General features: G+C 72.2%; 53 protein-coding genes (2 of these 53 only partly in view). 12 read left to right on the top strand and 41 right to left on the bottom strand.

Features of this window, described 5'->3' with window-relative positions:
* The 12 genes from OG896_RS30590 to OG896_RS30540 all read right to left on the bottom strand — a co-directional run.
* Positions 1 to 559, bottom strand: partial view of a glutamate synthase subunit beta gene (locus OG896_RS30590; protein WP_328462869.1) — the 5' portion only. It extends 905 nt beyond the left edge of the window; the window shows 559 of its 1464 coding nt (coding positions 1–559); its start codon is at positions 557 to 559; its stop codon lies off the left edge, out of view.
* Complete coding sequence (gene gltB / locus OG896_RS30585; protein WP_329370515.1) at positions 552 to 5156, bottom strand: glutamate synthase large subunit; 4605 nt, start codon at positions 5154 to 5156, stop codon at positions 552 to 554. The genes OG896_RS30590 and gltB overlap by 8 nt, the downstream gene beginning before the upstream one ends.
* Before the next feature lie 404 nt (positions 5157 to 5560).
* Complete coding sequence (locus OG896_RS30580; RefSeq protein WP_329370513.1) at positions 5561 to 6298, bottom strand: VIT1/CCC1 transporter family protein; 738 nt, start codon at positions 6296 to 6298, stop codon at positions 5561 to 5563.
* Between the two features lie 177 nt (positions 6299 to 6475).
* Entirely contained in the window at positions 6476 to 7498 is a 1023-nt protein-coding gene (lgt, locus tag OG896_RS30575; RefSeq protein ID WP_329370511.1) for a prolipoprotein diacylglyceryl transferase, read from the bottom strand.
* Positions 7499 to 7601: 103 nt separating this feature from the next.
* Positions 7602 to 8426, bottom strand: coding sequence for a DsbA family protein (locus OG896_RS30570; RefSeq protein WP_329370509.1), 825 nt, complete (start codon positions 8424 to 8426; stop codon positions 7602 to 7604).
* Between the two features lie 323 nt (positions 8427 to 8749).
* Positions 8750 to 9568, bottom strand: a complete 819-nt coding sequence (gene trpA / locus OG896_RS30565; protein WP_329370507.1) for a tryptophan synthase subunit alpha — start codon at positions 9566 to 9568, stop codon at positions 8750 to 8752.
* Entirely contained in the window at positions 9565 to 10818 is a 1254-nt protein-coding gene (trpB, locus tag OG896_RS30560; RefSeq protein ID WP_329370506.1) for a tryptophan synthase subunit beta, read from the bottom strand. The genes trpA and trpB overlap by 4 nt, the downstream gene beginning before the upstream one ends.
* A gap of 49 nt (positions 10819 to 10867) precedes the next feature.
* Complete coding sequence (gene trpM / locus OG896_RS40495) at positions 10868 to 11011, bottom strand: tryptophan biosynthesis modulator TrpM (RefSeq protein WP_402445462.1); 144 nt, start codon at positions 11009 to 11011, stop codon at positions 10868 to 10870.
* 81 nt (positions 11012 to 11092) lie between these two features.
* Complete coding sequence (gene trpC, locus OG896_RS30555; RefSeq protein WP_328462881.1) at positions 11093 to 11902, bottom strand: indole-3-glycerol phosphate synthase TrpC; 810 nt, start codon at positions 11900 to 11902, stop codon at positions 11093 to 11095.
* A gap of 160 nt (positions 11903 to 12062) precedes the next feature.
* A complete protein-coding gene (locus OG896_RS30550) occupies positions 12063 to 12542 on the bottom strand; it encodes a DUF2752 domain-containing protein (RefSeq protein WP_443057180.1) in 480 nt (159 codons plus the stop codon).
* 222 nt (positions 12543 to 12764) lie between these two features.
* Positions 12765 to 13022: an HGxxPAAW family protein gene (locus tag OG896_RS30545; RefSeq protein WP_329370503.1), complete on the bottom strand. Its 258-nt coding sequence runs from the start codon at positions 13020 to 13022 to the stop codon at positions 12765 to 12767.
* Positions 13023 to 13174: 152 nt separating this feature from the next.
* The gene (locus tag OG896_RS30540; protein WP_443057275.1) at positions 13175 to 13894 is read right to left on the bottom strand and encodes a TIGR02234 family membrane protein; all 720 of its coding nucleotides are present in this window, start codon (positions 13892 to 13894) and stop codon (positions 13175 to 13177) included.
* 334 nt (positions 13895 to 14228) lie between these two features.
* Between OG896_RS30540 and OG896_RS30535 the strand changes: the two genes are divergently transcribed.
* Positions 14229 to 15470 carry a S53 family peptidase gene (locus tag OG896_RS30535; protein ID WP_329370499.1) on the top strand — a complete coding sequence of 414 codons (1242 nt, stop codon included), beginning with the start codon at positions 14229 to 14231 and terminating at the stop codon, positions 15468 to 15470.
* Positions 15471 to 15670: 200 nt separating this feature from the next.
* Here OG896_RS30535 and OG896_RS30530 read toward each other — a convergent pair whose 3' ends face one another.
* Positions 15671 to 17179, bottom strand: coding sequence for an anthranilate synthase component I (locus OG896_RS30530; protein ID WP_329370497.1), 1509 nt, complete (start codon positions 17177 to 17179; stop codon positions 15671 to 15673).
* A 134-nt stretch (positions 17180 to 17313) separates the two neighbouring features.
* Positions 17314 to 17664: a phosphoribosyl-AMP cyclohydrolase gene (gene hisI, locus OG896_RS30525; protein WP_329370495.1), complete on the bottom strand. Its 351-nt coding sequence runs from the start codon at positions 17662 to 17664 to the stop codon at positions 17314 to 17316.
* A gap of 126 nt (positions 17665 to 17790) precedes the next feature.
* On the opposite strand from hisI, the gene OG896_RS30520 reads away from it, so the two are divergent.
* A complete protein-coding gene (locus OG896_RS30520) occupies positions 17791 to 18789 on the top strand; it encodes a hypothetical protein (protein WP_329370493.1) in 999 nt (332 codons plus the stop codon).
* Between the two features lie 109 nt (positions 18790 to 18898).
* On the top strand, positions 18899 to 19531 hold the full coding sequence (locus OG896_RS30515; protein ID WP_329370491.1) for a TIGR03085 family metal-binding protein: 633 nt from the start codon (positions 18899 to 18901) through the stop codon (positions 19529 to 19531).
* Positions 19532 to 19662: 131 nt separating this feature from the next.
* Here OG896_RS30515 and OG896_RS30510 read toward each other — a convergent pair whose 3' ends face one another.
* Both OG896_RS30510 and OG896_RS30505 read right to left on the bottom strand, forming a co-directional pair.
* Positions 19663 to 20997 carry an MFS transporter gene (locus tag OG896_RS30510; RefSeq protein WP_443057179.1) on the bottom strand — a complete coding sequence of 445 codons (1335 nt, stop codon included), beginning with the start codon at positions 20995 to 20997 and terminating at the stop codon, positions 19663 to 19665.
* 238 nt (positions 20998 to 21235) lie between these two features.
* The gene (locus OG896_RS30505; RefSeq protein ID WP_329370489.1) at positions 21236 to 21856 is read right to left on the bottom strand and encodes an ArsR/SmtB family transcription factor; all 621 of its coding nucleotides are present in this window, start codon (positions 21854 to 21856) and stop codon (positions 21236 to 21238) included.
* A gap of 126 nt (positions 21857 to 21982) precedes the next feature.
* Between OG896_RS30505 and OG896_RS30500 the strand changes: the two genes are divergently transcribed.
* Positions 21983 to 22597, top strand: coding sequence for an O-methyltransferase (locus OG896_RS30500; RefSeq protein ID WP_329370487.1), 615 nt, complete (start codon positions 21983 to 21985; stop codon positions 22595 to 22597).
* A gap of 34 nt (positions 22598 to 22631) precedes the next feature.
* Here the strand turns inward: OG896_RS30500 and hisF are convergent, their stop codons facing one another.
* The 8 genes from hisF to hisD all read right to left on the bottom strand — a co-directional run bounded on the left by hisF (position 22632) and on the right by hisD (position 28713).
* Positions 22632 to 23387 (bottom strand): imidazole glycerol phosphate synthase subunit HisF, encoded by a 756-nt coding sequence (gene hisF / locus OG896_RS30495; protein WP_329370485.1) that lies wholly within the window; start codon positions 23385 to 23387, stop codon positions 22632 to 22634.
* Complete coding sequence (locus tag OG896_RS30490; protein ID WP_329370483.1) at positions 23384 to 23890, bottom strand: Rid family hydrolase; 507 nt, start codon at positions 23888 to 23890, stop codon at positions 23384 to 23386. The genes hisF and OG896_RS30490 overlap by 4 nt, the downstream gene beginning before the upstream one ends.
* Positions 23887 to 24612 carry a bifunctional 1-(5-phosphoribosyl)-5-((5-phosphoribosylamino)methylideneamino)imidazole-4-carboxamide isomerase/phosphoribosylanthranilate isomerase PriA gene (gene priA, locus OG896_RS30485; protein ID WP_328462908.1) on the bottom strand — a complete coding sequence of 242 codons (726 nt, stop codon included), beginning with the start codon at positions 24610 to 24612 and terminating at the stop codon, positions 23887 to 23889. Before priA ends, OG896_RS30490 begins: the two co-directional genes overlap by 4 nt.
* A 245-nt stretch (positions 24613 to 24857) precedes the next feature.
* Positions 24858 to 25496, bottom strand: a complete 639-nt coding sequence (gene hisH, locus OG896_RS30480) for an imidazole glycerol phosphate synthase subunit HisH (RefSeq protein ID WP_329370482.1) — start codon at positions 25494 to 25496, stop codon at positions 24858 to 24860.
* A gap of 13 nt (positions 25497 to 25509) precedes the next feature.
* Positions 25510 to 25662 carry a hypothetical protein gene (locus OG896_RS30475; protein WP_328462912.1) on the bottom strand — a complete coding sequence of 51 codons (153 nt, stop codon included), beginning with the start codon at positions 25660 to 25662 and terminating at the stop codon, positions 25510 to 25512.
* A complete protein-coding gene (gene hisB, locus OG896_RS30470) occupies positions 25659 to 26252 on the bottom strand; it encodes an imidazoleglycerol-phosphate dehydratase HisB (RefSeq protein WP_329370479.1) in 594 nt (197 codons plus the stop codon). The genes OG896_RS30475 and hisB overlap by 4 nt, the downstream gene beginning before the upstream one ends.
* Complete coding sequence (locus OG896_RS30465; RefSeq protein ID WP_329370477.1) at positions 26249 to 27409, bottom strand: histidinol-phosphate transaminase; 1161 nt, start codon at positions 27407 to 27409, stop codon at positions 26249 to 26251. The genes hisB and OG896_RS30465 overlap by 4 nt, the downstream gene beginning before the upstream one ends.
* Positions 27406 to 28713 carry a histidinol dehydrogenase gene (gene hisD, locus OG896_RS30460; protein ID WP_329370474.1) on the bottom strand — a complete coding sequence of 436 codons (1308 nt, stop codon included), beginning with the start codon at positions 28711 to 28713 and terminating at the stop codon, positions 27406 to 27408. Before hisD ends, OG896_RS30465 begins: the two co-directional genes overlap by 4 nt.
* A gap of 375 nt (positions 28714 to 29088) precedes the next feature.
* On the opposite strand from hisD, the gene OG896_RS30455 reads away from it, so the two are divergent.
* Entirely contained in the window at positions 29089 to 29805 is a 717-nt protein-coding gene (locus OG896_RS30455) for an LON peptidase substrate-binding domain-containing protein (RefSeq protein WP_329370472.1), read from the top strand.
* 18 nt (positions 29806 to 29823) lie between these two features.
* Positions 29824 to 30366, top strand: a complete 543-nt coding sequence (gene ybaK, locus OG896_RS30450) for a Cys-tRNA(Pro) deacylase (protein ID WP_329370470.1) — start codon at positions 29824 to 29826, stop codon at positions 30364 to 30366.
* Positions 30367 to 30412: 46 nt separating this feature from the next.
* Here the strand turns inward: ybaK and OG896_RS30445 are convergent, their stop codons facing one another.
* The 4 genes from OG896_RS30445 to OG896_RS30430 all read right to left on the bottom strand — a co-directional run bounded on the left by OG896_RS30445 (position 30413) and on the right by OG896_RS30430 (position 34600).
* Entirely contained in the window at positions 30413 to 31195 is a 783-nt protein-coding gene (locus OG896_RS30445) for an ABC transporter permease (protein WP_329370468.1), read from the bottom strand.
* A 45-nt stretch (positions 31196 to 31240) separates the two neighbouring features.
* Entirely contained in the window at positions 31241 to 32059 is an 819-nt protein-coding gene (locus OG896_RS30440; protein ID WP_329370466.1) for an ABC transporter permease, read from the bottom strand.
* Positions 32056 to 33066 (bottom strand): ABC transporter ATP-binding protein, encoded by a 1011-nt coding sequence (locus OG896_RS30435; protein WP_329370464.1) that lies wholly within the window; start codon positions 33064 to 33066, stop codon positions 32056 to 32058. The genes OG896_RS30440 and OG896_RS30435 overlap by 4 nt, the downstream gene beginning before the upstream one ends.
* 319 nt (positions 33067 to 33385) lie before the next feature.
* Positions 33386 to 34600 (bottom strand): NYN domain-containing protein, encoded by a 1215-nt coding sequence (locus OG896_RS30430; protein ID WP_329370462.1) that lies wholly within the window; start codon positions 34598 to 34600, stop codon positions 33386 to 33388.
* 225 nt (positions 34601 to 34825) lie between these two features.
* On the opposite strand from OG896_RS30430, the gene OG896_RS30425 reads away from it, so the two are divergent.
* From OG896_RS30425 to OG896_RS30410, 4 genes are all read left to right on the top strand, one after another.
* Positions 34826 to 34999, top strand: coding sequence for a hypothetical protein (locus OG896_RS30425; RefSeq protein WP_329370460.1), 174 nt, complete (start codon positions 34826 to 34828; stop codon positions 34997 to 34999).
* Positions 35000 to 35284: 285 nt separating this feature from the next.
* Positions 35285 to 38848, top strand: a complete 3564-nt coding sequence (gene dnaE / locus OG896_RS30420; protein ID WP_329370458.1) for a DNA polymerase III subunit alpha — start codon at positions 35285 to 35287, stop codon at positions 38846 to 38848.
* Between the two features lie 141 nt (positions 38849 to 38989).
* Positions 38990 to 39673 (top strand): hypothetical protein, encoded by a 684-nt coding sequence (locus OG896_RS30415; RefSeq protein WP_329370456.1) that lies wholly within the window; start codon positions 38990 to 38992, stop codon positions 39671 to 39673.
* 72 nt (positions 39674 to 39745) lie between these two features.
* Positions 39746 to 40543, top strand: coding sequence for a thioredoxin domain-containing protein (locus OG896_RS30410; RefSeq protein WP_329370454.1), 798 nt, complete (start codon positions 39746 to 39748; stop codon positions 40541 to 40543).
* Positions 40544 to 40613: 70 nt separating this feature from the next.
* Here the strand turns inward: OG896_RS30410 and OG896_RS30405 are convergent, their stop codons facing one another.
* Complete coding sequence (locus tag OG896_RS30405; RefSeq protein WP_329370452.1) at positions 40614 to 41189, bottom strand: dienelactone hydrolase family protein; 576 nt, start codon at positions 41187 to 41189, stop codon at positions 40614 to 40616.
* Positions 41190 to 41316: 127 nt separating this feature from the next.
* On the opposite strand from OG896_RS30405, the gene OG896_RS30400 reads away from it, so the two are divergent.
* Positions 41317 to 42369, top strand: a complete 1053-nt coding sequence (locus OG896_RS30400; protein ID WP_329370450.1) for a mechanosensitive ion channel family protein — start codon at positions 41317 to 41319, stop codon at positions 42367 to 42369.
* 58 nt (positions 42370 to 42427) lie between these two features.
* On the opposite strand, the gene OG896_RS30395 is transcribed toward OG896_RS30400, so the two are convergent.
* The 4 genes from OG896_RS30395 to OG896_RS30380 all read right to left on the bottom strand — a co-directional run bounded on the left by OG896_RS30395 (position 42428) and on the right by OG896_RS30380 (position 47164).
* The gene (locus OG896_RS30395; protein ID WP_329370448.1) at positions 42428 to 44020 is read right to left on the bottom strand and encodes a Na+/H+ antiporter; all 1593 of its coding nucleotides are present in this window, start codon (positions 44018 to 44020) and stop codon (positions 42428 to 42430) included.
* Positions 44021 to 44040: 20 nt separating this feature from the next.
* The gene (locus OG896_RS30390) at positions 44041 to 44982 is read right to left on the bottom strand and encodes an RluA family pseudouridine synthase (RefSeq protein WP_329370446.1); all 942 of its coding nucleotides are present in this window, start codon (positions 44980 to 44982) and stop codon (positions 44041 to 44043) included.
* Between the two features lie 102 nt (positions 44983 to 45084).
* Complete coding sequence (gene lspA / locus OG896_RS30385) at positions 45085 to 45681, bottom strand: signal peptidase II (RefSeq protein WP_329370444.1); 597 nt, start codon at positions 45679 to 45681, stop codon at positions 45085 to 45087.
* Between the two features lie 475 nt (positions 45682 to 46156).
* Positions 46157 to 47164, bottom strand: a complete 1008-nt coding sequence (locus tag OG896_RS30380; RefSeq protein ID WP_329370443.1) for a TraR/DksA family transcriptional regulator — start codon at positions 47162 to 47164, stop codon at positions 46157 to 46159.
* Positions 47165 to 47813: 649 nt separating this feature from the next.
* Here OG896_RS30380 and ileS point away from each other — a divergent pair.
* Positions 47814 to 50960 (top strand): isoleucine--tRNA ligase, encoded by a 3147-nt coding sequence (ileS, locus tag OG896_RS30375; protein ID WP_329370442.1) that lies wholly within the window; start codon positions 47814 to 47816, stop codon positions 50958 to 50960.
* A 192-nt stretch (positions 50961 to 51152) separates the two neighbouring features.
* Here the strand turns inward: ileS and OG896_RS30370 are convergent, their stop codons facing one another.
* From OG896_RS30370 to murG, 8 genes are all read right to left on the bottom strand, one after another.
* Positions 51153 to 52445, bottom strand: coding sequence for a DivIVA domain-containing protein (locus OG896_RS30370; protein WP_329370441.1), 1293 nt, complete (start codon positions 52443 to 52445; stop codon positions 51153 to 51155).
* A gap of 46 nt (positions 52446 to 52491) precedes the next feature.
* Complete coding sequence (locus OG896_RS30365; RefSeq protein WP_328462956.1) at positions 52492 to 52779, bottom strand: YggT family protein; 288 nt, start codon at positions 52777 to 52779, stop codon at positions 52492 to 52494.
* A gap of 92 nt (positions 52780 to 52871) precedes the next feature.
* A complete protein-coding gene (locus OG896_RS30360; RefSeq protein ID WP_329370439.1) occupies positions 52872 to 53489 on the bottom strand; it encodes a cell division protein SepF in 618 nt (205 codons plus the stop codon).
* 94 nt (positions 53490 to 53583) lie between these two features.
* On the bottom strand, positions 53584 to 54303 hold the full coding sequence (locus tag OG896_RS30355) for a YggS family pyridoxal phosphate-dependent enzyme (protein WP_329370437.1): 720 nt from the start codon (positions 54301 to 54303) through the stop codon (positions 53584 to 53586).
* 6 nt (positions 54304 to 54309) lie between these two features.
* Positions 54310 to 55062, bottom strand: coding sequence for a peptidoglycan editing factor PgeF (pgeF, locus tag OG896_RS30350; RefSeq protein ID WP_328462962.1), 753 nt, complete (start codon positions 55060 to 55062; stop codon positions 54310 to 54312).
* Between the two features lie 31 nt (positions 55063 to 55093).
* Positions 55094 to 56359, bottom strand: coding sequence for a cell division protein FtsZ (gene ftsZ, locus OG896_RS30345; protein WP_329370435.1), 1266 nt, complete (start codon positions 56357 to 56359; stop codon positions 55094 to 55096).
* Between the two features lie 261 nt (positions 56360 to 56620).
* Positions 56621 to 57409 carry a cell division protein FtsQ/DivIB gene (locus OG896_RS30340; protein ID WP_329370433.1) on the bottom strand — a complete coding sequence of 263 codons (789 nt, stop codon included), beginning with the start codon at positions 57407 to 57409 and terminating at the stop codon, positions 56621 to 56623.
* Between the two features lie 83 nt (positions 57410 to 57492).
* A protein-coding gene (gene murG / locus OG896_RS30335; protein WP_328473970.1) for an undecaprenyldiphospho-muramoylpentapeptide beta-N-acetylglucosaminyltransferase crosses the window boundary here: on the bottom strand, positions 57493 to 57671 show its 3' end. Its footprint extends 910 nt past the window's final position; 179 of the gene's 1089 nt are visible here — the last part of the coding sequence; the start codon falls outside the window, past its right edge — the gene reads right to left on this strand; the stop codon is at positions 57493 to 57495.

The raw sequence follows: 57671 nt of genomic DNA, 5'->3' as shown, positions 1-57671 counted from the left end.
TGCCGTACCGCAGCAGGCCGCCGATCCGGTCGGCCCGCTCGTAGACCGCGACGGTGTGGCCGGCCCGGGTGAGCTGCTGGGCGGCGGCCAGGCCCGCCGGGCCCGAGCCGATGACGGCGACGGTCTTGCCGGACAGCCGCTCCGGCGGCTGCGGCGTGACGTCCCCGTTGTCCCAGGCCTTGTCGATGATGGTGACTTCGACGTTCTTGATCGTCACCGGCGGCTGGTTGATGCCGAGCACGCACGCGGTCTCGCACGGCGCCGGGCACAGCCGCCCGGTGAACTCCGGGAAGTTGTTGGTGGCGTGCAGCCGCTCGGACGCGGCGGTCCAGTCCTCGCGGTAGGCGTAGTCGTTCCACTCCGGGATGAGGTTGCCGAGCGGACAGCCCTGGTGGCAGAACGGGATACCGCAGTCCATGCAGCGGCCGGCCTGCTTGCTGACGATCGGCAGCAGGCCACCGGGGACGTAGACCTCTTTCCAGTCCTGCTTGCGCTCCTCGACCGGGCGGGTCGGGTTGTTCTCACGCGGGGTGGTGAGGAAGCCCTTGGGGTCAGCCATTTGCCGCCTCCATCATCTTCGCGGTGGTCTCGGACTCCGAGAGTCCGGCCTGCTCGGCGGCGTTCTTGGCGGCGAGCACTGCCTTGTAGTCCCTCGGCATGACCTTGCCGAAGCGGGTGAGGGCACCGCCCCAGTCGGCGAGCAGCCGCTCGGCGACGGTCGAGCCGGTCTCCTCGAAGTGGCGGCGCACCACGTCGTGCAGCCACGTGATGTCGTCGGCGGTGAGCTGCTCGATCTCGACCATGCCCGGGTTGACGCAGTCCGGGTCGAGGTCCAGCAGGTAGGCGATGCCGCCGGACATGCCGGCCGCGAAGTTCCGGCCGGTGGCGCCGAGCACGACCGCCCGGCCGCCGGTCATGTACTCGCAGCCGTGGTCGCCGACGCCCTCGGCCACCACGGTCGCGCCGGAGTTGCGCACGCAGAACCGCTCGCCGGTGCGGCCGCGCAGGAACAGCTCGCCGCCGGTGGCACCGTAGGCGATGGTGTTGCCCGCGATGGTGGACTCCTCGGCGAGGTGGTCCGCGCCGCGGTCCGGGCGGACGATCACGCGGCCGCCGGACAGGCCCTTGCCGACGTAGTCGTTGGCGTCGCCCTCCAGCCGCAGGGTGATGCCCTTGGGCAGGAACGCGCCGAAGGACTGGCCCGCGGAGCCGGTGAAGGTGATGTCGACGGTGTCCTCGGGCAGGCCGGCGCCGCCGTACTTCTTCGTCACCTCGTGGCCGAGCATGGTGCCCACCGTGCGGTTGACGTTGCGGATCGGCACCTGCGCGCGGACCGGCGCACCGGACTCCAGCGCCTCGGCGGCGAGCCGGATCAGCTCGTTGTCGAGCGCGCGGTCCAGGCCGTGGTCCTGGCCGGTGATGCGGTGCAGCGCCGCGCCCTCGGGCAGCTCCGGCACGTACAGCAGCGGGGCCAGGTCCAGGCCCTGCGCCTTCCAGTGGTCCACCGCGCGGCCGGCGTCGATCAGTTCGGCGTGGCCGACGGCCTCCTCGATGGTGCGGAAGCCCAGCTCGGCGAGGAGCTCACGGACCTCCTCGGCGATGAACTCGAAGAAGTTCACCACGAACTCGGGCTTGCCGGAGAACCGGTCGCGCAGCACCGGGTTCTGGGTGGCGACGCCGACCGGGCAGGTGTCCAGGTGGCACACCCGCATCATGATGCAGCCGGAGACGACCAGCGGCGCGGTGGCGAAGCCGAACTCCTCGGCGCCGAGCAGCGCCGCGATCACCACGTCCCGGCCGGTCTTGAGCTGGCCGTCGGTCTGCACCACGATCCGGTCCCGCAGCCCGTTGAGCAGCAGCGTCTGCTGGGTCTCGGCGAGGCCGAGCTCCCAGGGACCGCCGGCGTGCTTCAGCGAGGTGAGCGGGGAGGCACCGGTGCCGCCGTCATGGCCGGAGATCAGCACCACGTCGGCGTGCGCCTTGGACACGCCCGCCGCGACGGTGCCGACGCCGACCTCGGAGACCAGCTTGACGTGCACCCGCGCCCTGGGGTTGGCGTTCTTCAGGTCGTGGATGAGCTGGGCGAGGTCCTCGATGGAGTAGATGTCGTGGTGCGGCGGCGGCGAGATCAGGCCGACGCCCGCGGTGGAGTGCCGGGTGCCGGCGATCCACGGGTAGACCTTGTGGCCGGGCAGCTGGCCGCCCTCGCCGGGCTTGGCGCCCTGCGCCATCTTGATCTGGATGTCGTCGGCGTTGACCAGGTACTCGGAGGTGACGCCGAACCGGCCGGAGGCGACCTGCTTGATGGCGCTGCGCCGGGCCGGGTCGTACAGCCGCTCCGGGTCCTCGCCGCCCTCGCCGGTGTTGGACTTGCCGCCGAGCTGGTTCATCGCGATGGCGAGCGTCTCGTGCGCCTCGCGGGAGATCGAGCCGTACGACATGGCGCCGGTGGAGAACCGCTTGACGATCTCGCTGACCGGCTCGACCTCGTCGATCGGGACGGCCGGGCGGTCCTGCTTGAGGCCGAACAGGCCGCGCAGCGTCATCAGCCGCTCGGACTGCTCGTTCACCCGCGAGGTGTACTGCTTGAAGATGTCGTAGCGCCGGGTGCGGGTGGCGTGCTGGAGCCGGAAGACGGTGTCCGGGTCGAACAGGTGCGGCTCGCCCTCGCGGCGCCACTGGTACTCGCCGCCGATCTCCAGCCGGCGGTGCGCGGCGGGGATGCCGGAGACCGGGTACGCCTTGGCGTGCCGGGCGGCGACCTCCTGCGCGATGACGTCGATGCCCGCCCCGCCGATCTTGGTGTCGGTGAGGTGGAAGTAGGTGTCGACGAACTCGGCGTCCAGGCCGACCGCCTCGAAGACCTGCGCGCCGCGGTAGGAGGCGACGGTGGAGATGCCCATCTTGGACATCACCTTCAGCACGCCCTTGCCGAGCGCCTTGATCAGGTTCCGCATCGCGGTCTCGGCGTCGACGCCGGGCAGGAAGGTGCCGGCCCGGACCAGGTCCTCGACGGACTCCATGGCCAGGTACGGGTTGACGGCCGCGGCGCCGTAGCCGATCAGCAGTGCGACGTGGTGCACCTCGCGGACGTCGCCGGCCTCGACGATCAGCCCGACCTGGGTGCGCTGCTTGGTGCGGATCAGGTGGTGGTGCACCGCGGAGGTGAGCAGCAGCGACGGGATCGGGGCGTGCTCGGCGTCGGAGTGCCGGTCGGAGAGCACGATCAGGCGGGCGCCGTCCTCTATGGCGGCGTCGGCCTCGGCGCAGATCTCGGCCAGCCGCGTGGCGAGCGCGTCGCCGCCGCCGGCCACCCGGTACAGGCCGGAGAGCGTGGCGGCCTTCAGGCCGGGCAGGTCGCCGTCGGCGTTGACGTGGATGAGCTTGGCCAGCTCGTCGTTGTCGATCACCGGGAACGGCAGGGTGATGTTGCGACAGGAGGCCGGGCTGGGCTCCAGCAGGTTCCCGGACGGGCCGATGGTGGAGATCAGCGAGGTGACGAGCTCCTCGCGGATGGCGTCCAGCGGCGGGTTGGTGACCTGCGCGAAGAGCTGGGTGAAGTAGTCGAAGAGCAGCCGGGGCCGTTCGGAGAGCGCCGCGATCGGCGAGTCGGTGCCCATCGAGCCGAGCGGCTCGCCGCCGGTGCGCGCCATCGGCGCGAGGATGACCCGCAGCTCCTCCTCGGTGTAGCCGAAGGTCTGCTGGCGGCGGGTGACCGAGGCGTGGGTGTGCACGATGTGCTCGCGCTCGGGCAGGTCGGCGAGGTTGATCAGCCCGGCGTCCAGCCAGTCCGCGTACGGGTTCTGGGCGGCCATCTCGGCCTTGATCTCGTCGTCCTCGACGATGCGGTGCGAGGCGGTGTCGACCAGGAACATCCGGCCGGGCTGCAGCCGGCCCTTGCGGACCACCCGCTCCGGGGCGATGTCGTGCAGCACGCCGGACTCGGAGGCGAGGACCACCAGGCCGTCGTCGGTGACCCAGTAGCGGCCCGGGCGCAGGCCGTTGCGGTCCAGGACCGCGCCGACGAGGGTGCCGTCGGTGAAGGTGACGCACGCCGGACCGTCCCAGGGCTCCATCAGCGTGGAGTGGTAGCGGTAGAAGGCGCGGCGGGCCGGGTCCATCGAGGCGTGGTTCTCCCACGCCTCGGGGATCATCATCAGCACGCTGTGCGGCAGCGAGCGGCCGCCGAGGTGCAGCAGTTCCAGCACCTCGTCGAAGGACGCGGTGTCGGAGGCGCCGGGGGTGCAGATCGGGAAGATCCGCTCCAGGTCGGCGGGGGTGCCGGCGGAGCCCGCGGCCTGCGCGGTGCTGCCGTCCGCCGGGCGCACCGGGCCGAACAGCTCGCTGGCCAGCTGCGACTCGCGGGCCCGCATCCAGTTGCGGTTGCCCTTGACCGTGTTGATCTCGCCGTTGTGCGCGACGAACCGGTACGGGTGGGCGAGCGGCCAGCTCGGGAAGGTGTTGGTGGAGAAGCGGGAGTGGACCAGCGCGATGGCGGTGGCGAACCGCTCGTCGGACAGGTCGGGGAAGAACGGCTCCAGCTGGCCGGTGGTGAGCATGCCCTTGTAGACGATGGTCCGCGCGGACAGCGACGGGAAGTACACGTCGGCTTCACGCTCGGCGCGCTTGCGCAGCACGAACGCGGGCCGGTCCAGGTCGATGCCGGCGCGGTGCCCGGCCTGGTCGGCGACGAAGAGCTGGGCGAAGTAGGGCATGGTGGAGCGGGCGGTGGCACCGAGCAGGTCGGGGTCGGTCGGCGTCTCGCGCCAGCCCAGGACCGTCAGGCCCTCTTCGGCGGCGATCCGCTCGATGGCGTCGACGGCCTTGGTGCGGTCGTCGTGCTCGTGCGGCAGGAACGCCAGGCCGACGGCGTACTGCCCCGCGGCGGGCAGCTCGAAGCCGACGGCCGCGCGGAGGAAGGTGTCCGGGATCTGCAACAGGATGCCCGCGCCGTCGCCGGAGTCCGGCTCGGCACCGGTGGCGCCGCGATGTTCCAGGTTGCGCAGGACGGTCAGCGCCTGCTGGACGAGCGCGTGGCTCGCCTCGCCGCTGAGGGTGGCGACAAAGCCGACGCCGCAGGCGTCGTGCTCGTGGCGGGGATCGTACATCCCCTGCGGGGCGGGGCGCCCGTCCATGAACGCGGAACGCGAACGCATGGCTCTCCCGTCGTCGTCATTTGGCTGATATGCATCGCCCGTCATGGGCATGCGCAACAGGGACGACGTTGGCCCTCTGCGATTTCGTGCAGGTTACATGATGGACGAGTGTTCGAGAAGCGGATACTCGATTCCAGCATGTGGACATGCGGGGTGAATCTCGGGAGGTGGAACGGCTACTTCAGGCCAGCGTCGTACCGCGGGGTTTACGGACGATCCCGGCGCTGCGAGCGGGGGTGCCCCGCGCGCAGCTCGACGAACCTTTTCGGGAAAGCTCTGCCGGTTGCGTTACCGACTGATGCCCCGTGCGGCCGACGCTGAAACGAGGGGGAAACAGAACCTTGTGCCAGGTTGTCGGCCCCACCCGTACTTTCGATGGTACGGCCGGTCGTCAAGGGGGCGGGTCAGCCCACCGCGGAGCCGATCAGGGAGCCCAGCGCGAAGGTGACACCGCCCGCGGCGGCGCCCAGCACGAGCTGCCGCAGCCCGCTGTACCACCAGGAACGCGCGGTGACCCGGGCCACCGCGGCCCCGCAGCCGAAGAGCCCGACCATCGCCAGCCCGACCGCCGGCCACAGCACCGAAGCGCCCAGCAGGTACGGCAGCACCGGCAGCAGCGCGCCCAGCGCGAAGCAGACGAACGAGGAGGCCGCCGCGACCAGCGGCGAGGGCAGGTCGTCGGGGTCGACGCCCAGCTCCTCGCGGGCGTGGATCTCCAGCGCCTGCTCGGGGTCGACGGACAGCTGCCGGGCCACCTCGTGGGCCAGCTTCGGCTCCACTCCGCGCGACACGTACAGCGCGGCGAGCTCGCGCAGCTCCGCCTCCGGGTTGCGGTCCAGCTCGATCCGCTCGACCGCCAGCTCCGCCTCGACCAGCTCGCGCTGCGAGGCGACCGAGGTGTACTCGCCGGCCGCCATCGAGAACGCCCCGGCGGCGAGCCCGGCCAGACCGGTCACCGCCACGGTCCGGGCGCTCACGTCACCGCCCGCGACCCCCGTCATCAGCGCGAAGTTCGACACCAGCCCGTCCATCGCACCGAACACCGCCGGCCGCAGCCACCCGCCGCTGACGTCGCGGTGGGTGTGCTCGGGCTCGTGGTACGGCGCGGCCGAACCGGCCGGCTCGATGGTGGCCGTCGTCATGTCCCTACCCCTCCCCCGGGCGCCCCAGCGACCCGCGTACGTCTGCCAACGGTTCGACCGTACGTGGCATTCCGGGTCGCCGCCAGCAAGGGAAGGCTGCCCTGACCTGCGGATTCGTCCCCCGATGTGGGGAGTCAGGGCCGGCCGCGAAGAAGGCGCCGGGGCGGGATCAGGAGGTCAGGAGGACTGCGAGGGCTGCTCGGACTTCGCCCCGGCGGGCGCGACACCGGCATCGGCACCGGCATCGACGTCGGCCACGTCGGACTCCGCCGACGCCTTGGTCATGTCGACCGCGTCGCCCGCGTCGGAGTGCTCGGACGCCGAGGAGTCCGCGGCGTCACCCGCCTCGCCGGGCTCGGCGCCTTCGGCTCCGTCCGCCGCCACCGCGGCGGGCTCGACCACGGCCTCCCGGCCGGGCCGCAGCCTGGACGACACCACCATGTAGACCACGGCACCGATGAAGCAGACGATCGCCGTCCAGTCGTTGAGACGCAGTCCCAGGATGTGGTGGGCGTAGTCGGACCGCATGTGCTCGATCCAGCCGCGGCCGACGCAGTACGACGCCACGTAGAGCGCGAAGGCCCGGCCATGGCCGAGCTTGAAGCGGCGGTCGGCCCAGATCACCAGGAACCCGACGCCGATGCACCACAGGCACTCGTACAGGAACGTCGGCTGGTAGATGCCCGGCACCCGGTCGCCCGCGGTGCTGGTGATCTTCAGGCCCCACGGCAGGCGGGTGTGGTTGCCGTACAGCTCCTGGTTGAACCAGTTCCCCCAGCGGCCCAGGGCCTGCGCGAACGCGATGCCGGGGGCGATCGCGTCGGCGTAGGCCGGCAGCGCGATGCCGCGCCGGCGGCAGCCGATCCACGCACCCAGCGCGCCCAGGGCCACCGCGCCCCAGATGCCCAGGCCGCCGTCCCACACCTTGAAGGCGTTCACCCAGTCGTTGCCGTTGGTGAAGTACAGCTCGTAGTCGGTGATCACGTGGTAGAGACGGCCGCCGACCAGGCCGAACGGCACCGCCCACACGGCGATGTCCGCGACGGTCTCCCGCTTGCCGCCGCGGGCGATCCACCGCTTGTTCCCGAGCCAGACGGCTACGAAGACGCCGATGATGATGCAGAACGCGTAGCCACGCAGCGGGATCGGTCCGAGATGGATGACACCGCGCGACGGGCTGGGAATGTATGCGAGTTCCATGGCAGTCCCGACGCTACCGTGCCGGGCGGGTAGTACGGCAACCCGCCCGGCTACGTCTGGATAACGTCCTACCTCCGGCGGAGGGTCGGAACGGTCGGAACGGTCAGGACGGGCTGGGCGTGGCGGTGACCTTGCCGGGCTTCTTGCCCTTGTTCGCGGCCTGGACCATCTGCTTGAGCGAGTCCGGGGTCAGCGCCGAGGTGCCGTAGATGCTCTTGCCGTTGAGCAGCACCGTCGGGGTGGAGTTGTAGCCGGCGGTGTTGAACGCCTGGTTGGACTTCTTCACCCACGCGTCGTGTGTGCCGTTGTTCACACAGGCGGTGAACGCCGCGTTCTTCAGGCCCGGGACCTTCCCGGCCAGGGTGAGCAGGTTCTGCTTGTCGCCGAACTTGTCGTCCTGCTCGTCCGGCTGGTTGTCGTAGAGCACGTCGTGGAAGGCGCGGAACTTGCCCTGGTCCTGGGCGCAGGCGGCGGCGTTCCCCGCGTTCAGCGAGCCGTCGCCGCCCAGGTTGCCGTCGATGAGGGTGACCAGGTGGTACTCCGTGCGCAGCTCGCCGCTGTCCTCCAGGCTGTGGATCGTCGGCGTGAAGCTCTTCTCGAAGGCGTCGCAGGCCGGGCAGCGGAAGTCCTCGTACACGGTCAGCGTGGACGGCGCGTCGGCCGCGCCGACCGGGATCACCAGGTTGTCCTTCCCGGTGGCGCCGCGTGGCGCGGTCACGGTGCCCGCGGAGTCGCCGGCGGTGCTCTTCTTGTTGCTGTCGTGGTCGGCCACCGCGATGGCGATGCCGGCGGCGACGGCCAGCACGACCACGACTCCTCCCGCCACCATCAGGGTCCGCTTCCGCTTCGCCCGGGCCTTGTCCCTCTCGCGCTGCGCCTGCAGCGCCTGGCGCGCGCTGGTTTTTCCGTTCCGGTTCTTCTCGCTCACGCCGTTCCAACGCGGGAGCGCTGCGCTTGGCTTGTGCCGTGCGGTGATTTCGCCCGGGCGGGTGACCTTTTGTGCACGTAAGGGTGACGGGACCGCCCGGGCTGCCCGGTGCTGTCGGCTCCGGGACCTTGCGGTGGGTGGGCGGCGGCTGGTCGCGCGGTCCTCCCCCAGAGCTTCGCCTGGGAGGTGCCCCCACGCGCCCCTGCGGGGCGCACCTTCCTCCGCGGAAGGAGCCGCACCACAACAGGGGCGCGGGGAACGGCACGCGCGACCCAGCACCGGCAGGTGGTCCCTGAACCGGGAGAACCACCCACCCCGGAGGGTCAGGGCGCCCGGCGGACCCCCTTGGCGAGGTCGGCCGCCAGGGACCGTACGGCCGCGAGGCCCTCGGAGAGGTCCTCGTGGTCGAGCAGCCGCTGGACGAACGCGGAGCCGACGATGACCCCGTCGGCGAACGCGGCGACCTCCGCGGCCTGCTGGGCGTTGGAGACGCCGAGCCCGACGCAGACGGGGAGTTCGGTGGTCGCGCGGGTGCGGGCCACGAGCCCGGCCGCCTGCTCGCCGACGCTCGCCCGGGTGCCGGTGACGCCCATCAGGGAGGCGGCGTAGACGAAGCCGCTGCCCGCCGAGGTGATCCGGGCCAGCCGCTCGTCGCGGCTGGAGGGGGCGACGACGAAGACGGTGGCCAGGCCGTGCGCCTGGGCCGCCTTGCGCCACACCTCGGACTCCTCCACCGGCAGGTCGGGCAGGATGCAGCCCGCCCCGCCCGCGTCGGCGAGCTCCGCGGCGAACCGCTCGGCGCCGTACCGGTCGACCGGGTTCCAGTACGTCATGACCAGCACCGGCTTGCCGCTGGCGGCGTGGCCCTCGCGGACGGTGCGCAGCACGTCGGCGATGCGGACGTGGTTCTTGTTGAGCGCGATGTCGTCGGCGGTCTGGATGACCGGCCCGTCGAGCACGGGGTCGCTGTGCGGCAGCCCGACCTCGACGATGTCGGCGCCGCCCTCGAACGCCGCCTTGACCGCCTCGATGCCGCCCTCGACCGTCGGGAAACCGGCCGGGAGGTACGCGACGAGCGCGGCGCGGTGCTCGGCCCGGGCCTGGGCGATGGTCTGTTCCAGAAGCGTGATGGTGCCGCTCACTTCGCGTCCCCCTCGTCGTAGAGCCCGAAGTAGCGGGCGGCGGTGTCCATGTCCTTGTCGCCGCGGCCGGACAGGTTCACCAGGATCAGGCCCTCCGGGCCCAGGTCGCGGCCGATCTCCAGGGCGCCGGCCAGCGCGTGCGCGCTCTCGATGGCGGGGATGATGCCCTCGGTGCCGGACAGCAGCCGCAGCGCCTGCATCGCCGCGTCGTCGGTGACGGCGCGGTACTCGGCCCGCCCGGTGTCCTTGAGGTAGGAGTGCTCCGGGCCGACGCCCGGGTAGTCCAGGCCGGCCGAGATCGAGTACGGCTCGGTGATCTGTCCCTCGTCGTCCTGGAGGACGTACGACCGGGAGCCGTGCAGGATGCCGGGCTCGCCGACGGTCAGCGTCGCCGCGTGCTCGCCGGTGGCCACGCCGTGCCCGGCCGGCTCGCAGCCGACCAGCCGCACGGACGTGTCCGGCAGGAAGGCGTGGAACAGGCCCATGGCGTTGGAGCCGCCGCCGACGCAGGCCACCGCGGCGTCGGGCAGCCGTCCGGTGCGCTCCAGCAGCTGGCGCCTGGCCTCCACACCGATCACCCGGTGGAAGTCGCGGACCAGCGTGGGGAACGGGTGCGGGCCGGCCACGGTGCCGAACAGGTAGTGGGTGCGGTCGACGTTGGCGACCCAGTCCCGGAACGCCTCGTTGATCGCGTCCTTCAGGGTGCGGCTGCCGGACTTCACCGCGATCACCTCGGCGCCGAGCATCCGCATCCGCGCCACGTTCAGCGCCTGGCGCTGCGTGTCGATCTCGCCCATGTAGATCGTGCACTCCAGGCCGAACAGGGCGCACGCGGTGGCGGTCGCCACGCCGTGCTGGCCCGCGCCGGTCTCCGCGATCACCCGGGTCTTGCCCATCCGCTTGGTGAGCAGGGTCTGACCGAGCACGTTGTTGATCTTGTGCGAGCCGGTGTGGTTCAGGTCCTCCCGCTTGAGGAAGACCCGCGCGCCGCCGGCGTGCTCGGCGAACCGCGGCACCTCCGTCAGCGCGCTGGGGCGGCCCGCGTAGTTGACCATCAGGTCGTTGAGCTCGGCGGCGAAGGCCGGGTCGGTCTTCGCCTTCTCGTACTCCGCGGCGACCTCGTCCACGGCGGCGACCAGCGCCTCCGGGATGAACTTGCCGCCGAACGGGCCGAAGTAGCCCTCCGGGGTGGGCACGGAGCCCTCCGGGTCGGGCAGGAAGAAGGTGTGTTCGTCTGGCGTATCGGACATACGTGTCCCCTGGGGGGTGTGGTGGTCGGGCTGACAGCTGCTGCGCGGCTCAGCCGCGGCGCCATCGCCTGCCGTTCACCTGACCCGGCTCGCAGCCGATCACGTACCTCACCCGTCGCCCCAGCACCCGCCGCGCGGGCGCGCGGCAGCCCCGGGGTTTGCACCCGGGCGCGAGACGTTGGGCGATGGCCATGCCCCGCAGTCTAGCTGGCCGGGCGGACCTCCCGGGCTCGGCGGTTCCGCCGGTTCCGGGAGGACGGGGCACCTCGGGGGGTCAGTCGCGCCCGTGCCGCAGGGCTGGGTGCGCACCGGCCGCCACGAGATCGGCGACGGCGGTACGGGGATCGCGCCCCGTGACGAGCGACTCGCCCACCAGCACCGCGTCGGCACCGTCGTGCGCGTAGGCGATGAGGTCGTGCGGGCCCCGCACTCCCGACTCCGCGACCTTGACGATGTGGTCGGGGATCTCGGGCGCGACCCGGGCGAACGTGTCCCGGTCCACCTCGAGCGTCTTGAGGTTGCGGGCGTTGACCCCGATGATCCGGGCACCCGCGTCGACCGCCCGCTCCACCTCCTCCTCGTCGTGCACCTCGACGAGCGGCGTGAGCCCGATGGACTCGGCCCGCTCGACGAGGGAGACGAGGGCGGCCTGGTCGAGCGCGGAGACGATGAGCAGCGCGAGGTCGGCGCCGTAGGCGCGGGCCTCCCACAGCTGGTAGGCGGTGACGATGAAGTCCTTGCGCAGCACGGCCGTGTCGACCTTCGCCCGGACCGCTTCGAGGTCGGCGAGCGACCCGCCGAAGCGCCGCTGCTCGGTGAGCACGCTGATCGCCGCGGCGCCGCCCGCTTCGTAGTCCGCCGCGAGTGCCGCCGGGTCCGCGATCGCGGCCAGCGCGCCCTTGGACGGGCTGGAGCGCTTGACCTCGCAGATCACCTTGACGCCCTCGCCGCGCAGTGCGGCCACGCCGTCGCGGGCGTCGCGCGCCTTGGCCGCACGCTCCTTGAGGTCGTCAAGGGAGACCCGGGCCTGTCGCTCGGCGAGGTCGGCTCGTACTCCGTCGATGATCTCGTCGAGCACACTCACGCGAGAACTCCCCTTCCGGCCGGGTCGAGCAGCGAAATGATCAAGCCAGTGGCGGTTGACCGCCGGCAACCCGATGGTATCGGGCGGTGGCCTCGGTACCCGAATCGTGCCATGTCCGGTCCCACCACCTGGACGAATGCCGTCACGGCTGCCATGCCGGTCAGGGCGCGAGGGCCGCGCCGAAGGGCAGGTTCCGGACAACCGTGAAGGCGAGGACCAGCGCGCCGATCGCCCAGCGCCACGCCGGCCGCACGTTCGGCTCGAACGGCTTGCCGCGGACCGCGCGCACCACCCAGAGCACCCAGACGACGGCGAGGACGGCGTATCCGGCGACCGCCACCGCGTTGCAGCCGAGCGCCGCGCGGACGTGGCCGTGCACGAGGGCGTAGGCGCCGCGCAGGCCGCCGCAACCGGGGCAGTACACGCCGGTGTAGTACAGCAGCGGGCAGGCCGGGTAGTGCCCGGGCGTGTTCGGGTCGACGCTGCCGACGTAGGCGAAGGCCGCCGCCACGCCGCCGAGCACGCCGAGCGGTACGGCGGCGCGGCGCAGGGCGGCGCGCGGGTCGCGGCCGGTGCCGCCGGGGGACCGCGGGCCGGGGGTGGCCGCGCGGGCGGGAGCCTCGGGGGTGAGGTGGGTCACAGCGCCGATTCTGCCCCGGGACGCACGAAGGCGCAGCGCGCGGAACGAGGTCCGGGCGGCTGCGCCCTGCGAGGTACTACGAGGTACTACGAGGCCCTGCCGGGTCCCGCGGCGGGCGGATCGGCCGTCGAGCCGCCGCCGAACGTGGTGCGGTGCAGCCGCTCCCGCCGACTCGGCCGCTGGTCCGGCTGAGCCGTTCGGCCGGTCGGGCCCGTCGCCGGTTCAGACGCCGGCGTGGGCGCGGGACTCCTCGGTGGAGGAGCTGTCGCTGCTCGCGATCGGCTTGTACGTCTGGCCGAGGCCCATCAGCTTCATGACCCCGCCGACGACGACGCCGAGGGCGGCGATCGCCATGCCCACCCAGAAACCGGCCGTGTTCGCCGCGACCATGAAGCCGCCGGCCACGCAGAAACCGACGAACGCGATGATCACGCCGGTCCAGGCGGCGGGCGTGTGTCCGTGGTCGTGCTGTGCCGCCATGAGTGCTCCCTGCTGAGTCGGGTCGGGGCGTCCTGCGCCTCCCACTTCGTCCCCCATTGTTGCGCGTGCGGGGGGTGGGGTGTGCACCGGGGTCGCGCGCGTCGGCCGCGGGCCGGGCACACCGCCCGAAGCGCGGCCACGGGCAGCCGCCGTCAGCGCGCGGCGGGCTTCTCCACGTGGCCCGCGGCGGGGTCCTCCGTGGGGTCCTCGCCGCGGTCGAGGGCCTTCCACAGGTCCTCGGGGCGGTCCGGGTCGACCACGGGGGGCGCGGACGCGCGGGCGGCGCGGACGCCGGGCCGGTCGTAGCGGCTGGACATCGCGGGCCACCGGGAGCCGTGGCGCAGCGCGATCAGGCCGGCGAGGAGGAGCAGCAGCCCGCCCGCGACGGAGACGAACGGCCAGCCGGTGGTGCTGGTGTGCGCGGCGGTGGCGTGGGTGAGGCTGGTCGCGGTCGCGGCGGCGGAGTCCAGGGCGCCGTGGTCGCCGCGCCGGGTGAGCGCGGTGACGGCGGCGCCGAGGCCGCTGAGCGTGAGCAGCGCGGCGACGACGTAGCGGCCGACCCGGCGCACCGCGAAGATCGCCACCAGGGAGGCGAGCCCGACCAGGGCGAGCGCGCCCGGCAGTGCGGTCATCTGGCTGCCGCCCGCGTGCACCGGCATGGCGTGCCCCGCGGAGGAGGCGGTGCCGTGCGCCCAGGTCTTGCCCGCGGCCAGCAGCACCAGGCTCGCGCCGAGGACACCGCAGGCCAGCGCGACGGCGAGGGCCCGGTAGGCGGTGCGGCGGTCGGAGTCGGCGCGCCGTACGACACCGGGCCCGGCGGGGTCCGCCGGCTCGGGCCCGGCGTCCGGCGCGGGCTGCTCGGTGGACGTCACGGGTTGCTCAGGCGCGGCCGAAGACGTGTTCACCCTTCCACTATCCCCTGCCCGCGCGGCGCCCCCTCGGCGGGGGGCAGGTCCGGGTGCGGGTCCGGGCGCGGCCCGGGGCGGGTCCTGCCGCGGCACGACGGGAGCGCGGGGGGATCGCGCGTAGGTCATGGGGAGTCCGCGCGTCCGCCACGTGAAGGTAAAGCGGAGATCACCGCCCGCTTCTTGTTGACGTGTGCCCGTCAGACATAGCGTTCCGCCCGTCCCACTGTTCCCAAAACCGCACAGAAATCCCAGCGTTCACACACGCTCCTCGGTTCCCCCCACCACAGGAGGCAGTCGCTTGCGCTTCACCCTCGGCACCCTCAGCCCGACGTCCGTCCGTACCGGCCTCGCCCTCACCGCAGCGGCGGGGCTCGCCGCATCCGGTCTCGCCCTCGCCTCCTCGGCGCAGGCGGCCCCGGCGGTGCACGGCCTGCGGACGGCCCACTCCTGCGCCACCGCCACGACCGCCGGCCAGATGGCGTGTCAGGCCGTCAAGGTCACCAGCGGGGCGAGCACGCTGGCCAGGTCCAGCGGTGCGGTCAACCCGGCCGCGGCGCCCTCCGGCTTCGGCCCGGACGACCTGCACGCCGCCTACAACCTGCCCACCACCGGCGGTTCCGCCGCGACCGTGGCGATCGTCGACGCGTACGACGACCCCAACGCCGAAGCGGACCTCGCCACCTACCGCTCCACCTACGGCCTTTCGGCGTGCACCACCGCCAACGGCTGCTTCAGCAAGGTCGGCCAGAACGGCAGCGCCTCCTCGCTGCCCAGCGCCGACGCCGGCTGGGCCGAGGAGATCTCGCTCGACCTCGACATGGTCAGCGCCACCTGCCCGCAGTGCCACATCCTCCTGGTGGAGGCGAGCAGCGCCTCGATGACCGCGCTGGGCACCTCGGTGAACACCGCGGTGTCGCTGGGCGCGAAGTACGTCTCCAACAGCTACGGCGGCGGCGAGTCCTCGTCCGACTCGTCGTACGACAGCTCGTACTTCGACCACCCGGGCGTGGCGATCACCGTCAGCGCGGGCGACTCCGGCTACGGCGTGGAGTACCCGGCGGGCTCGCAGTACGTCACCTCGGTCGGCGGCACCTCGCTGACCGCCGACTCCTCCGCCCGCGGCTGGAGCGAGTCCGCGTGGAGCGGTTCGGGCTCGGGCTGCTCGGCCTACGACGCGAAGCCGAGCTGGCAGACGGACAGCGGCTGCTCGAAGCGCACGGTGGCCGACGTCTCCGCGGTGGCCGACCCGAGCACCGGTGTGGCGGTCTACGACACCTACGGCGGTGACGGCGGCTGGGAGGTCTTCGGCGGCACGAGCGTGTCCTCGCCGATCATCGCCTCGGTCTACGCGCTCGCCGGGACCCCGTCTTCCGGCTCCACGCCGGCGTCGTTCCCGTACAGCCACACGTCCTCCCTCAACGACGTGACCAGCGGGTCGAACGGCTCCTGCAGCACGTCCTACCTGTGCAGCGGCGCCAGCGGGTACGACGGCCCCACCGGCCTCGGCACCCCGAACGGCCTCACCGCGTTCACCGGCTGAAGCCGAACGGGTCCGCCCGGGCAGCCGGTCGGGCTCGGTTCCCCGCGCCCCTGGGGGGGTGCGGCTCTTCCGCGGAAGAGCCGCACGAACCCCGGGGGCGCGGGGCGCTGCGCTCCCCCAGGGCTTCGCCTGGGAGGGCCCCCACCCCCACCGGCAGGTGGTCCCTCGACCGGCGGAACAAGGCACCCCGGAGGGTCCGGTCACCCCGACAGCGTGTTGGCGGTGCCCACGGCCCGCAGGACGGCGGCGGCCTTGTTGCGGCACTCCGTGTCCTCGGCGACCGGATCGGAGTCGGCGACGATGCCCGCGCCCGCCTGGACGTAGGCGGTGCCGTCGCGGAGCAGCGCCGTACGGATGGCGATCGCGGTGTCGGAGTCGCCGGCGAAGTCGAGATAGCCGACGCAGCCCCCGTACAACCCCCGCCTGGCGGGCTCCAGTTCCTCGATGATCTGCATCGCGCGGGGCTTGGGAGCGCCGGAGAGGGTGCCCGCCGGGAAGCAGGCGGTGAGCACGTCGAAGGCGGTACGGCCGGGCGCGACGCGGCCGGTGACGGTCGAGACGATGTGCATCACGTGCGAATAGCGCTCGACCGACATGAAGTCGACCACCTCGACGCTGCCGGGTTCGCAGACCCGGCCGAGGTCGTTGCGGCCGAGGTCGACCAGCATCAGGTGCTCGGCCCGCTCCTTGGGGTCGGCGAGCAGTTCCTCGGCGAGCGCCGCGTCGGCCTGCGGGGTGGCGCCGCGCGGCCGGGTGCCCGCGATCGGGTGCACCATGGCGTGCCCGTCCTCGACCTTGACCAGCGCCTCGGGGCTGGAGCCGACCACGTCGAAGCCGCCCTCCGCGCCCCCGTCCTCGCCCGGGAAACGCAACAGGTACATGTACGGGCTCGGGTTGGTGGCCCGCAGCACCCGGTAGACGTCCAGCGCGCTCGCCGTGCACGGGGTCTCGAACCGCTGCGAGGGCACCACCTGGAACGCCTCGCCGGCCCTGATCCGCTCCTTGACGTCCTCCACCGCGTCCCGGAAGTCCTGGCCGCCCCACCGGGTGGTGTACTCCGGCAGCTCCGAGGGCGGCAGCGCGACCGGCGGGTGCTCGACCGGGCGGCCCAGGTCCGCCTGCATGGCGTCCAGCCGTGCCACCGCGTCGGCGTACGCCTCGTCCACGCCGGTGTCCTCGTCGTTGTGGTTGATCGCGTTGGCGATCAGCAGCACGCTGCCGTCCCAGTGGTCCAGCACGGCCATGTCCGAGGTGAGCAGCATCGTCAGTTCGGGCAGCCGGAGTTGGTCGCTCCCGTGCTCGCCGATCCGCTCCAGGCGCCTGACGATGTCGTAGCCGAGGTAGCCGACCATGCCGCCGGTGAACGGGGGCATGCCCTCGACCAGGTCGCGCGGGGTGTGCAGGGCCTCCACGGTGGCCCGCAGCGCGGCCAGCGGGTCGCCGTCCACCGGGACGCCCACCGGCGGGGTGCCGAGCCAGTGCGCCTGCCCGTCGCGCGCGGTCAGCGTCGCGGCCGAGCGGACCCCGACGAAGCTGTAGCGGGACCAGGCTTTGCTGTCCTCCGCGGATTCCAGCAGGAAGGTGCCGACGCGCTCGCCCGCGAGTTTTCTGTACAGGCCGACCGGGGTGTCGCCGTCCGCGAGCAATCGCCTGCTGACCGGAATGACGCGACGGTCGACGGCGAGCTTGCGGAACGTAGCGAGGTCCATGGCCGCAGAGAGTATCCGCACCCGGGTGCCCCTGTCCGCCCGGGCGGCCCGGCCCGGTCCCTCCCGGACCTTGCGGCCGGTGGCGGGTTGCGCTCCTCCCTGAACCGACGGAACACGGCAGCCGGGTGGGTCCGCTAGCCCTCCAGCAGGACATCCGCATCGAAGCAGGTGCGGTCGCCGGTGTGGCAGGCCGCGCCGACCTGGTCGACGCGGACGAGGATCGTGTCGCCGTCGCAGTCGAGGGCGACGGACTTGACGTGCTGGACGTGGCCGGAGGTGTCGCCCTTGACCCAGTACTCGTGGCGGCTGCGGCTCCAGTAGGTGCAGCGGCCGGTCGTGAGGGTGCGGTGGAGCGCCTCCGCGTCCATCCACCCGAGCATCAGCACCTCACCGGTGTCGTACTGCTGGGCGATGGCCGGAACCAGCCCATCGGGGTTGCGCTTCAGGCGCGCGGTGATCGCGGGGTCGAGCGAGGACGACGGCATACGACCATTCTGCCGCCGATTCGCCGCAACGAGAAAAGCCGCATTGACTGGCAAACGCCGCAAGGCGATTGTCCGTTATACGGTAGCCGCTCGCCCCGTGTCACCCGTATGGGGCATCCTTTCGCCATGGGTTTTCCTCCGCCGCCGCCAGATGGTCCCCCGCCGCCTCCCGACCAGGGCGGCGGTTTTGGGCCGCCGCAGGGTTTCGGCCCGCCACCGCCTCCTCCCCCACCGGGTGAAGGCGGCTACGGTGCTCCCCAACAACCGGGCGGCGGCCAGTCGTACGGATATCCGCAGCAGCCCGACGGCCAGCAGCCGTACGGCTACCCCCAACAGCCCGACGGCCAGCAGCCGTACGGCTACCCGCAGCAGGGCCAGCAGGGCGGGTACGGCCCGCCCGGGCAGCCCGGCGCGCCGATGCCGCCGGCCGGCTACGGCTACCCCGGCGACCCGCAGGGCTTCGGCTACCAGCCGCCCCCGCCGCCGAACAACACCAAGCGCAACGTGTGGCTCGCGGTCGGCGCGGTCGTGGTGATCGGCGCGATCGTCGGCGGGGTCGCGGTGGCCAGCAGCGGCGGCGACAAGAAGAAGAACGCCGACGACAAGCCGACCCACAGCGTCAGCATCAGCGGTCTGCCGACCGGGCTGCCCACGCCCAGCTTCACGCTGCCGACGGACCTCCCGACGGACGACCCGACGCTGGACCTCCCGACGGACCTGCCCACCGGCGACGACACCGGCCTGCCCACCGACCCGTCCTCGCCGGACGAGAAGCTGGTGCCGTACGTCTCGCTGAAGCCGGGAGTCTGCTTCGACGCTCCGTCCCTGACGTCGACGGTCTCGGAGGTGACGAAGCGCTCGTGCAGTTCCGCGCACGACGCGCAGGTGGTCGCGAACGAGACGCTCAGCGGCACCTTCTCCACCGACGCGGAGATCCAGAGCAAGGCGCTGTCGCTGTGCCAGTCCGACGCGCGCAAGCATCTGCCGCACGACGGCCGGGAGTACTACCCGTACGCGCTGTTCCCGAAGCTCATCACGTACGAGCTGCAGGGCAAGAAGACCGTCACCTGCTCGCTGACCCGCAACAACGGGTCGAACCACACCAAGCTGTACAGCAAGCTCTGACCGGCGACGGGTGCGGCGGCGCGGGAGCGGCGCACCCGTTCGCACGACTTGAGATGATCCGGCGGCCGGAAGCGGATGTTTTCGGCCGCCGGATGGTTAGCCTTGCGGTATGACGACCCATGCGCAGCGTGAACGTCTGCTCCTCGCCGACCTGCTGGAGCGTTCGGGGCCCGACGCCCCGACGCTCTGCGCGGGCTGGACCACCAAGGACCTCGCCGCCCACGTCGTGGTGCGGGAACGCCGGGGCGACGCGGCCGTGGGGATGGTGGTGCCGCGGCTCGCCGACCGCCTGGAGCGGGTCCGCAACGAGTACGCGGCGAAGCCCTTCGCCGAGCTCGTCCAGCTGATCAGGACCGGCCCACCGCGGCTGTCGCCCTTCTCCCTCAAGCAGGTGGACGAGGCGTCGAACACCCTGGAGTTCTACGTCCACACCGAGGACGTACGGCGTGCGGCGGCGGACTGGACCCCGCGCACGATCGACCCCGTCTTCGGGGACGCGCTCTGGGCGCGGCTGGAGCGGGCCGCCCGGCTGCTCGGGCGGCGCAGCCCGGTCGGGCTGGTGCTGCGCTGCCCGGACGGGCGGACCGCCGTCGCGCACAAGGGCACGCCGGTCGTCACCGTGACCGGGGAGCCGGCCGAGCTGGCGATGTTCGTGTTCGGCCGCCAGGCCGCGGCGAAGGTCGAGACGGACGGCCCGGAGGACGCGGTCGCGAAGGCCCACGAAGCGAATCTAGGGGTGTAGCCGCGCTGGACCCCCCGGGCTGCCCGGTCCCGTGAGTCGAGGGACCTTGCGGTCCGGGGCGGCTTGTCGCGCCGTTCTCCCCCAGAGCTTCGCCTGGGAGGTGCCCCCACGCGCCCCTGGGGTGGTGCGGCTCATTTCGCGGAGCGCACCGCCGGGGAGGCCAGGCCGACGGCGCCGCCGAGCATGCTCACCGCGCCGGCCGTGAGGAAGACCGGGGTGGGGCCGAAGGAGGCGACGGCGGCGCCGAAGAGGGGGTAGACGAGGGGCGCGATGCCGAAGCCGGTGAGGCTCATGACGGAGGTGACGCGGCCGAGGTAGGCGGGGTCGGACGCGGACTGGATCATCGCGACGGCGAGGCCGCCGCAGACCCCGCAGATGAGCCCGGCGAGCAGGGCGAGCGCGACGGCGACGCCGAGGGCGGGGGCCACGCCGATCAGCCCGATCGTCGCGGAACCGCCGAAGAGCGTGACGATCTGCACGACACCGGCCCTGCGGAACCTGCCGCGTACGGCCATCAGCAGCGCGCTGGCGGCCGCGCCGGCCCCGAACGCGGCGATGATCCAGCCGTATCCGCCGGAGCCCCAGCCGCGTTGCCGGGCGAGCAGCACCATGCCGATGTTGAGCGGGCCGACGAGCCCGAACTCGCTGATGGCGCCGGACAGCACGAGCGGGCCGACCAGCCGGTGCCGGCGTATGTAGCGCAGCCCGTCGCGCAGTTCGTCCCAGGCGGTGCCGTCGACGGGCTCGCCGTCCGCGGGTCGGCCGTCCTCGGGCTCGGGAGCGCTCGCGGGTGCGGGGTCGCGGTCCCGCTTCAAGTCGCCGATGCGGATGGTGAGCAGGAGCGGAACGGACAGCGCGAACATGCCGCCGGCCACGGCGAACGCGGTGCTCGCGCCGCCGAGGCCCATGGCGAGCCCGCCCAGCGGCGGCCCGGCGATGTCGCCGGCGCGCACGGCGAGCGCGCGCATCCCCTGGAGCCGGACGAGCTGGTCGCGGGCGACGAGCCGTGGCGGCAGCGCGCCGACCGCGGGCATGAACAGCGCGTCCACGACGCCGAAGGCGAGGGCGACGGCCACCAGCAGCCACAGGCCGGGCGTGGTCAGCGCGAGCACCGCGGCGGCGGTGAGGATCAGCACGCAGCGCACCGCGTCGCTGCTGATCACCACCAGGCGCGGCCCGAAGCGGTCGGCCACCACTCCCCCGCCGAGCATGAGCAGGGCGCGCGGTACGGCGCCGACGGCCATCACCAGGCCCACCTCCGCGGCCGGTGCCACCTTCGCGGCGGCGAAGCCGAGGGCGAGGAAGTAGACGCTGTCGCCGAGCAGGGAGGCGGTGTACGCGGTCAGCCAGCGCAGCACGTTCGGGTCGCGGTGGGCTGCGGTCGTACGGGTGGGCGCCGGGGAGGCGTGCGCGGTGCCGATCATGGCGGATGGGCCTTCCTGGTGGGCGGGTGGGACGCTGCGCATGGCGGGACGAAGTCATACGTAAGGTGCGCTGTCAGGGCATGCGGGCCTTACCCGCGGACTCGGTAAGGGGCAGGCATCAGGGCGTGCGGGCCTTACCGGCGGGCTGTCGCGCGAGATGCGCGCCGGGTGGGGTGTGGGGTGGATCGGTTGTCGGTGGGCGGCGCCGGGCAGGGGCGGGCCGTCTCAACCCCCGCCTGAGACCCTGTCGGCGGACCTGGGCGCCGACCCGTCCTCGGCGCTACCCGCGGTGCGGGAAGCCGTACATCTGGACCGAGACGTGCTCACGGCCCTCGGTGTCGCCGGCCTCCTCCGCAGCCTTGCCGCGATCGGCCCAGCGCCACATCAGGGCACCGATCTCGTCGGCCATCTCCTGGAGTTCGGCGGCCGTCAGCCGCGGCATGAACTCGTTGGAGAAGGCCGCCTCCGTCCACTCCTTGGACCACGCGGGCAGTTCGTCCAGGTACTGCTCGTACCGCTCCGCGCGGGTGGCCAGGAGTTGCCGGGTGACCTGGCTGAGGACGGCGACGCCCTCGGGCTGGTCGTCGAAGTCGGAGTTGCGGAAGTTGAAGCCGCGGTCGGAGGAGAGCTTCCACCAGCGCTCGCGGCCGTCGCCGTCGTGCCCGGGCGCCTCGACGATGAAGCCGTGCGCGGCGAGCTTGCGCAGGTGGTAGCTGACCAGCGACACCGCCTCGTCGACCTGGTCGGCCAGCCGCGAGGCGGTGGCCTCACCGCTGGTGAACAGCGCGCGGTAGATCCGGATGCGCAACGGGTGGGTGAACACCTTCAGCGCTTCCAGGTCGGTGATGCGCGGTGCGCGATTGCGCGGTTCATGAGCCGGAGCTGCCTGTTCGTCTGCCACCCTCCCTACGGTAGATAGGAAAGGAAAGTTGCGCAACACTATTTGCGCAACTTCTCTTTCCTATCTCCGCCCGCCGATTCCCCGGACTTCCCGCGTCCGCGCCACGCCCCCGGCAGGATGGCAGCCATGTCTCTCCACGGCACCCGCGCCCACCTCGCCGACCCCGCCGGCCTTCCGCCCCTGGTCGAACGCGCGGCACAGACCGCCCAGCAGCTCGACTTCCCCTACTCCTGCCGGCCCGAACAGGGGCGGCTGCTGCACGCCTTGGCCGCCGGCGCGCGGCGGATCGGCGAGACCGGGACCGGCTGCGGGGTGGGGCTGGCCTGGCTCGTCTCGGGGATGCGCGCCGGCGCCACCGCGGTCAGCGTCGAGCGCGACCCGGTACGGGCCGAGGCCGCCGCCAAGCTCTTCGCCCCGTACGCGCCCGACGTCCACGTGGTGTGCGCCCAGTGGACGGAGATAGCCGCGCACGGGCCGTTCGACCTGCTCGTCCTCGACGGCGGCGGCCAGGGCAAGGACGCGGGCGGCGCGGCGGCCGACCCGGCGGCCCTGCTCACGCCCGGCGGCCTGCTCGTCGTCGACGACTTCACGCCCTCCGCCGGGCAGCCCCCCACCTTCCAGGGCCGCCCGGACACCGCCCGCCTGCACTGGCTGGAGCACCCCGCCCTGCACACGGTCGAGATCCCGCTCGCGCCCGACTTCGCGGTGCTCGTCGGCACCCGTACCGGCACGGCGCTGTGACCGCGGAGCCGGGGCGGCCAACGGCCCGGCGGCCTCAGCGGACCGGGTGGCCAGCTTCCCTCAGCGCCGACTTGACCTCGCCGATCCGCAGGTCGCCGAAGTGGAAGACGGACGCGGCCAGCACCGCGTCCGCGCCCGCGGCCACCGCCGGCGGGAAGTCGGCGACCCGGCCGGCGCCGCCGGAGGCGATCACCGGCACGGTCACGCGGGCCCGCACCGCCGCGATCATCTCGGTGTCGTAGCCGTCCTTGGTGCCGTCCGCGTCCATCGAGTTGAGCAGGATCTCGCCGGCCCCGAGGTCGGCCGCGCGCTCCGCCCACTCCACCGCGTCGATGCCGGTGCCGCGCCGCCCGCCGTGCGTGGTGACCTCGAACGAGCCGGTCGGGGTGCGCCGGGCGTCGACCGAGAGCACCAGCACCTGGCGGCCGAACCGCTCGGCGATCTCCCGGATCAGCTCGGGGCGGGCGATCGCCGCGGTGTTCACGCCCACCTTGTCCGCACCGGCCCGCAGCAGCTTGTCCACGTCGTCGGCGCTGCGCACTCCGCCACCGACGGTGAGCGGAATGAAGACCTGCTCGGCAGTGCGGCGCACCACGTCGTAGGTGGTCTCCCGGTCCCCGGAGGACGCGGTGATGTCGAGGAAGGTCAACTCGTCGGCGCCCTCGGCGTCGTACAGCTTCGCCATCTCGACCGGATCGCCGGCGTCGCGCAGGTTCTGGAAGTTGACGCCCTTGACCACCCGCCCGGCGTCCACGTCCAGGCAGGGGATGACTCGGACCGCGAGGCTCATGCGCCGCCCTCTTCTCGTTCGCCGGGCTCCACGGGCCCGCCCCGCGCGTCGCCGCGGTACGCCTCGATCTCCACCTCGACCAGCACCCGGGAGTCCGCGAACCCCGCCACCACGACCATCGTGGCGGCCGGCCGCACCGCCCCGAACACCTCGAGATGCGCCCGGCCGACCTCGTCGGCGTCCCGCGCGTGGCTGAGGTACATCCGGGTCCGGATCACGCTGCCGGCGTCCAGGCCGAACGGCTCCAGCGCGGACAGCGCGCTGCGGAAGGCGCTGACCGTCTGGTCGTACGGCTCGGCGTCGCCCGGGACGGTGCCGCTGGCGGGCGCGGGCATGATCCCGGCCACGATGACCCGGTCACCCGCCGCGACCACGCGGGAGGAGCCGATCGCCTCCTCCCAGGAGCTGTCGTCCGAGCGGACACGGTGCACCTGCGGGGATCGCGCGGACTCCGGGGAATCCTGGGTTTCCGGGGATTCCGGGACTTCCGGGGACTCGGTCATCGGGAAACAGCCTCCAGGGCTTCTTGAAGCGTGAACGCCTCCGCGTAGAGCGCCTTCCCGACGATCGCGCCTTCCACGCCCTTCGGGACGAGCGTGGCGATCGCCCGCAGGTCGTCGAGGCTGGAGACGCCGCCGGAGGCGACCACGGGCTTGTCGGTGGCCGCGCACACGTTCTCCAGCAGCTCCAGGTTGGGGCCCTGGAGAGTGCCGTCCTTCGCGATGTCGGTCACGACGTACCGCGCGCAGCCCTCGGAGTCCAGCCGGGCCAGCGTCTCGTACAGGTCGCCGCCGTCGCGGGTCCAGCCGCGGCCGCGCAGCGTGGTGCCGCGCACGTCGAGGCCGACCGCGATCCGGTCGCCGTACTCGGCGATCACCTTGGCCACCCACTCCGGGCTCTCCAGCGCGGCCGTGCCGAGGTTGACCCGGGTGCAGCCGGTGGCCAGCGCCGCCGCGAGGCTGTCGTCGTCGCGGATGCCGCCGGACAGCTCGACCTTGATGTCCATGGTGCGGGCCACCCCGGCGATCAGGTCGCGGTTGTCGCCGGTGCCGAACGCCGCGTCGAGGTCGACCAGATGCAGCCACTCCGCGCCCGCCTGCTGCCAGGCCAGCGCCGCGGCGAGCGGGTCGCCGTAGGAGGTCTCCGAGCCGGACTCGCCGTGCACCAGGCGGACGGCCTGGCCGTCGCGGACGTCGACGGCGGGGAGGAGTTCGAGCGTGCTCATCGGAATGCGGTCCTCGGGGGATCGGTCGGATGCGGGGCGGTCGGTCGTACGGTCATATGGTCGGTCGGTGAGCCGGTGGTCCGGCAGCCGGCCGGACCGTCGAGCGGTCGGTCGGCCGGTGGATCGGCCCGGTCGAGCCGCCGGTCCGCCGGCCCACCGGCGGCAGGCGGTCGAGCGGAACGTCAGCCGGCCGGACGCGCGCCCGGCCGGGGTGCCGGCGACACCTGCGGCGCCGGCCGCGGGCGTCAGAGCGTGTCGAGCCAGTTCTCCAGCAGCCGCGCGCCCGCGTCGCCGGACTTCTCCGGGTGGAACTGGGTGGCCCACAGCGCGCCGTTCTCCACCGCGGCCACGAACGGCTCGCCGTGCGTGGTCCAGGCGACCTTGGGCGAGCGGATGGCGCTGGTCGAGGGCGGCATCTCCCACTCGCGCACCGCGTAGGAGTGCACGAAGTAGAACCGGGCGTCCTCGTCGAGGCCGGCGAACTGCCGCGAGTCCTGCGGGGCCTTGACGGTGTTCCAGCCCATGTGCGGGACGACCGGCGCGCGCAGCGGGGCGACGGTGCCGGGCCACTCGTCCAGGCCCTCGCTCTCCACGCCGTGCTCGATGCCGCGGCTGAAGAGCACCTGCATGCCCACGCAGATGCCCAGCACCGGGCGCCCGCCCGCCAGCCGGCGACCCACGATCCAGTCGCCGCGGACCTTCCTGATGCCCTCCATACAGGCGTCGAAGGCACCGACGCCCGGCACCAGCAGCCCGTCGGCGTCCATCGCCTTGCGGTAGTCCGCGGTGATCTCCACCTCGGCGCCGACCCGGGCCAGCGCCCGCTCGGCGGACCGCACGTTGCCGAAACCGTAGTCGAGGACGACGACGCTCTTGCTCGTCATGGCCGCGCCCCCTTCACAGTTGGAGCAGCCCGGTGACGAGCGCCATCACCGAACCGACCGCGAGCAGCGTGATCAGGCTCCTGGACTGCTTCTGCTTCCAGAACGAGTAGACCCCGCCGGCCAGGAACAGCCCCAGCAGGATGAAGAGGGATGACCCCTTGTTCATAGCGCGCCCTTCGTCGACGGCAGGATGCCCGCGGCGCGCGGATCGCGCTCGCTGGCGTAGCGCAGGGCCCGGGCCAGCGCCTTGAACTGGCACTCCACGATGTGGTGCGCGTTGCGCCCGTAGGGCACGTGGACGTGCAGGGCGACCTGTGCCTGGGCGACGAAGGACTCCAGGATGTGCCGGGTCATCGTGGTGTCGTAGGAGCCGATCATCGGCGCCATGTGCTCGGGCTCGGTGTGCACCAGGTAGGGGCGGCCGGACAGGTCGACGGTGACCTGGGCGAGCGACTCGTCCAACGGCACCGTGCAGTTGCCGAACCGGTAGATGCCGACCTTGTCGCCGAGCGCCTGCTTGAACGCGGCGCCCAGCGCGAGCGCGGTGTCCTCGATCGTGTGGTGCGTGTCGATGTGCAGGTCGCCCTCGGTCTTCACGGTGAGGTCGAACAGGCCGTGCCGGCCGAGCTGGTCGAGCATGTGGTCGTAGAAACCCACGCCGGTCGAGACGGAGACCTGCCCGGTGCCGTCGAGGTCGATCTCGACGACGGTGGACGTCTCCTTGGTGGTGCGCTCCACGCGGCCCACGCGGGTCATGCGGACTCCTTGTCGGTGCGGCTGTCGCCGCCGCTGTGCTCGGTGCTGTGCTCGGTGCTGTGCGTCGTGAACACGGCCTTCGCCGCGTCCAGGAACGCGCTGTTCTCGCTGGGGGTGCCGGTCGAGACCCGCAGCCAGCCGGGGACGCCGTTGTCGCGGATGAGGACACCGTGGTCGAGGACGGCCTGCCAGGCGGCGTGGCTGTCGGCGAACCGGCCGAACTGGACGAAGTTCGCGTCCGAGTCGGTGACCTGGTAGCCGATCGCGCGCAACTCGCCGACCAGCCGGTCGCGTTCGACCTTGAGCTGCTCGACGTAGCCGAGCAGCGTGTCGGTGTACTCCAGCGCGGCGAGCGCGGTGGCCTGGGTGACCGACGACAGGTGGTACGGCAGCCGCACCAGCTGGACGGCCTCCACCACGGCCGGGTCGGCCGCCAGGTAGCCCAGCCGCAGGCCCGCCGCGCCGAACGCCTTGGACATGGTGCGGGTCAGCACCAGGTTCGGCCGGCCGTCGATCAGCGGCAGCAGCGACGGCTGGTGCGAGAACTCGCCGTACGCCTCGTCCACCACCACCAGCGACGGCTTCGCGGCCTGCGCGGCGTCGTACAGCCCCAGGACGGTCTCGGCGTCGGTCGCGGTCCCGGTCGGGTTGTTCGGAGAGCAGATGAACACGACGTCGGGGCGGAGCGCGGCGATCTCGCGGCGGGCGGCGTCGGTGTCGATGGTGAAGTCGGCGTGCCGCGGCCCGGAGACCCAGCCGGTGCCGGTGCCGCGGGAGATCAGCGCGTGCATGGAGTACGACGGCTCGAAGCCGATCGCGGTGCGGCCGGGCCCGCCGAACGCCTGGAGGAGTTGCTGGATGACCTCGTTGGAGCCGTTGGCGGCCCAGACCTGGGCGGTGCCGACCTGGTGGCCGGCGGTGCGGCTGAGGTAGCCGGCCAGTTCGGTGCGCAGCTCGACCGCGTCGCGGTCCGGGTAGCGGTTGAGCCCGCGGGCGGCCTCGGCGACGCGCTCGGCGATCCGGGCGACCAGCGGCTCGGGCAGCGGGTAGGGGTTCTCGTTGGTGTTCAGCCGCACCGGCACGTCCAGTTGCGGGGCGCCGTACGCGGACTGGCCGCGCAGTTCGTCGCGCAGCGGCAGGTCGTCGAGGGAGGTCACGATCCGCCTCCGAACCGTACGGTGACGGCGGAGCCGTGCGCGGGCAGGTCCTCGGCGCCGGCCAGCGCCACCACGTGGTGGGCGACCTCGGCGAGCGCCTCGCGGGAGTAGTCCACGACGTGGATGCCGCGCAGGAAGGACTGCACGGACAGGCCCGAGGAGTGGCAGGCGCAGCCGCCGGTGGGCAGCACGTGGTTGGAGCCGGCGCAGTAGTCGCCGAGCGAGACGGGGGCGTGCGGGCCGACGAAGACCGCGCCGGCGTTGCGCACCCGGGCGGCGACGGCGGCGGCGTCCTGGGTCTGGATCTCCAGGTGCTCGGCCGCGTAGGCGTCGACGACCTCCAGGCCCTGCTCCAGGGTGTCGACCAGCACCGTGGCGGACTGCCGGCCGGAGAGCGCGGCGGTGATCCGCTCGCGGTGCTTGGCGGCGGCGACCTGGACGTCGAGTTCCTTGTCGACGGCGGCGGCGAGTTCGGCGGAGGTGGTGACCAGCACCGCGGCGGCGAGGGTGTCGTGCTCGGCCTGGCTGATCAGGTCGGCGGCCACGAAGCCGGGGTCGGCGGAGGCGTCGGCGAGGATGGCGATCTCGGTCGGTCCGGCCTCGGCGTCGATGCCGATCCGGCCCTTGAGCAGGCGCTTGGCGGCGGCCACGTAGATGTTGCCGGGGCCGGTGACGAGGTTGACCGCGCGGCACTCGTCGGTGCCGTAGGCGAACATGGCGATCGCCTGGGCGCCGCCGGCCGCGTAGACCTCGTCGACGCCGAGCAGGGCGCAGGCGGCGAGCACCGGCGCCGAGGGCAGCCCGGTGTCCTTCTGCGGCGGGGAGGAGACGGCGACACCCTCGACGCCGGCCTCCTGCGCGGGCACCACGTTCATCACCACGGAGGACGCGTACGCGGCCAGGCCACCCGGGACGTACAGCCCGACCCGCTGCACCGGCACCCATCGCTCGGTGACGGTGCCGCCGGGCACCACCTGCGTGGTGGTGTCGCTGCGGCGCTGGTCGTGGTGGACGATCCGGGCCCGGCGGATGGACTCCTCCAGGGCGGCGCGCACCTCGGGGTCGAGCTGGGCGAGGGCGTCGGCGAGGGCCTGCGCGGGCACCCGCAGCCGCTCCGGCCGCACTCCGTCGAACCGCTCGCCGTAGTCGATCACCGCGGCGCTGCCACGATGGCGGACGTCCTCGCAGATCGGCCGCACGGCGTCGAGCGCGGCCTCCACGTCGAACTCGGCCCGGGGCAGCAGGTCGCGGTCGATGCCACCGTCGGGGAAGGCGGCACCGCGCAGATCGATTCGGGAGATCACGCTGCCAAGTGTAGAGACCCGCTCGCCGCCCCCGTTCCGCGGTTCCACTCCGTGATACGGTCCACGGTCGCCTAGGCCGTGTTTTGGAAGTCCCGCCTGGCCCGTGGCGCCTGGCACGCACGCTCGCTTCGTTGTCGGGCTTGTCCGAGTAGGCCCACTACGAGGACAACCCTCCGCCTTGCGATCGCACGCACCAGACGCCACGGGCCCCGCCCTTTGGGCGGACGGCGCTACTTCCAAAACACGGCCTAGCCGCGCCCGGCGGGCTGCCGCCGGGCGGGCGGCTCGCCGCCGCGGCGGCGGTCGCGCCGCAGGTGGGACGCGGGTGTCGGGAAGGGTGCCGAACGGGGGCGTACTGCCCGTACGCTGGCCGCTGTGACCGATCGCCTTCCGCTCTTCCCGCTCAGTTCGCCGCTGTTCCCAGGGCTGGTACTGCCGCTGAACGTCTTCGAGGAGCGCTACCGCGCGCTGGTGCGCGACCTGCGGGCGCTGCCGGAGGACGCGCCGCGGCGGTTCGGGGTGGTGGCGATCAAGAACGGCCAGGAGATCGCGCCGACCGGTCAGGAGGGCCGGGCCACCGGTCCGGCCGCGGGCCTGGGCGACGACCCGCTCGCGGCGCTGTACGGCTTCGGCTGCGTCGCCGACGTGGCGGACATCGTGGACAGCGGCGACGGCGGCTTCCGGATGCACGCGACCGGCATCGTACGGTTCCGGCTGCTGTCGGTGGACGCGTCCGGCGCGTATCTGACCGGCGAGGTGGAGGAGCTGGCGGAGGAGGCGGGCAGCGGGGCGGGCGCGCTGGCGCCCGAGGTGACCCGGGCCTTCCGCACCTACCAGAAGCGGCTGGCCGGGTCGCGTGAACGCAGCCTGTCCTCGCAGGAGTTCACCGACAACCCGACGGTGCTGTCGTATCTGGTGGCGGCCACGATGATCGCCGAGACGCCGGCGAAGCAGCGGTTGCTGGAGGCGCCGGACTCGGCCGCCCGGCTCACCGAGGAGCTGCGGCTGCTGCGCCGGGAGAGCGCGGTCATCGAGAAGCTGCCGTCGCTGCCGGCGGTGGACCTGACCCAGCAGCCGATCTGCGCGAACTGACCTGGCAGGCTTCGGGGCATGGCGAAGAAGTCCCGTACCAGCGGCACCCTCCCCCTCCCCTCGACGGGGGGACCCCCGGCGACCGTCGCGCTGCGCGTCCTCGAAGAGGCCGGCGTGCCCTACACCCTGCACGCGTACGCGCACGACCCGTCCTCCGAGCTGTCCTACGGCGAGGAGGCCGCGGCCGCGCTCGGCACGGACCAGGGCCGGGTGTTCAAGACGCTCGTCGCGGAGGTGGACGGCGCGCTGACGGTGGCGGTGGTGCCGGTGTCCGGCTCGCTGGACCTCAAGGCGCTGGCGTCTGCGGTCGGCGGCAAGCGCGCGGCGATGGCCGACCCGGCGGCGGCCGAGCGGAGCAGCGGCTACGTACGCGGCGGCATCTCCCCGCTCGGCCAGCGCAAGGCGCTGCCGACGGTGGTGGACGCCACCGCGCTGTCCCATCCGACGGTCTTCGTGTCCGCGGGCAAGCGGGGCCTGGAGGTGGAGCTGGCTCCGGCCGCGCTGGTGGAGCTCACCGCCGCGGCCACCGCCCCGCTGCTCCGTCCGGGCACCCGCGGCTGATCCCCCGGGCACCCGCGGCTGATCCGTCCGGGCACCCGCGGCCGACTCACTCGGTCCAGGTGCCCGTGTACGACTCGTCGCGGGGCCCGAACGCGTAGTTCAGCGCGGAGTGCACCAGCATCGCGGCGGCCGGCCAGACCACGATCGCGACCTTGGCGCGCAGTTCCAGCGGGCCGTCGAAGACCACCTTCGGCCCGACCTGCTTGGCGTGCGCGACGATGTTCGTGGTCGGGCCGAGCCACACGCCCAGCCGCCAGCCGATGACGGAGGCGACCGCGCCGCCGACCGCCAGGCCGAACACGACCCCGAGGCCGCCCCTGCGGTAGCGCCAGAACACCGCGGCCGCGGTGAGCGCGCCGAGGATCAGTGCGATCACCACGAACGTGCCGTCGCCGCCTATCGCCTCCTCGCCCTCGGTGTCCTTGAGGTACACCGCCTGCCCGTCGGAGACCATCGGCACCCTCGGCGACAGCCACAGCCAGAACAGCCCGAGGATGATCCCGCAGATCGCGACGAGGACGGCGACGATCAGCCCGTTGCGCAGCGCGGTGCGCACCGTGTCCCGGTCCGGCTCGACCTTGTACGGCGCGAGCGAGGCGCCGGCGCCGTCGCCGACGGGGTACGGCGAGAGCTGCGGGCCGGGCGGGACCTGCGGACTCGCGGGGTGCTGCGCGCTGTCGGGGCCCTGCGCGCTGTCGGAGCTCCGCGGGCTCTCGGGACCCTGCGGGCCGTCGGAACTCTGCGGGCCGTGCCGGCTCTCGGACTGCGAGGGCTCGGGCTGCGGGGGCCCGGAGTGCGGAGGCTCGGGAGGAGTCAGAGGAGCGGTCACCAGGCCATCGTGCCAGGTGTTCCTGGCAACCGCCCCACCGGCCGGTCAGCGGCAGGCGGCCCTGCGGTACGCCCAGGTCGCCACGGCCAGTGAGGCCACCCCCACGGCCGCGCACACCGTCAGGTCACCGGCGACCGCGCCCCAGTCGGTGCTGCCGCGCCCGAAGGTCCGGGCGAACGCCTCCACCCCGTACGTGGACGGCAGCAGGTCGCGGGCCCAGCCGATCGGCGCGGGCATGTGCGAGGCGGGCAGCACCCCGAGCAGCAGCGCGGCGGACATGCCGAGCTGGCCCAGCAGCGTGGCGATCTCCTGGCGGGGCGCGAGCAGCCCGAAGGCGGCGCCGAGCCCGGACATCGCGGCCCCGGCCAGCGGCACCACGAGCACCAGCACCCACAGATTGGCCAGGCTGAGATGGAACAGCACGCACCCGGTGATCGCGGTGACCAGCGTGCCGGGCACCGTGAAGGAGGCGTACGCGCCCGCCGCGCCGAGGACCACCGCGGCCGGTGGCACCGGCAGCGTCGCGTAGTGGTCGAGCCCGCCGGAGGCGCGCAGCTGGCCGAAGTACTGGGCGAGCAGGTTCAGCGCGACGAACGCGACCACCAGCACGCTGGAACCCGCCACCACCGAGCGCGCCGCCTCGCCGTCGCCGGCGTGCACCACGCCCCGCAGCATCACCATGATCCCGATGGACTGGAAGGTGGCGACGAACAGCAGCGGGATGCGCGCCACCCGGGCGCGGGAGAGCTGGGCCCGGTAGACCGCGCCGAGCGCCGGCCACAGCCGGGCCTTGGGGGCGAGCGGCGCGATGCCGCCGCCGACCCGCTCACCGGGGTCGGTGCCGACCGGGGCGACCACTGTCATACCTTCACCAGTCCCTCACCGCTGCCGCCGAGCGCCAGGTACACGTCCTCCAGGCTCGGCATCGCCAGCGTGAAGTCGTCCAGCGCGGCGAACGCCGGGCCGCCGGTGACCTCCGCGACCGCCGCCCTGGCCCGCTCCTGCGGCAGCCGCAGCGTCCAGCGGCGGCCGGAGACCTCCGCGAGGAGCCGCAGCGCGGCCACCGCGGGCAGGTCGGTCGGCGGTTCGTGCCGCCACACCAGGTCCAGCCGCACCTCGCCCTCGACGAGGGAGCGCAGCCCGGCGGGCGAGTCGCAGGCGATGACCCGGCCGTGGTCGAGCACCGCGACCCGGTCGAGGACCGTCTCGGCCTCGATGACGTTGTGCGTGACCAGCAGGACCGTGGCGCCGTGCTCGGTACGGCGCCGGTCGACCGCCGCCCACACCGCGCGGCGCGCGATCGGGTCCATGCCGGTGGTGGGTTCGTCCAGGATCAGGACCGGCCGCGGGCCGACGAGGGCCGCCGCGAAGCAGGCGAGGCGGCGCTGGCCGCCGGAGAGCCGTTTGATCGGGCGGGCCGCGATCGGGCCGAGCCCCAGCTCGTCCAGGACCTCGTCACGGGCGGCGCGGGCCGCGGCCGTGTCCATTCCGCGCAGCCGGCCGGTGGTCTCGGCGGCGAGCGCGACGGTCAGCTCGTCCAGCGCGGTGGATTCCTGGCCGAGGTAGCCGATCAGCCGCGCGGCGCGTTCGGGGTGCCTGACGAGGTCGTGCCCGAGCAGGTCGATGCTGCCGGCGTCCGGCCGCAGCAGGCCGGTGAGCTGCCGGACCAGGGTGCTCTTGCCCGCGCCGTTCGGGCCGAGGATGCCGAAGAGTTCGCCGGTGCGGACGTCCAGGTCGATGCCGTCGTTCGCCCGCACGGCCGGGATGTCCCTGCCGCGCCGCCCCCGTCCTCCGGGGTACGTCCGTACGAGTCCGCGTACCGAGCACGCGGCTACCGCCGGTCTCGCCCGTGTCTCGGTGCCCGTCCTCACGAGCACCGAGAGTACGCGCTCCGCCCCGCCCCCCACGAAACGGGGTGCCCTTCGCAAAACAACGGCGCCCCCGGCAACGACCAGTGGTTGCCCCTGCGGACAAGGGCAACTCATCAGGGGCGCTGGGGGTACCTCCCAGGCGAGGCTCCGAGGGAGGAACGGCGCGAGCGACCACCCACCGGCCGGCGGTCCGGGCGAACCCGCCGGGCGAGCCGGGCCTGCGGCCCCGCGCGCCACCGCAACGGGCCGGGGCCGCCTCATGTGTGGCCGTCTTCCGCAAACGGAAGGACGCCCCCGACGCTGCGGGCTAGTCTGCGGGCTAGTCCGGAGTCGCGGCTGCGTCGAACTCGCGCCAGAACCCCGCCCTGATCGCGTAGCGGTCGTTCTCGTCGATCTGGTCGTCCTTGTGCGCCAGCAACCCGAAGCGAGCGGCGTACCGCAGGAGTTCCCCGTCGAGCCGGTGCGGCACCCGCGGGTAGTGCGTGGAGAGGTGCTGGAGGTGGGTCGGGTCGCTGACCCGGGCGATCCAGCGCCGGGCGAACACCTGCCCCACCTCGTAGGGATCACCGCTGACCGCGGTGATGTCGGCCTCGCGGTCGGCCCACCGCTGCTCCGCCGTGGTGAGCTGCGCGAGGGTCGGCAGTCCGGAGGTGTCGGGCTGGTCGGCGCCGGGCCGGTCGGTCCACCCCTTGTCGGAGGACCACCGCAGGGTGCTCGGCGCCGGGTGGGCCACCGGCGGAACCTGCGGGGCGGCATGGGAGCGGCCGAGGTCGGCGAGGTCCTTGGGCGTGGGCACCCCCTTGCCGGACGGGGCGGCCGCGGCGTCGTCGTCCGGGTGCTCGGTCGGCGCGGAGCCGTTCTTCGCCGGGGCCTGGACCGGGTGCGGCGAGCCGCTGGACTCCGGCAGCGGCGCGGACAGGATCGCGGCGATCTCCGGGCGTACCCCGGGCCGCGGCCCGGGCGCGGGCCCGCACGCGCCGGCGATCTCCTTCGCCCGGATCGCCGCGGTGATCCACTCCCGGTCCAGCACCCGCCGCTCGTCGGCCTCGGCGACCAGGTCTTCGGACTGGTTGTAGTCGCCGTCGGCGGCCTGCACGGCCCACAGGTGGACGGCCACCCCGTGCTCCTTGGCCGACATCATCCCGGGCAGCAGATCGCCGTCGCCGGTGACCAGCACCACGTCGGAGCAGGCCCGGTTGCGGGCCAGTTCGGACAGTTCGGCGTGCATCGCGGCGTCGACGCCCTTCTGCGCCCACCTGCCGTCCGTCCGGGTGAGGGCGCCGAGCCGGACCGTCACCCGCGGCATCACCCGCAGCCGGCGGTGCTCGGGTTGCGGAACCCGGTCGGGTGCGCCGTCGAACCAGTAGATCCGCAGCAGCGGCTGGCCGGTCTCCAGTTCGGCGCGTTCGCGCAGGCCGGCGACCACGGCGGCATGATCAACCGTGATCCTCGAACGCGACGGTTCGCCGGCCAGCAGGCTCGCCGCTGCGCCCAGCAGATACCCGGCGTCCACCAGGACGACGCAGCGGTCCATGTTGCACCTCTTCCGGTCGACCCCCGGCACGGATGCCCCCTGAGCTTCCCCCGAGTGTGCCCGAATGCTCGGGGGTTATGACCGCGAACGCGATCTTCGGCGTGGCGGTCAGCGGTATTTCCCGGCCTCCCGCACCCCCAACTGCCCGAAATGCGGCGTTCGTCCTCACATGTAAGTCTGATTGCGGCCCATCGGCCAACATCCCCTCACTAGGAAGGCACGATCGTGGCTAAGAACAAGAACCAGAACCGCCCCCAGCGCGAGCAGCACGACGAGCGGTCGAACCAGGCGGGCGAGAGCCAGGAGCAGCACAGCAAGAGCGCCCTGGCCGAGGAGCACATGATGCCCTCCAGCACGCACGCCCCGCGCAAGCAGCAGAAGAAGTTCGGCCACAACTGATCGCGCCGCACGCGCACTTACCGGACGCGGGGGTGCCCCTTTCGGGGGGCGCCCCCGCGTTCGTCCCGCCACCGCCCCCGCGAAGTCCGCGCCCTGCTCGACATGTTGGGCGGGCACCAAGCGGGCACCAAGAGGCGGACGGCGGCCCGGCACTGCCGGCGGGCGCGGCGCCGCCGGCACGGGGTACGGCGGCCGCCCCCGGGTGCGGGCGATGCACCGGCGGATCGCCCCGGCGAGCGACTAGGGTGGAGACTTCCCCGCGATCGTCCTGGAGGTGCCAGCCCGGTGGCCGACAGCTTTGTTCACCTGCACAATCACACCGAGTACTCGATGCTCGACGGCGCCCAGCGCCTGAAGCCGATGTTCACCGAAGTGGCGCGGCAGGGCATGCCCGCCATCGCCATGAGCGACCACGGGAACATGTTCGGTGCGTACGAGTTCCAGCAGGTCGCCAAGGGCTTCGACGCGGTGAAGCCGATCATCGGCATCGAGGCGTACGTCGCACCGTCGCACCGCAGGTACAAGAAGCAGGAGTTCTGGGGTCCCGGCGGGCAGCGGGCGATGTCGGACGACGGCGAGGGAAGCAAGGACGTCTCCGGCGGCGGCCGCTTCACCCACATGACGATGTGGGCGCAGAACGTCCAGGGCCTTCGCAACCTGTTCTACCTGTCGACGGAGGCCAGCTACACGGGGCAGTTCCCCGCGGGCAAGCCGCGGATGGACATGGAGCTGATCTCCGAGCACGCCGCCGGGATCATCGGCACCACAGGCTGCCCCTCGGGCGCCATCCAGACCCGGCTGCGGCTGAACCAGTACGACGAGGCGCGCAAGGTCGCGGCCGACTACCAGGACATCCTCGGCAAGGAGAACTACTTCCTCGAGCTGATGGACCACGGCCTGGACCTGGAGCGCAACGTACGGGACGACCTGCTGCGGCTGGCGAAGGACCTGGACATCCCGCTGCTGGCGACCAACGACGCGCACTACGTCCTGGAGGAGCACGCCGACGCGCACGACAACCTGCTGTGCATCGGGGTCGGCAAGAACAAGGACGACCCGAACCGCTTCAAGTTCAACGGCACCGGCTACTACCTCAAGACCGCCGCGCAGATGCGGGAGTTGTTCAAGGAACTCCCGGAGGCGTGCGACAACACGCTGCTGATCGCCGAGCGGATCGAGGCGTACGACGAGGTCTTCGACCTCGAGGACGAGATGCCGCAGTACCCGGACGTGCCCGAGGGCGAGACGCAGGAGTCGTGGCTGCGCCAGGAGGTCCTCAAGGGCCTGGCGATGCGCTACGGCGACCCGATCCCCGCGGAGGTGCTGGAGCGCTTCGAGACCGAGATGAAGGTCATCGGTCCGATGGGCTTCTCCTCCTACTTCCTCGTGGTCGCGGACATCTGCCGGCACGCGCGGGACAACAAGATCCCGGTCGGCCCCGGCCGTGGATCGGCGACCGGCTCGATCGTCGCCTACGCGACGAGGATCACCGAGCTGTGCCCGCTGGAGCACGGCCTGCTCTTCGAGCGGTTCCTGAACCCCGAGCGCATCAACCCGCCGGACGTCGACCTCGACTTCGACGACCGCAAGCGGGACCAGATGGTCGCCTACGTGGTGGAGAAGTACGGCGACGAGTACACCGCGCTGGTCAACACCTTCGGCAAGCTGAAGGCCAAGAACGCGATCAAGGACACCTCGCGGATTCTCGGCTACCCCTTCGCGCACGGCGAGCGCATCACCAAGGCGCTGCCGGCCGACGTGATGGGCAAGAGCATCCCGATCGACGGCGTCTTCAACCCCGAGCACCCGCGGTACGGCGAGGCCGGCGAGATCCGGACGCTCTACCAGAACGAGCCCGACGTCAAGAAGGTGGTGGACAGCGCCAAGGGCGTCGAGGGGCTGATCCGCAACACCGGTGTGCACGCGGCCGCGGTCATCCTGTCGAAGACCAAGCTGACCAACCGCATTCCGCTGCACATGCGCAAGGACGGCACGAAGATCACGGGGTTCGACTACCCGTCGTGCGAGTCCATGGGCCTGGTCAAGATGGACTTCCTCGGCCTGCGGAACCTGGGCGTGATCGACCAGGCGATCCAGAACGTGCGGGAGAACCGCGGCGTCGACCTCAGCACCGAGAACATCCCGCTGGACGACAAGAACACCTACGCGCTGCTGGCCCGCGGTGACACCTTCGGGGTGTTCCAGCTCGACGGCGGCGGCATGCGGACGCTGCTCAAGGCGATGGAGCCGAGCCGGTTCGAGGACATCGCGGCGGCCCTGGCGCTGTACCGGCCGGGCCCGATGGCGGCCAACGCGCACATGAACTACGCCAGCCGCAAGACCGGCCGGCAGGCCGTCGAGCCGATCCACCCGGAGCTGAAGGACGCGCTGGAGCCGATCCTCGGCAACACCTTCCACCTGCTGATCTACCAAGAGCAGATCATGGCCATCGCCCGCCAGCTGGCGGGCTACACCCTCGGCGGCGCCGACCTGCTGCGCCGCGCGATGGGCAAGAAGAAGCCCGAGGTGCTGGCCGCGGAGTGGGAGAAGTTCCACGGCGGCATGCGGGACAACGGGTACTCCGAGGAGTCCATCAAGGCGCTGTGGGACGTCATGCTCCCGTTCTCGGGATACGCGTTCAACAAGTCGCACACCGCCGGCTACGGGCTGGTGTCGTTCTGGACCGCCTACCTCAAGGCCAACTACCCGGCCGAGTACATGGCGGCGCTGCTCACCTCGGTCGGGGACGACAAGGACAAGGCGGCCATCTACCTCGCCGACGCCCGCAAGAGCGGCGTCCAGGTCCTGGCGCCCGACGTGAACGCCTCGGTCGCGGAGTTCACCGCCGTCGGCGAGGACGTCCGGTTCGGTCTGAAGTCCGTGCGGAACGTGGGCGAGGGCGTCATCGAGGCGCTGATCGCGGCGCGCAAGTCCAAGGGCCTGTTCACCTCGTTCGCCGACTTCCTGGACAAGGTGAGCATCCCGGTCCTGAACAAGCGCGCCATCGAGTCGCTGATCAAGGCCGGCGCGTTCGACTCGCTCGGCCACACCCGGATGGGACTGTCCGCCGTCTTCGAGGACGCGGTCGACGCGATCGTCCCGGTCAAGAAGGCCGAGGCGTACGGACAGGACGACCTCTTCGCGAGCATGGGCGCGCCCGGCGAGGACGTACAGACCTTCGGGCTGGACTTCGCCATCCCCGAGACCGAGTGGCCGCGCAAGCAACTCCTCGCCATCGAGCGGGACATGCTCGGCCTGTACGTGTCGGCGCACCCGCTGGACGGCACCGAGCACATCCTCGCGCGCAACCGCGACACCACCCTCGCCGAGCTGCTGGCCTCCGGCCAGGAACGGCCGGTGAAGGTCGCGGGGCTCATCACCGGGGTCGACCGCAAGATGACCAAGCAGGGCAACGCCTGGGCCGCGGTCACCTTCGCGGACCGCGACGCGAGCATCGAGGTGTGCTTCTTCCCCGCGACCTACCAGCTGGTGGGTCACGCGCTCATCCCCGACAGCGTCGTCTCGATCAGCGGCCGGGCGCAGGACCGCGACGGCACGATGAACATCATCGGTTCCGAGCTGGCGGAGCTGGACGTGTCCTCCGCGGAGAGCGGCGGGAAGCCCCCGGTGCAACTGGCCTTCCGCGAGCACAAGATCCTGCGGCACGACGCGATCAACGAGCTGCGCCGCATCCTGTCCGCCCACCCCGGCGAGAGCCCGGTACGCGCGAAGGTCTCCGGCCCGCAGAAGACCACCGTCTACGAGCTGGGATTCCTCGTCGACCCCACCACGGTCGCCTCGGAGATCAAGGTCTCCTTCGGCGCCGACGTCTGGCTCGGCGTCGCGTGACCCGGTGAACGCACCGTAGGTCCCGATCGGCCCGGCCGGGCGCACCGTACCCGCGGTGCCGTCCGGCCGGGCCGAACCGTCTCCGGTTGGTGTCCGACCTTTAGGTCACACATACAGGTTCGCGTGGCACACTCTGTGCCCATGGAGACCCTGGGCGCGATACGTCCGCGGCTGAGGGCGGCGCGTGCCGCCCTGTTCGCCGCGCTCTGCGTCACGCTCTCCTCCACGTCGCACGTCCTGATGGCTCACAAGCCGCTGCCGCTGACCGTCGTCCTGGGCGCCTTCGCGGCCGTCTTCGCTCTGGCCTACGCCCTCGGTGGCCGTGAGCGCGGCTTCTGGGCGATCAGCGGGATGATGGTGCCGCTGGAACTGGCCGTGGACACCCTCTTCACCTCCGGCCAGCAGTCCTGTTACGGGCCCGACGGCGGCCCTGTCACCGGTTCGTGGCGGTCGCTGCACGAGGCGGTGGTCTGCCACGGCGGCCAGGTCGGCACGCAGCTTCCCACCGTCTCCCCCGCGCAGGCCGCCACCTCCCACCACGGCGCTTCCGCGCTGCCGTGGCTGCTGCTGGCCGTGCACGTCGCGGTCGGCCTGCTCGCGTCCTGGTGGCTGCGGCGCGGTGAGGCCGCGGTGCACCGCGTGCTGCGGGCGGTGGCCGTCGCCGCGTTCCGCCCGCTGCTGTTCGCGGTCACCGCGGCCGGCGCCATGGCGGGCACCACCCCCGGCCGGGTCCGCCCCGCCACCCCGGCCGTCGCGCACCTCGCCGCCCGGCCGCTGCTGCACTCCGTCGTACGCCGAGGACCGCCGCTCGCGCTCGCTGCCTGACCAGGCAGCCGGCCCGACCCGCACGTCCTTCCCCCACATTCACGCGTACTTCTTCATCCGGAGACATCAGCCATGAGCACCAGGAACAGCAAGCAGAGCAAGGCCGCCGCGCGCGAGCGGCTGCGCCTCGAACGCGAGAAGGAAGCCAAGCGCGCCAAGGTGCGCCGCCAGATCATCGTCGCCGCCGGTGTCGTCGTGGTGCTGGCCGCGGCGGGCGGCATAGCCGTGGCGGTCAACAACGCCAACAAGCCCGGCTACTGGGACGCCGCCGCCAAGAAGCCCCTGGTCAAGCCGGCCAACACCTCGGGCACGGACGGCACCGTGATCGTCATCGGCGACAAGAGCAACAAGAACGTCGTCAAGGAGTACGAGGACCTGCGCTGCCCGATCTGCGCCGCCTACGAGCAGGAGGCCGGCGACGCGGTACTCCAGGGCGCCAAGGACGGCAAGTACCAGATCGACTACACGTTCGGCACCTTCCTGGACGACGGCGCCAGCCCCGGCCAGGGATCGAAGCGCGCTCTCAGCGCGGTCGGCGCCGCCCTCAACGTCTCTACGGATGCCTTTGAGCAGTACCACAAGCTGCTCTACTCGAAGGCCTACCACCCGGACGAGAACACCGACAAGTTCAAGGACACCGCCTACCTGCTCAAGATCGCCGACAAGGTGCCGGCGCTCAAGGGGAACACCAAGTTCTCCGATGCAGTGAAGAAGGGCACCTTCGACAAGTGGGCGCTGACCATGTCCAAGGCGTTCAACAAGAGCGGCGTCAACTCCACGCCGACGGTCAAGGTCAACGGCAAGGCCGTGTCGGTGCCCGGCATGCCCTCCGCCACCGTGGTGTCCTCCATCGCGGCCGACCTGAAGTAGCCGGCCCGAAGCAGCGGACGGGCCCCGCAGGCCATGTGGCCTGCGGGGCCCGTCCGGTCGGCACCTGCTCCTACAGGTCCGCCAGGAAGTCCAGGGCGATCGGCCAGGTGCGCTCCGCGGCCTCCTCGTCGTAGTCGGGGAGGTCGGGGTCGGTGTAGAGGTGGCCGGCGCCGCGGTAGCGGAAGACCTCCACGTCGGCGCCGGCCCGCCGCATCCGCAGGTACCACGCGTTCAGCCAGTCGTCCGGCTCGAAGGGGTCCGGGTCGGCGACATGGAGCTGCACCGGGATGTCGGTGGCCGCGTCGTCCGCGATGTCCGAGGTGCCGTGCAGGAGCAGCAGCCCGCGGGCCTTCTCGTCGCCGAGGGCGAGGTTCTGCGCCAGCGCGGCGCCCATCGAGAACCCCGCGTAGACCAGGCCCTTCTCGGAGTGCGGGGCGGCGGCCACGATCGCCCGGCGCAGCAACTCCTCGTTGCCGATCTCGTCGCGGATCTTCCGGCCGTCCTCGACGCTGTCCGCCACCCGGCCGTCGAAGAGGTCCGGCACGTACACCTCGTGCCCGGCCGCGCGCAGCCGCTCGGCCGCGGAGTGTACGGCGGGCCGCAGCCCGTAGGTGGAGTGCAGCAGCACGATCGTCGCAGATGTCACAAGGGGCCTTCGTTCACGGTCCGTCGGGTACGGGTCCCATGGTGCCAGTTGCCAGCGGCAGGTCGGACGCCGTACACAGGTGCCGTACGGGGCTGCCGACGGACGGGAAGAGAAGCAGGTGGTGGGCATGGAGAGCACGCTGCGGCCGATCGTGGTGGTCGGCGCGGCGGTCGTGCTGACGGTACTGGTCGGCTGGATAGGCGACCGGGCGCTGCGCTCGGCCGACGCGCGGCACCCGGAGACCCCGCTGTGGGACCTGCTGCGCCGCTGCCGGCTGCCGTCGCAGGTGGTGCTCTGCACGGCCCTGCTGCGCGGCGCCTACCATGCCGCGCACTTCGAGGACGACCACGCGGCGGCCATCGGCCAGGCGCTCACCCTGGTGCTGATCGCCGCGTCGGCCTGGCTGGTGGTCCGCGTCGCGGCCGCCGTCATCGACTCCTCCTACGCCCGCTACGCCGCCACCGCGCACAGCGTGCCGAAGATCCGCCGGCTGCGTACCCAACTCACCCTCATCCAGCGGGTGCTGACCGCGATCGTCGGCGTGATCGCGGTCGCCTCGATGCTCTTCACGTTCCCGGAGATGCGGACCGTCGGCGCGTCCGTCCTGGCCTCGGCCGGCATCATCGGCATCGTCGCCGGTGTGGCCGCCCAGTCCACCCTCAGCAACCTCTTCGCCGGGCTCCAGATCGCCTTCGGGGACATGGTGCGGATCGGCGACACCGTGGTCGTCGACGGCGAGTGGGGCGAGGTCGAGGAGATCACGCTCACCTTTCTGAGCGTACGGACCTGGGACGAGCGCCGGATCACCATGCCCGTCTCCTACTTCACCAGCAAGCCGTTCGAGAACTGGTCGCGCGGCGACCCCCGGATGACCGGCGCGGTCCTCCTCCACCTCGACCACTCCGCGCCCGTCGACCTCATGCGCAAGCGCCTGCTGGAGATACTCGAACAGGCCGCCGAGTGGGACCACCGGGCCTGGAGCCTGGTCGTCCTCGACACCACCCCCACCACCGTCCAGGTGCGCGCCGTCGCCACCGCCAAGGACGCCGGCGACATCTTCGCGCTCCGCTGCCTCATCCGCGAGCAACTCATCGACTGGCTCCGCACGGAGCACCCGTACGCGCTCCCCCGCGTCAGCGTTCGCGTGCAGGACGACCCCCCGCCCAGCCCCGACAGGTAGTCCCGGGGCCTCCCCCGATGTCCCGGAACCGGCAGAGCGCACCACCCCGCCGGGTCCGTCACACCCCTCGCATGGACCGCAGATCGAGATGTCTCAGCACGCGATCCACGATCTCCGGGTCGGACCCGGGTTCGCTGCGGGCGGAGAGCACCTCGTGGCGGGCCGCGGAGAGCATGTCGTCCTGGATACGGCGCAGCGCCTTGATCCGCCGGGCGCGCCCCGCGTGGCTCTCGCGCCGCTCGTCGTCGAGGACATCGGGCGAGATACGGGCCCCGAGGTCGATCGCCCGGTGGTAGAGCATCTCCGCGAGTTCCTCGTCGAGGTCCTCCGCCGTCTCGATCTCCTTGAGCCGCCTCCTGGCCGCCTTCATCGCGCGCAGCGCCAGCGCGCGTTCCTGGTCGTGCTCGACCTCGATGTCCCCGGTGACCCCGAGCCTGCGCACCAGCCAGGGCAGCGTGAGTCCCTGGATCACGAGGGTGACCAGGACCACGGAGAAGGCGATGAAGAGCAGTTGGGCGCGGGCGGGGAACGGGTCGCCGTGGTCCGTGGTGAGCGGGATCGCCAGCGCGAGGGCGACGGAGGCCACCCCGCGCATCCCGGCCCACCACATGGTGACCGTCTCCCGCCAGGTCAGCGGGATGTCCTCGTCCATGTCCCGCAGCGTGTGCAGCCGCTTGGCGATGGCCGCGGCGGGCAGCAGGTAGAGCAGCCGGATACCGACCACGACGGCGACGATCAGCCCGGCGTCGCGCAGCATCGGCCCCCAGTGTCCGGCGCCCGCGCTGAAGACGTGGTGCATCTCCAGGCCGATCAGCCCGAAGGCGATCCCGGTGACGAGGGTGTCGACGATCTCCCAGAAGGTGTTGCCGGCCAGCCGTGCGGTCACGTCGTCGGCCTCGAAGGCGTACTCGGTGAGGAAGAGCGCCGCGGTGAGCACGGCGAGCACGCCGGAGCCGTGCAGCCCCTCGGCGATCGCGTAGGAGGCGAACGGCACCAGCAGCGACAGGCCGATCTGCAAGGTGGCGTCGCCGACCACGCCCATCAGCTTGTTCGCGCCCCAGCCGAGCACCAGCCCGACCGCGACCGCGACGACCGCCGACAGGACGAACTCCAGGACGGCGTGCGGCAGCGAGAAGTGGCCGGAGAGCACCGCCGCGACCGCCACGTGGTAGAGCACGATCGCGGTGACGTCGTTGAACAGCCCCTCGCCTTCGAGGATGGAGATCATCCGGCGCGGCAGGCCGAGGCTGCCGGCCACCGCGGTCGCGGCGACCGGGTCCGGCGGGGCCACCAGGGCGCCGAGGGTGACGGCGGCGGCCAGCGTGATCCCGGGCACCACCGCGTTGGCGACGGCCGCGACCGCGGCCGTGGTGAGGAACACCAGGGCGACCGCGAGCAGGAAGATCGCCCGCCGGTTCGCCGCGAACTGCCGCCACGAGGTGCGCTGCACCGAGGCGTACAGCAGCGGCGGCAGCACCAGCGGCAGGATCAACTCGGGGTTGATCTCGATGTTCGGCACCTGCGGGATCAGCGCCAGCACGCCGCCCAGCACGGTCATCAGCACCGGCGAGGGCAGCCCGACCCGTTCGGCCACGGGCACCATGACGATCGCGGCCAGCATGATCGCGAAGAACAGCGCGAGTTGATCCACGCCGCTAGGTTGCCACGCGGTTACTGGCTGTCGGCCCTCACCACGTCCAGTGCGGCCTGGAGGTCTTGGGGATACGTGCTTTCGAACTCGACCCACTCGCCGTCCGCGGGGTGCTCGAAGCCCAGTCGCACCGCGTGCAGCCACTGCCGGGTCAGCCCGAGCCGCTTGGCCAGCGTCGGGTCGGCCCCGTAGGTGAGGTCGCCGACGCAGGGGTGGCGGTGGGCGGACATGTGCACCCGGATCTGGTGGGTGCGGCCGGTCTCCAGCTTGATGTCGAGCAGGCTCGCGGAGCGGAACGCCTCGATCAGGTCGTAGTGCGTCACCGACGGCTTGCCCTCGGCGGTCACCGCCCACTTGTAGTCGTGGGTGGGGTGCCGGCCGATCGGCGCGTCGATGGTGCCGCTCATCGGGTCGGGGTGGCCCTGCACCAGGGCGTGGTAGCGCTTGTCCACCACGCGGTCACGGAACTGCTGCTTGAGCCGGGTGTACGCCCGCTCGGACTTGGCCACGGCCATCAGCCCGGAGGTGCCCACGTCCAGCCGGTGCACGATGCCCTGGCGCTCGGCGGCACCGGACGTCGAGATCCGGTACCCGGCGGCGGCCAGCCCGCCGATCACGGTGGTCCCGGTCCACCCGGGGCTGGGGTGCGCGGCGACCCCGACCGGCTTGACGACGACCACCACGTCCTCGTCGTCGTACACGATCTCCATGCCCTCGACGGGCTCGGCGACGATCTGTACGGGGGCGGCCGGCGCGGGCATCTCCACCTCGAGCCACGCCCCGCCGTGCACCCGCTCGGACTTGCCCGCCGCTGCCCCGTCGATCGACACCTTCCCGGCCGCGGCCAGTTCGGCGGCCTTCGTCCTGGAGAAGCCGAACATGCGGGCGATGGCGGCGTCGACGCGCTCGCCCTCCAGGCCGTCGGGCACGGGAAGGGAGCGGACCTCGGGAAGCGTACTCACCTGGTCGAGTATGCCGGACGCGGCGCGGCCCGGACGCCGGGCGGCCTCTGCGCGGTCTCCAAGCGGCCGCCGGGGGGACGCCGTACGGTCCCGGGCCGGCGGTCAGTCGTCGCGCTGCTGGCGCTTGCCGTCCGGCTCGATACCCAGGAAGGAGAGCAGCACGATCAGGACGCCACCGCAGGTGATCGCGGAGTCGGCGAGGTTGAAGATCGCGAAGTGCTCGGGCGCGATGAAGTCGACCACGCGGCCCTGGAACCCGCCGGGGGTGCGGAAGACCCGGTCGGTGAGGTTGCCGAAGGCTCCGCCGAGCAGCAGGCCGAGCGCGATCGCCCACGGGACGCTGTACAGGCGGCGGGAGAGACGGACGATCACCACGATGACGCCGGTGGCGATCACCGTGAACACGATGGTCATGCCCTGGCCGATGCCGAAGGCCGCGCCGCCGTTCCGGATCGCGTCCAGCCGCAGGTAGTGGCCGAAGATGTTGACCGGATCATGGTTCTCCAGGCTGTGCACCACCCACAGCTTCGAGAGCAGGTCCAGCAGGTACGCCAGTGCCGCGACGCCTATCAGCACGGCGACCCGGCGCCTGCCGCGCGGCGCCGGCGCCGCCTCGGTGGCCCCGCCCGCGCCCTTCTCCGCGCCCGCCTCCGCGTCCGGCGTCTCCGGTGTGGTGATGGTGCGCTCCGCTTCCGTCACGTCAGTCCCTAGCCTTGTGTGCCCGACCCTCCGTGCGAGGGTACCAAGGGGCCCCCGACCCCCGGGCTTCCCCGCACTGTCGGTTCCGGGACCACCTCCCGGTGGTGGGTTGCTCGCGCCGTTCTCCCCCAGAGCTTCGCCTGGGAGGTACCCCCACGCGCCCCTGGGTAAGCCGACCTTCTGAGGTGCGCTGTCCCCGCGGCGACCAGCCACCACGAAGGGGCGCGGGGAACTGCGCGACCAGCCCAATGCCGGGGGAAGATCCGGCGAGCCCCCGCAAGGGGCGGCCCGGACGGCAGTCCAACCCGCCAGAGCCCCGCGAGAACCAGGCACACCCGGGTACAGGGAAGAAGCGAGGCTCTTTTCACGGAAGGCCCGAGCGAAACCCAGGGGCGCGGGACCGACGCGCGCAACCGCCTCGGGGGGTGGTCCCGGGCCGACAGAACGGGGGCACCCGGGGGGTCGGGGGCACCGTTCAGCGGCGCTCTTGGCGCTGCTTGTCGTCGAGGCACAGCGTCGCCCGGGGGAACGCCTGCATACGGGCCTTCCCGATCGGCTTGCCGCAGACCTCGCAGAGCCCGTACGTCCCTTCGTCGAGCCGGCGCAGCGCGTGATCCGCCTGCGTGAGCATCTCCCGGGTGTTCGCGGCGAGCGCCAGCTCCGACTCGCGGGTGATGTTCTTGGACCCGGTGTCCGCCTCGTCGCCCGCGCCGTCCCCGGAGTCGCGCAGCAGGCCGGCGACGGCGGCCTCGGAGGAGGCGATCTCCGTCTTGAGCCGCTCCACCTCCGCGAGCAGCTCCGACCGCGCCTCCTCGACCTCCTCGGGGGTCCACGGGTCCTCGCCGGGCAGCACCGCGAGGCCGCCCGGCTCCGCCGCGTTCCGCGCCGCGGGCACCGCGGAGTCGGCCGTCCCGGCCACCGTCTTCTTAGCTCCCACCTTGCGGGCTCCTGTCTTCCTGGTCCCAGCCTCGCCGGCGGACGCCGCTTCGGCTTTCGGCCGCTGAGCTGCCGAAGTCTTCTTCGCGGCGGCCTTCTTGCCGGCCGCCTTCTTGGCCGTGGTCTTCTTCGCGGGCGCCTTCTTGGCGGCGGACTTCTTGGCGGCCGCCTTCTTCGCCGCCGTCTTCTTCGCCGCGGCCGTCTTCTTCCGCGCCGCAGTCCCGGTCGTCCCCGCCCCGGTCGCCCCCGTCCCCGTCGTCGCCTCAGTGGCTGTGTCCTCCACGCCTGTCGGCGCCTCCTCCGCAGAAGCCTCGGTCCCACCGGTGCGGCGGGTCGCGGCGTGGGCGCCGCCGGCCGCGCTCTTCTTCGCCGTCCGCTTGGCCGCCGTCCGCTTGGTCGCGGTCCGTTTGGCCGAGCGGGCGGCGGGCGCCTCCGCCGCCGATTCCGTACCGGTCGCGCCCTTCTTCGTGGCCGCCTTCTTCCCGGCGGCCTTCTTGGCCGGTTCACTCGCCGCCGCCGCGGTGGCGGCGGGCTTCTTCACGACCATGGCCGCGACCCCTTCACGTCAGTGATCTCGTTCGCGAATCGTGCCGGAAACGGTAAATCGGGCATCGATCCGCGGCAACGGGGCGCGCTGCCGGGCCGACCGGCACCCCTCGGCGGGGAACCGGTCTGCATCCGTTGTGCCCAGCTCACCGTCAGGTATTCCGCCGTAACCCGCGAACCATGCCGCATTCCGGAACAAAGACGGCCATCAGGGTCACCCCGCGTCCGGGACGGGCAGGTGGAAGGCCACCGGAGGGCGGAAGAAGAGGGGCGCGGCGGCCGGGCCAGGGCGGGGGAAAACGGTGCGCGGGCGCGGCGCGCGGGCCCGTACACTGGGCGCAGCGAAAGGCGTGGATGGGACGAGTAGCGCCGCACGCAGCCATGAGCGACCCGGGGACGGTGGAAGCCCGGGGGTGTGCGCGGTGCGAAGATCACCCCGGAGTCGCCGGAAGAAGGCCCACGGGCGTGCGGTGAGCACACCCGTCCGCTGGTAGAACCGGCCTCGCGACCCCAATGAGGGGGCGGTGGGTCCCGTACGGGCCCGGCACACCGCCAAGGAGGGTGGTACCGCGGGAGCGCCGGCACAGGCTCTCGTCCCTCCGACGGAAGAACGCGACAAGCGACAAGCGTCCGCCGGAGGAAGAACCCTGATGAGCCAGCCGCGCCAGCCGCAGTACCGCCAGGTACCCGCACAAGTCGACCTGCCCGCCCTCGAACACGAGGTGCTGGAGCTGTGGAGCGAGCGGAAGACCTTCGCCCGCTCGGTCCAGCAGTCCGAGGGCCGCCCGGACTGGGTCTTCTACGAGGGCCCGCCGACCGCCAACGGCATGCCCGGCGCCCACCACATCGAGGCGCGCGTCTTCAAGGACGTCTTCCCGCGCTTCAAGACCATGCAGGGCCACCACGTGACCCGCAAGGCCGGCTGGGACTGCCACGGCCTGCCGGTCGAGCTGGCGGTGGAGAAGGAACTGGGCTTCACCGGCAAGCAGGACATCGAGAAGTACGGCATCGCGGAGTTCAACGCGAAGTGCCGCGCGTCGGTGACCCGGCACACCGACGCCTTCACCGAGCTGACCACGCGCATGGGTTACTGGGTGGACCTCGACGACGCCTACCGCACCATGGACCCCCAGTACATCGAGTCGGTGTGGTGGTCGCTCAAGCAGATCTTCGACAAGGGCCTGCTGGTGCAGGACTACCGGGTCGCCCCCTGGTGCCCGCGCGACCAGACCGGGCTGTCCGACCACGAACTCGCGCAGGGCTACGAGACGGTCGTCGACCCCTCGGTCTACGTGCGCTTCCCGCTCACCTCCGGCCCGCTGGCCGGCGAGGCTTCGCTCCTGGTGTGGACGACCACCCCCTGGACCCTGGTCTCCAACACGGCGGTCGCCGCGCACCCCGACGTGACGTACGTGGTGGCCACCGACGGCACCGAGCGGCTGGTCGTCGCCGAACCGCTGCTCGGCAAGGCGCTCGGCGAAGGATGGGCCACGACCGGGCAGACCTTCACCGGCCGCGAGATGGAGCGCTGGACGTACCAGCGCCCGTTCGACTACGTGGACATCCCCGACGCGCACTTCGTCGTCAACGCCGAGTACGTCACCACCGAGGACGGCACCGGGCTGGTGCACCAGTCCCCCGCGTTCGGCGAGGACGACCTCAGGACCTGCCGCGCGTACGGCCTGCCGGTGGTCAACCCGGTCCGCCCGGACGGCACCTTCCAGCCGGACGTGCCGCTGGTCGGCGGGGTCTTCTTCAAGAAGGCCGACGAGACGCTGGTCGCCGAACTCGACGCGGCCGGCCGGCTCTTCCGGCACCTGCCCTACGAGCACAGCTACCCGCACTGCTGGCGCTGCCACACCGCGCTGCTCTACTACGCCCAGCCGTCCTGGTACATCCGCACCACCGCGGTCAAGGACGCGCTGCTGCGGGAGAACGAGCGCACCAACTGGTACCCGGAGACCGTCAAGCACGGCCGCTACGGCGACTGGCTGGACAACAACGTGGACTGGGCGCTGTCCCGCAACCGCTACTGGGGCACCCCGCTGCCCATCTGGCGCTGCGCCGACGGCCACCTCACCTGCGCCGGCTCGCGCGCCGACCTCACCGAGCTGACCGGTACCGACCAGTCCGGCCTCGACCCGCACCGCCCGTACATCGACGCGGTCACCTTCCCCTGCCCGGAGTGCGGGCAGACCGCGACCCGGGTGCCCGAGGTGATCGACGCCTGGTACGACTCCGGGTCGATGCCATTCGCACAGTGGGGCTACCCGTACCGCAACAAGGAGATCTTCGAGCGGACCTACCCCGCGCAGTTCATCTCCGAGGCGATCGACCAGACCCGCGGCTGGTTCTACACGCTGATGGCCATCGGCACCCTGGTCTTCGACCGGTCCTCGTACGAGAACGTGGTCTGCCTCGGCCACATCCTCGCCGAGGACGGCCGCAAGATGTCCAAGCACCTCGGCAACATCCTGGAGCCGATCCCGCTGATGGACCAGCACGGCGCCGACGCGGTGCGCTGGTTCATGGCCGCGGGCGGCTCGCCGTGGGCGGCCCGCCGGGTCGGGCACGGCACCATCCAGGAGGTGGTCCGCAAGACGCTGCTCACCTACTGGAACACGGTCGCCTTCCAGGCGCTGTACGCCCGCACCTCCGGCTGGGCGCCGTCCGCGGCCGACCCGGCGGTGGCGGACCGGCCGCTGCTGGACCGCTGGCTGGTCGGCGAGCTCAACGCGCTGGTCCGCGACACCACCGCCGCGCTGGAGGACTTCGACACCCAGCGGGCCGGCAAGCTGCTGTCCGCCTTCGTCGACGACCTGTCCAACTGGTATGTCCGGCGCTCCCGGCGGCGGTTCTGGCAGGGCGACGCGGCCGCGCTGCGCACCCTGCACGACGTGCTGGAGACCTTCACCCGGCTGATGGCGCCGCTGGTGCCGTTCATCACCGAGCGGGTCTGGCAGGACCTGGTGGTCCCGGTGGTGCCCGACGCCCCCGACTCGGTCCACCTCGCCGAGTGGCCGGTGGCCGACGCCGAGCGGATCGACCCGGCGCTGTCCGAGCAGGTACGGCTGGTCCGCCGGCTGGTCGAACTCGGCCGCGCCACCCGCGCGGAGTCCGGGGTGAAGACCCGGCAGCCGCTGTCCCGCGCGCTGGTGGCGGCGAGCGGTTTCGCGACGCTGCCGTCCGAACTGCGCGACCAGATCGCGGAGGAGCTGAACGTCTCCTCGCTCGCGTCCCTCTCCGAGGTGGGCGGGTCGCTGGTCGACACCAGCGCCAAGGCCAACTTCCGCGCGCTGGGCAAGCGGTTCGGCAAGGGGGTCCAGGCGGTCGCGGCCGCCGTCGCCGCCGCTGACGCGAGTGTCCTGTCGGCGCAGTTGCGGGAGAGCGGCACCACGAGTGTCGAGGTCGACGGTGAGAGGGTCACGCTCTCCCCGGAGGAGGTCATCGTCACGGAGACCCCTCGCGAGGGGTGGTCCGTCGCGTCGGACTCCGGTGCGACCGTGGCGCTCGACCTCACGATCACGCCCGAGTTGCGGCTCGCCGGGCTCGCCCGCGATGCGATCCGGCTCATCCAGGAGGCGCGCAAGCAGTCGGGGTTCGACGTGGCGGACCGGGTCGAGATCCGCTGGACCTCGACCGACCCCGAGGTCACGGGGGCGCTCGACGCCCACGGCTCCCTGATCTCCGAGGAGGTCCTGGCCACCGACTTCTCCCAGGGCGCCCCCGCCCCCGAGTCCGGCCCCGCCTTCACGGACGAGGGCCTGTCGCTCACCTTCACCCTGCGGAGGGCCTAGCCGCGAACGGGCGGGGGCGCCCTCACGGATGAGGGCGCCCCCGCCCCGGGGAGCCGTCGCCTGTCGGGGCAACCCCGCCCCGGCAGGGGCACCCTGAGGGGCGGGTGGGCGGGAAGCACAAAAGGTCCGGGCCCCGCTGGGGAAATGTTTCCCCGGGGGCCCGGACCTTCGTCGTGCTGGGAGAGCGACGTCCTAGTTGTCGTCCTCGTCAATCAGGAACCCTCGCATCGGCGTCGGTGCCTGCTGCAACGGCTGCGGCCCCTGCGGCCGTACCGGAGCCATCGGCTGCGTCATCGCGGGCGACATCTGCTGCTGGCCACCATACGTGGGCCCGGGTGTGTGCCCGCCGCCCATGGAGCCGTTCTGCGCGGCACCGGCTCCGTAGGAAGGCCCACCGGAACCGCCGTGACCCATCGCTCCGGCACCCGCGGGAGCCATCCCGCCCATGGAGCTGCTGCCGCCCATGGAACCGCCACCACCCATGGAACTGCCGCCCATGGAAGGCGCGGAGGGCAGCGACGGCGCCGGCGGGGAGGTCCGCGGCGGGGCGAGCGAGTCGTCCGCCTGGTTCTCCAACTGGCGCAGCTGCGACTCCAGGTAGGACTTCAGCCGGGTGCGGTACTCCCGCTCGAACCCGCGCAGGTCCTCGACCTTGCGCTCGAGCGTCGCCCGTGCGGACTCCAGGGAGCCCATGGCCACGCGGTGCTTCTCCTGGGCGTCCCGCTCCAGCGCGTCGGCCTTGGCGCGGGCGTCCCGCTCCAGGCCCTCGGCGCGGCTGCGCGCTTCGCCCACGATCTTGTTGGCCTCGGACCGCGCCTCGGCGATCGCCTGGTCGGCGGTCTGCTGGGCGAGCGAGAGGACGCGGGCGGCGCTGTCGCCACCGGGGCCCTGCTGCTGCATCGGGTGCTGGCCCATCGGGCCGGGGCCGCCCTGCATGCCCGGACCGCCGGGACCACCAGGCCCCTGCATACCCGGACCACCGGGACCCTGCATGCCACCAGGACCCTGCTGCTGCATGGGGTGCCCCTGCTGCTGCATCGGGTGCTGGCCCATCTGGCCCATCGGGCCGGGGCCTTGCTGCTGCATGGGGTGCTGCCCCATCTGCCCCATCTGGCCCGGGCCGGGGCCGTGCTGCTGCTGCCCACTCGGTCCAGCCGGCAGCTGCGGTGCGCCACCCGGCAGTTGGGGCGGGCCCATCTGCTGCTGCGGCATCTGCTGCTGCACCGGCTGCGGTCCGGATATGGCGGCGGGGACCGGACGATCCTGCTGCTCCGGCTTGCGCATGTTCTGCGGCTGCTGGTTGGCAGCGGCGGCCCGAGTCGCAGCGGCCAACTTGGCCCGCAGGTCCTCGTTCTCGCGGAGCAGTCGGGTCAGTTCCGACTCCACCTCGTCGAGGAAGGCGTCGACCTCGTCCTCGTCATAGCCCTCTCGGAGGCGGACGGTCGTGAACTGCTTGTTCCGAACGTCCTCGGGGGTCAGCGGCATCTCTTCACCTCAACGTGATCGTCGACATATCGGGAGCCCACACCGTTCACATCAAACCCCCTACGACGGAGATCAGGATGAACACGATGATCATCAATACGAAGAAGGACAGGTCGAGCGCCACGCCCCCGAGACGTAGCGGCGGGATGAAACGCCGCAGAAGCTTAAGTGGCGGATCGGTGACAGTGTAGGTGGCTTCCAGGATGACCACCATCGCCTTCCCAGGGTGCCACGAACGGGCGAACTGGAAGACGTAATCCATCACCAATCGGAAGATGAGCACGAACAGGAAGACGTACAGCGCGATGTACAGCACCTGGAGTGCGACATTCATCGCGCTTCCCTCTCCCCTGCTCATCCATCGGCCTGCCGGCCGGGTCCTACATGTCGTGCGGTTGCGTTCTGCCTGGTCAGACCAGGTTCAGGCTAGCTCTGGTTGAAGAACCCACCCTCGGCGATGCGAGCCTTGTCCTCCGCCGTGACATCGACGTTAGCAGGCGAGAGCAGAAAGACCTTCTGCGTCACCCGCTCGATGCTGCCGTGCAGGCCGAAGACCAGACCGGCGGCAAAGTCGACAAGTCGCTTCGCGTCGGTGTCGTCCATCTCGGTCAAGTTCATGATCACCGGGGTGCCTTCACGGAAGTGTTCCCCGATGGTACGGGCTTCGTTGTAGGTCCGGGGGTGCAGCGTGGTGATCCGGTACGGTTCCCGCTCTGACACGACCTTGGGCATGATCACCGGTGCGTTCTTCTCCAGGTTCTGACGTTCGGGTGTGATGGATGCCACTGGGGCGATCCGCGGTTCGCGCGGCGCCGGGGCATGCACCAGCCGCGGGGGGTCGTCCTGCGGCTGCGGGCTCGGCGGCACGTGCTGGCTGTGCGGCCTACGAGGGGCGGCGCGTTCGGGCTCCGGGTCGACCCGGCCGCTGGGCGGCGTGGCCATCTCGGGCTCGAACTCGTCGTCGGGGTCGAACCCCGGTCCGTCGTATCCGTCGTCCTCCACGAGACCGAGGTAGACCGCCATCTTGCGCATCGCGCCGGCCATGCTCTGCGTCCTCTCAGCGGGGTTCGGTCCGCGGCCGCCGCTCGGGGCGGCCGCCACACCATATTTATGCTGTGGTCCGACTTGTTTGGTGACGTTACCGGAGCCCGGGACGGACTCCGAGTACCGCCGTACCGACGCGTACATGTGTCGCTCCGGCGGCCACCGCTTCGTCCAGATCCTGACTCATCCCTGCCGAGACCATGTTCGCAGCCGGATGCGTCTCGCGCAGGCGGGATGAGATTTCCGCCAACCGATCGAAGGCCGCGCGGGGTTGACCCGCGTACGCCCCCGCCAGCGGCGCGACCGTCATCACACCGTCGAGCCGCAGCCCGTCGGCGCCGGCGATCGCGTCGGCCAGCGGGCCCACCGCGTCGGGTGCCACCCCGCCGCGTTCGCCCCGGTCGCCGGACTCCGCGTCGAGGGCGACCTGCACCAGGCAGCCGAGCCGTCTTCCCGCGGCGGTGGCCGCGGCGGACAGTGCGGTGACCAGGCGAGGGCGGTCGACGGAGTGCACGTGGTCAGCGTAACGGACCACGGAGCGCGCTTTGTTGGTCTGCAACTGGCCGACGAAGTGCCAGGTCAGCGGGAGGTCGGCGCATGCGGCGGCCTTGGGTCCGGCGTCCTGGTCGCGGTTCTCCGCGACCTGCCGCACACCGAGGCCGGACAGCACCCGGACGTCCTCGGCCGGGTAGGTCTTCGTCACCACGATCAGGGTGACCTCGTCGCGGCTCCGGCCGGCCGCCTCGCAGGCGCGCGCGATCCGTTCCCGTACCACCGCCAGGTTCGCGGCGATCTCTTCGGCTCTGCTCGACACGCCCGTTCACCCGGTCCGTTCCGGCGCCGCGGCGGCCGTGCCGTCCGGCCCGCCGTCGCGCCAGACATAGCCCGCCAGCCGGCCGGTGGTGCGGTCGCGGCGGTACGAGAAGTGGTCGGCGGACTCCCGCGTGCAGACCGTCGGACCCTCGATCACCCGTACGCCGCAGCGCGCGAGTTGGGCGATCACGCCGGCGCTCACATCGAGCGCGGGCGTACCCCAACTCGTCTCGGCGTACGACTCGGGTACGGCGGACGCGACCTCGCTCCGGAGCGCGGCGGGCACCTCATAGCACTTACCGCACACCGAGGGGCCGAGCAGCGCGCTGATCCGCTCCGGCCGCGCGCCGGCCGCGACCATCGCGCCGACCGCGGCCGGCACCACGCCGGCCACCAGTCCGGGCCGTCCGGCGTGCGCGGCGGCGACCACGCCGGCGGCGGGGTCGGCGAGCAACACCGGTACGCAGTCGGCGGTGAGCACCGCGAGGGTCAGGTCCGCGCGCGTGGTGACGACGGCGTCGGCCGCCGGGACCGGTCTCTCGCCCCAGGGTGCGTCGACGACCACGACGTCGCGGCCGTGCACCTGGTGCATCCACACCACCCGGTCCGCGTCGCGGCCGAGCGCCCGCGCGGCGCGCTCGCGGTTGGCCCGGACCGCGGCGGGGTCGTCGCCCACCGCGCCACCGAGGTTGAGGCTGTCATACGGAACGGCGCTCACCCCGCCCCACCTGTCGGTGAAGGCGAAGTGCGCGCCGTCCACTGCCGTGCTGTGCCCTATCACTTCCGGGCGGTCACTTCAGGAAGTCGGGAACGTCGAGTTCCTCGACGGCCGGGTCCTGGTACGGCCGGGCCGGCGGGACCAGCGGGCCGGACGGGGTGCCGGGGTTCTCGGCGACCGGCTCGCTGTCCGGCTCGGGCTCCCGCTCGACCGGCGCCGGCACGCTGCCGATACCGGTGAACGACGGGGTCAGCCGGCCCGCGTCGGAGCCGGCGCCCCGGCCGGCACCGGCACCGGACGAACCGGTCGGGGTGCCGGACGAAGAGCCCGACGAGTCGTCACGGGCGGTGTAGCCGCCGACCAGTTTGTCCCGGCTGCCCTTGGTGGGCGGCTGGCCGCCGTCGAAGCCGGCCGCGATGACGGTCACCCGCACCTCGTCGCCGAGGGCGTCGTCGATGACCGCGCCGAAGATGATGTTCGCCTCGGGGTGGGCGGCCTCGCTGACCAGTTGGGCCGCCTCGTTGATCTCGAACAGGCCGAGGTCGGAGCCACCGGAGATGGAGAGCAGCACACCGCGGGCGCCGTCGATCGACGCCTCCAGCAGCGGCGAGGAGATCGCCATCTCCGCGGCCGCCACCGCGCGGTCGTCGCCGCGGGCGGAGCCGATGCCCATCAGCGCGGAACCCGCCTCGGACATCACCGACTTGACGTCGGCGAAGTCGAGGTTGATCAGGCCGGGGGTGGTGATCAGGTCGGTGATGCCCTGCACGCCGGAGAGCAGCACCTGGTCCGCGGAGCGGAAGGCGTCCAGCACGCTCACCTGGCGGTCGGAGATCGACAGCAGCCGGTCGTTGGGGATCACGATCAGCGTGTCGACGTTCTCCCGCAGGCCGGCGATGCCGTCCTCAGCCTGGTTGGCGCGGCGGCGGCCCTCGAAGGTGAAGGGGCGGGTCACCACGCCGATGGTGAGCGCCCCCAGCGAGCGGGCGATGTTGGCCACGACGGGGGCGCCGCCGGTGCCGGTGCCGCCCCCCTCGCCCGCGGTGACGAAGACCATGTCGGCGCCCTTGAGCACCTCTTCGATCTCCTCGCGGTGGTCCTCCGCGGCCTTGCGGCCGACGTCGGGGTTGGCGCCGGCGCCGAGGCCCCGGGTCAGTTCGCGGCCGACGTCCAGCTTGACGTCGGCGTCGCTCATGAGCAGGGCCTGCGCATCGGTATTGATCGCGATGAACTCGACGCCCTTGAGACCGACCTCGATCATCCGGTTGATGGCGTTGACGCCACCGCCGCCGATGCCGACGACCTTGATGACTGCGAGGTAGTTCTGCGGTGCTGCCACGTCGAAGGCCTCTCGCCTCGAGTTACGAATCGTGTGGGACGGTCGGTACGCTCGCCGGTGCCGTTCCGAACCCTAACCCTGAGGTTTAGGGTTACCAGTACGCCAGTCCCATGTGTTCCCTTGGGACGAGACACTAAGTCGACAAGCGGTGGCGGTTCAACGAACACGCCGAACCTCCCGTTTTTCTTTTCACCCTATGTGATCACGCCGTCCTTCGCGCAGCCGGGTGCGAACGCCTTGTCGCGGCTGGCCTCCCAGCCGTCAACTCCCGGAAGCAGCAGGGGCGGTGGGCGCACTGACGTCGTAGTGCGTCGCGTCCGGCTGCGCCTTCATCAGCGCGGCGAGCGTGCGCGCCTTGCGTGCGCCGTTCTCGGAACTCCCCCACACCACCTCGCGCCCGCCGGAGAGTTCGACGGTGATGCCGTCGTAGGAACGCACCCGGATCGCGGTGGCGTGGCCACTGAGGGATTGCGGCAACTCGGCCGAGACGGCAATGGCGGCGCGCAGCAGTCCCTTTGTGCCGAATTGGCGAACGCTCGCGGCCTGTGGGTCGGTCAACTGCACCAGCGGCACCCCGCGCGGCGCCCGGTCGACGGTGGCGAATCGCACGCCACCGCGGTCGACTTCGGTGTAGCGGGTGCCGTTCTTGAGCACGGCCGACGGGGTCCGTTCGACGATCCGCAGCTTGACGGTGTGCGGCCAGGAGCGGTCCACGTCCACGTGGTCGATGCGCGGGAGCGCGGTGGTGAGCCGTTTGCCGACGGCGCCGGTGTCCACGGAGAACAGGGCGCCGCCGAGCGGGACTTTCGCCGCGCTGACGATCTGATCATCGGTCAATACGGAGTTCCCGGTGACCTTGACGCGTTCGGCCCGCAGCAGCGGAGAGCCGTACACGAGGTAGCCGCCGCCCCCGCCGACCACGGTCAACGCGACCAGCGCGAGCAGCAGTACGTTCCGCCTGCGGCGCGCCGTGCCGCGGGGTGGCCGAGGCGACGGTCGGAGCGGGCCGCCCCGCACGCGGCTCGCGCCGGGCGCTGCCAGTCGGGTCATCTCGGCCTCCGGGGTGGGCGATGGTGCTCCTATCCTGCAACGGGTTCGCCCGCGGGTACGGCAACCCGCCGCGGGAGTCCCCGTTACCGCCGGGCGGCGATCGCCTCGTAGACCATTCGCATCAGCAGCTCGTCCGCGTCGCGGCGGCCGAACTCCGCGGCGGCGCGGGACATGTCGTACAGCCGGTGCGGGTCGGTGAGGACGGGAAGGACGTTCCCCAGCACCCAGTCCGGCGTCAGCTCCGCGTCGTCCACCAGCACGC

The sequence above is a fragment of the Streptomyces sp. NBC_00669 genome, from assembly GCF_036226785.1.
Classification (GTDB): Bacteria; Actinomycetota; Actinomycetes; order Streptomycetales; family Streptomycetaceae; genus Actinacidiphila.
Note: the sequence above shows the minus strand (reverse complement) of the source record. Positions and strands in the feature narration are given on the sequence as shown.

Coding starts and splice junctions, on each gene's coding strand:
- OG896_RS30510 (WP_443057179.1), bottom strand. CDS start 20,997: ATGCGCAGCGTCCCACCCGCCCACCAGGAAGGCCCATCCGCCATGATC.
- OG896_RS30365 (WP_328462956.1), bottom strand. CDS start 52,779: ATGAATGTCGCACTCCAGGTGCTGTACATCGCGCTGTACGTCTTCCTG.
- OG896_RS30580 (WP_329370513.1), bottom strand. CDS start 6,298: ATGACGACGGCCACCATCGAGCCGGCCGGTTCGGCCGCGCCGTACCAC.
- OG896_RS30360 (WP_329370439.1), bottom strand. CDS start 53,489: ATGGCCGGCGCGATGCGCAAGATGGCGGTCTACCTCGGTCTCGTGGAG.
- OG896_RS30410 (WP_329370454.1), top strand. CDS start 39,746: ATGAGCACCAGGAACAGCAAGCAGAGCAAGGCCGCCGCGCGCGAGCGG.
- ileS (WP_329370442.1), top strand. CDS start 47,814: ATGAGCCAGCCGCGCCAGCCGCAGTACCGCCAGGTACCCGCACAAGTC.
- gltB (WP_329370515.1), bottom strand. CDS start 5,156: ATGCGTTCGCGTTCCGCGTTCATGGACGGGCGCCCCGCCCCGCAGGGG.
- OG896_RS30340 (WP_329370433.1), bottom strand. CDS start 57,409: ATGACCCGACTGGCAGCGCCCGGCGCGAGCCGCGTGCGGGGCGGCCCG.
- OG896_RS30520 (WP_329370493.1), top strand. CDS start 17,791: ATGGGTTTTCCTCCGCCGCCGCCAGATGGTCCCCCGCCGCCTCCCGAC.
- ybaK (WP_329370470.1), top strand. CDS start 29,824: ATGGCGAAGAAGTCCCGTACCAGCGGCACCCTCCCCCTCCCCTCGACG.
- hisB (WP_329370479.1), bottom strand. CDS start 26,252: ATGACCCGCGTGGGCCGCGTGGAGCGCACCACCAAGGAGACGTCCACC.
- OG896_RS30430 (WP_329370462.1), bottom strand. CDS start 34,600: ATGGACCGCTGCGTCGTCCTGGTGGACGCCGGGTATCTGCTGGGCGCA.
- OG896_RS30500 (WP_329370487.1), top strand. CDS start 21,983: ATGTCTCTCCACGGCACCCGCGCCCACCTCGCCGACCCCGCCGGCCTT.
- OG896_RS30440 (WP_329370466.1), bottom strand. CDS start 32,059: ATGACAGTGGTCGCCCCGGTCGGCACCGACCCCGGTGAGCGGGTCGGC.
- OG896_RS30515 (WP_329370491.1), top strand. CDS start 18,899: ATGACGACCCATGCGCAGCGTGAACGTCTGCTCCTCGCCGACCTGCTG.
- OG896_RS30490 (WP_329370483.1), bottom strand. CDS start 23,890: ATGACCGAGTCCCCGGAAGTCCCGGAATCCCCGGAAACCCAGGATTCC.
- hisH (WP_329370482.1), bottom strand. CDS start 25,496: ATGACGAGCAAGAGCGTCGTCGTCCTCGACTACGGTTTCGGCAACGTG.
- OG896_RS30545 (WP_329370503.1), bottom strand. CDS start 13,022: ATGGCGGCACAGCACGACCACGGACACACGCCCGCCGCCTGGACCGGC.
- OG896_RS30400 (WP_329370450.1), top strand. CDS start 41,317: ATGGAGAGCACGCTGCGGCCGATCGTGGTGGTCGGCGCGGCGGTCGTG.
- lgt (WP_329370511.1), bottom strand. CDS start 7,498: ATGGAACTCGCATACATTCCCAGCCCGTCGCGCGGTGTCATCCATCTC.
- OG896_RS30530 (WP_329370497.1), bottom strand. CDS start 17,179: ATGGACCTCGCTACGTTCCGCAAGCTCGCCGTCGACCGTCGCGTCATT.
- hisI (WP_329370495.1), bottom strand. CDS start 17,664: ATGCCGTCGTCCTCGCTCGACCCCGCGATCACCGCGCGCCTGAAGCGC.
- OG896_RS30380 (WP_329370443.1), bottom strand. CDS start 47,164: ATGGTCGTGAAGAAGCCCGCCGCCACCGCGGCGGCGGCGAGTGAACCG.
- trpB (WP_329370506.1), bottom strand. CDS start 10,818: ATGTCCGATACGCCAGACGAACACACCTTCTTCCTGCCCGACCCGGAG.
- priA (WP_328462908.1), bottom strand. CDS start 24,612: ATGAGCACGCTCGAACTCCTCCCCGCCGTCGACGTCCGCGACGGCCAG.
- OG896_RS30415 (WP_329370456.1), top strand. CDS start 38,990: ATGGAGACCCTGGGCGCGATACGTCCGCGGCTGAGGGCGGCGCGTGCC.
- hisF (WP_329370485.1), bottom strand. CDS start 23,387: ATGAGCCTCGCGGTCCGAGTCATCCCCTGCCTGGACGTGGACGCCGGG.
- OG896_RS30370 (WP_329370441.1), bottom strand. CDS start 52,445: ATGCCGCTGACCCCCGAGGACGTTCGGAACAAGCAGTTCACGACCGTC.
- OG896_RS30475 (WP_328462912.1), bottom strand. CDS start 25,662: ATGAACAAGGGGTCATCCCTCTTCATCCTGCTGGGGCTGTTCCTGGCC.
- trpM (WP_402445462.1), bottom strand. CDS start 11,011: ATGGCCATCGCCCAACGTCTCGCGCCCGGGTGCAAACCCCGGGGCTGC.